Source organism: Fuscibacter oryzae, assembly GCF_016765795.1.
GTDB lineage: Bacteria > Pseudomonadota > Alphaproteobacteria > Rhodobacterales > Rhodobacteraceae > Fuscibacter > Fuscibacter oryzae.
Window position 1 is genome coordinate 1 of the sequence record NZ_JAESVP010000002.1, and the last position, 55,477, is coordinate 55,477.

At 63.5% G+C, this 55,477-nt stretch carries 55 protein-coding genes and 4 tRNA genes (1 of these 59 cut by a window edge); 40 read left to right on the forward strand and 19 right to left on the reverse strand.

Annotated elements, in window-relative coordinates; all coding sequences use genetic code 11:
- Window positions 1–188: 188 nt before the first annotated feature.
- The 4 genes from JI744_RS03155 to JI744_RS03170 form a co-directional block, all read right to left on the reverse strand.
- Window positions 189–1,775, reverse strand: a complete 1,587-nt coding sequence (locus tag JI744_RS03155; protein WP_202658254.1) for a DEAD/DEAH box helicase — start codon at window positions 1,773–1,775, stop codon at window positions 189–191.
- A 367-nt stretch (window positions 1,776–2,142) separates the two neighbouring features.
- Complete coding sequence (amaB, locus tag JI744_RS03160) at window positions 2,143–3,582, reverse strand: L-piperidine-6-carboxylate dehydrogenase (protein ID WP_407927505.1); 1,440 nt, start codon at window positions 3,580–3,582, stop codon at window positions 2,143–2,145.
- A gap of 269 nt (window positions 3,583–3,851) precedes the next feature.
- Window positions 3,852–4,481 carry an outer membrane protein gene (locus tag JI744_RS03165; protein WP_202658256.1) on the reverse strand — a complete coding sequence of 210 codons (630 nt, stop codon included), beginning with the start codon at window positions 4,479–4,481 and terminating at the stop codon, window positions 3,852–3,854.
- A gap of 151 nt (window positions 4,482–4,632) precedes the next feature.
- Window positions 4,633–5,178 carry a hypothetical protein gene (locus JI744_RS03170; protein ID WP_202658257.1) on the reverse strand — a complete coding sequence of 182 codons (546 nt, stop codon included), beginning with the start codon at window positions 5,176–5,178 and terminating at the stop codon, window positions 4,633–4,635.
- Window positions 5,179–5,302: 124 nt separating this feature from the next.
- Here JI744_RS03170 and JI744_RS03175 point away from each other — a divergent pair, with 124 nt between their 5' ends.
- Window positions 5,303–5,728 carry an OsmC family peroxiredoxin gene (locus JI744_RS03175; protein ID WP_202658258.1) on the forward strand — a complete coding sequence of 142 codons (426 nt, stop codon included), beginning with the start codon at window positions 5,303–5,305 and terminating at the stop codon, window positions 5,726–5,728.
- 39 nt (window positions 5,729–5,767) lie between these two features.
- Here JI744_RS03175 and JI744_RS03180 read toward each other — a convergent pair whose 3' ends face one another.
- Complete coding sequence (locus JI744_RS03180) at window positions 5,768–7,366, reverse strand: peptide chain release factor 3 (RefSeq protein WP_202658259.1); 1,599 nt, start codon at window positions 7,364–7,366, stop codon at window positions 5,768–5,770.
- Window positions 7,367–7,423: 57 nt separating this feature from the next.
- Window positions 7,424–8,437: a Hint domain-containing protein gene (locus JI744_RS03185; RefSeq protein ID WP_202658260.1), complete on the reverse strand. Its 1,014-nt coding sequence runs from the start codon at window positions 8,435–8,437 to the stop codon at window positions 7,424–7,426.
- Between the two features lie 115 nt (window positions 8,438–8,552).
- On the opposite strand from JI744_RS03185, the gene JI744_RS03190 reads away from it, so the two are divergent.
- Entirely contained in the window at window positions 8,553–9,332 is a 780-nt protein-coding gene (locus JI744_RS03190) for an SDR family oxidoreductase (protein ID WP_202658261.1), read from the forward strand.
- 133 nt (window positions 9,333–9,465) lie between these two features.
- On the forward strand, window positions 9,466–10,566 hold the full coding sequence (locus tag JI744_RS03195; protein WP_202658262.1) for an ABC transporter ATP-binding protein: 1,101 nt from the start codon (window positions 9,466–9,468) through the stop codon (window positions 10,564–10,566).
- Between the two features lie 75 nt (window positions 10,567–10,641).
- On the opposite strand, the gene JI744_RS03200 is transcribed toward JI744_RS03195, so the two are convergent.
- A complete protein-coding gene (locus tag JI744_RS03200; protein WP_202658263.1) occupies window positions 10,642–11,304 on the reverse strand; it encodes a helix-turn-helix transcriptional regulator in 663 nt (220 codons plus the stop codon).
- Window positions 11,305–11,423: 119 nt separating this feature from the next.
- Between JI744_RS03200 and tatA the strand changes: the two genes are divergently transcribed.
- From tatA to JI744_RS03260, 12 genes are all read left to right on the forward strand, one after another.
- Window positions 11,424–11,639: a twin-arginine translocase TatA/TatE family subunit gene (gene tatA, locus JI744_RS03205; protein WP_202658264.1), complete on the forward strand. Its 216-nt coding sequence runs from the start codon at window positions 11,424–11,426 to the stop codon at window positions 11,637–11,639.
- Window positions 11,640–11,666: 27 nt separating this feature from the next.
- Window positions 11,667–12,302 carry a Sec-independent protein translocase protein TatB gene (tatB, locus tag JI744_RS19380; protein WP_202658265.1) on the forward strand — a complete coding sequence of 212 codons (636 nt, stop codon included), beginning with the start codon at window positions 11,667–11,669 and terminating at the stop codon, window positions 12,300–12,302.
- Window positions 12,299–13,168, forward strand: coding sequence for a twin-arginine translocase subunit TatC (gene tatC / locus JI744_RS03215; protein WP_202658266.1), 870 nt, complete (start codon window positions 12,299–12,301; stop codon window positions 13,166–13,168). Before tatB ends, tatC begins: the two co-directional genes overlap by 4 nt.
- Window positions 13,165–14,001 carry an ATP-binding protein gene (locus tag JI744_RS03220; RefSeq protein ID WP_202658267.1) on the forward strand — a complete coding sequence of 279 codons (837 nt, stop codon included), beginning with the start codon at window positions 13,165–13,167 and terminating at the stop codon, window positions 13,999–14,001. Before tatC ends, JI744_RS03220 begins: the two co-directional genes overlap by 4 nt.
- Window positions 14,002–14,042: 41 nt before the next feature.
- Window positions 14,043–15,314 (forward strand): hemolysin family protein, encoded by a 1,272-nt coding sequence (locus JI744_RS03225; RefSeq protein ID WP_202658268.1) that lies wholly within the window; start codon window positions 14,043–14,045, stop codon window positions 15,312–15,314.
- Between the two features lie 51 nt (window positions 15,315–15,365).
- Window positions 15,366–15,441, forward strand: a tRNA-Val gene (locus JI744_RS03230).
- A 334-nt stretch (window positions 15,442–15,775) separates the two neighbouring features.
- Window positions 15,776–16,423 (forward strand): VPLPA-CTERM sorting domain-containing protein, encoded by a 648-nt coding sequence (locus JI744_RS03235; protein WP_202658269.1) that lies wholly within the window; start codon window positions 15,776–15,778, stop codon window positions 16,421–16,423.
- A gap of 155 nt (window positions 16,424–16,578) precedes the next feature.
- Window positions 16,579–17,517 (forward strand): pirin family protein, encoded by a 939-nt coding sequence (locus JI744_RS03240; protein WP_202658270.1) that lies wholly within the window; start codon window positions 16,579–16,581, stop codon window positions 17,515–17,517.
- Window positions 17,518–17,560: 43 nt separating this feature from the next.
- Window positions 17,561–18,394 (forward strand): DUF3883 domain-containing protein, encoded by an 834-nt coding sequence (locus tag JI744_RS03245; protein ID WP_202658271.1) that lies wholly within the window; start codon window positions 17,561–17,563, stop codon window positions 18,392–18,394.
- Between the two features lie 106 nt (window positions 18,395–18,500).
- A tRNA-Asp gene (locus JI744_RS03250) sits at window positions 18,501–18,577 on the forward strand.
- A 30-nt stretch (window positions 18,578–18,607) separates the two neighbouring features.
- Window positions 18,608–18,684 (forward strand) — tRNA-Asp (locus JI744_RS03255).
- Between the two features lie 353 nt (window positions 18,685–19,037).
- Complete coding sequence (locus JI744_RS03260; RefSeq protein ID WP_202658272.1) at window positions 19,038–19,298, forward strand: DUF1344 domain-containing protein; 261 nt, start codon at window positions 19,038–19,040, stop codon at window positions 19,296–19,298.
- An 87-nt stretch (window positions 19,299–19,385) separates the two neighbouring features.
- On the opposite strand, the gene JI744_RS03265 is transcribed toward JI744_RS03260, so the two are convergent.
- A complete protein-coding gene (locus JI744_RS03265; RefSeq protein ID WP_202658273.1) occupies window positions 19,386–19,826 on the reverse strand; it encodes a GNAT family N-acetyltransferase in 441 nt (146 codons plus the stop codon).
- Window positions 19,827–19,882: 56 nt separating this feature from the next.
- Window positions 19,883–21,256: a M20/M25/M40 family metallo-hydrolase gene (locus JI744_RS03270; RefSeq protein WP_202658274.1), complete on the reverse strand. Its 1,374-nt coding sequence runs from the start codon at window positions 21,254–21,256 to the stop codon at window positions 19,883–19,885.
- 104 nt (window positions 21,257–21,360) lie between these two features.
- On the opposite strand from JI744_RS03270, the gene JI744_RS03275 reads away from it, so the two are divergent.
- The 4 genes from JI744_RS03275 (at window position 21,361) to ispG (ending at window position 25,662) form a co-directional block, all read left to right on the forward strand.
- Window positions 21,361–21,771: a hypothetical protein gene (locus tag JI744_RS03275; protein ID WP_202658275.1), complete on the forward strand. Its 411-nt coding sequence runs from the start codon at window positions 21,361–21,363 to the stop codon at window positions 21,769–21,771.
- Window positions 21,772–21,885: 114 nt separating this feature from the next.
- A complete protein-coding gene (gene hemA / locus JI744_RS03280; RefSeq protein ID WP_202658276.1) occupies window positions 21,886–23,115 on the forward strand; it encodes a 5-aminolevulinate synthase in 1,230 nt (409 codons plus the stop codon).
- 115 nt (window positions 23,116–23,230) lie between these two features.
- Entirely contained in the window at window positions 23,231–24,448 is a 1,218-nt protein-coding gene (locus JI744_RS03285; protein ID WP_202658762.1) for a helix-turn-helix domain-containing protein, read from the forward strand.
- 89 nt (window positions 24,449–24,537) lie between these two features.
- On the forward strand, window positions 24,538–25,662 hold the full coding sequence (ispG, locus tag JI744_RS03290; protein ID WP_202658277.1) for a flavodoxin-dependent (E)-4-hydroxy-3-methylbut-2-enyl-diphosphate synthase: 1,125 nt from the start codon (window positions 24,538–24,540) through the stop codon (window positions 25,660–25,662).
- Window positions 25,663–25,768: 106 nt separating this feature from the next.
- On the opposite strand, the gene JI744_RS03295 is transcribed toward ispG, so the two are convergent.
- Complete coding sequence (locus JI744_RS03295) at window positions 25,769–26,476, reverse strand: DsbA family protein (protein ID WP_236019238.1); 708 nt, start codon at window positions 26,474–26,476, stop codon at window positions 25,769–25,771.
- A 127-nt stretch (window positions 26,477–26,603) separates the two neighbouring features.
- Here JI744_RS03295 and JI744_RS03300 point away from each other — a divergent pair, with 127 nt between their 5' ends.
- From JI744_RS03300 to prfB, 4 genes are all read left to right on the forward strand, one after another.
- Entirely contained in the window at window positions 26,604–27,749 is a 1,146-nt protein-coding gene (locus JI744_RS03300) for a pyridoxal phosphate-dependent aminotransferase (RefSeq protein WP_202658763.1), read from the forward strand.
- A gap of 35 nt (window positions 27,750–27,784) precedes the next feature.
- Window positions 27,785–28,984 carry an N-acetylmuramoyl-L-alanine amidase gene (locus tag JI744_RS03305; protein ID WP_202658279.1) on the forward strand — a complete coding sequence of 400 codons (1,200 nt, stop codon included), beginning with the start codon at window positions 27,785–27,787 and terminating at the stop codon, window positions 28,982–28,984.
- Window positions 28,985–29,093: 109 nt separating this feature from the next.
- A complete protein-coding gene (locus JI744_RS03310) occupies window positions 29,094–31,628 on the forward strand; it encodes a penicillin-binding protein 1A (RefSeq protein WP_202658280.1) in 2,535 nt (844 codons plus the stop codon).
- An 81-nt stretch (window positions 31,629–31,709) separates the two neighbouring features.
- Entirely contained in the window at window positions 31,710–32,834 is a 1,125-nt protein-coding gene (gene prfB, locus JI744_RS03315; protein ID WP_202658281.1) for a peptide chain release factor 2, read from the forward strand.
- Window positions 32,835–32,837: 3 nt separating this feature from the next.
- Here prfB and rarD read toward each other — a convergent pair whose 3' ends face one another.
- The 4 genes from rarD to JI744_RS03335 form a co-directional block, all read right to left on the reverse strand.
- Window positions 32,838–33,743 carry an EamA family transporter RarD gene (rarD, locus tag JI744_RS03320; RefSeq protein ID WP_202658282.1) on the reverse strand — a complete coding sequence of 302 codons (906 nt, stop codon included), beginning with the start codon at window positions 33,741–33,743 and terminating at the stop codon, window positions 32,838–32,840.
- 75 nt (window positions 33,744–33,818) lie between these two features.
- Window positions 33,819–34,700, reverse strand: a complete 882-nt coding sequence (locus JI744_RS03325) for a fatty acid desaturase (RefSeq protein ID WP_202658283.1) — start codon at window positions 34,698–34,700, stop codon at window positions 33,819–33,821.
- A 46-nt stretch (window positions 34,701–34,746) separates the two neighbouring features.
- On the reverse strand, window positions 34,747–35,292 hold the full coding sequence (locus JI744_RS03330; RefSeq protein ID WP_202658284.1) for an NUDIX domain-containing protein: 546 nt from the start codon (window positions 35,290–35,292) through the stop codon (window positions 34,747–34,749).
- A 136-nt stretch (window positions 35,293–35,428) separates the two neighbouring features.
- A tRNA-Ser gene (locus JI744_RS03335) sits at window positions 35,429–35,518 on the reverse strand.
- A 162-nt stretch (window positions 35,519–35,680) separates the two neighbouring features.
- Between JI744_RS03335 and JI744_RS03340 the strand changes: the two genes are divergently transcribed.
- Window positions 35,681–36,529, forward strand: coding sequence for a hypothetical protein (locus tag JI744_RS03340; protein ID WP_202658285.1), 849 nt, complete (start codon window positions 35,681–35,683; stop codon window positions 36,527–36,529).
- A 4-nt stretch (window positions 36,530–36,533) separates the two neighbouring features.
- Here the strand turns inward: JI744_RS03340 and JI744_RS03345 are convergent, their stop codons facing one another.
- Window positions 36,534–37,067, reverse strand: coding sequence for a YbhB/YbcL family Raf kinase inhibitor-like protein (locus tag JI744_RS03345; RefSeq protein WP_202658286.1), 534 nt, complete (start codon window positions 37,065–37,067; stop codon window positions 36,534–36,536).
- A gap of 33 nt (window positions 37,068–37,100) precedes the next feature.
- Entirely contained in the window at window positions 37,101–37,964 is an 864-nt protein-coding gene (locus tag JI744_RS03350; protein ID WP_202658287.1) for a helix-turn-helix transcriptional regulator, read from the reverse strand.
- 229 nt (window positions 37,965–38,193) lie between these two features.
- Here JI744_RS03350 and rplU point away from each other — a divergent pair, with 229 nt between their 5' ends.
- From rplU to JI744_RS03385, 7 genes are all read left to right on the forward strand, one after another.
- Entirely contained in the window at window positions 38,194–38,574 is a 381-nt protein-coding gene (rplU, locus tag JI744_RS03355) for a 50S ribosomal protein L21 (RefSeq protein ID WP_202658288.1), read from the forward strand.
- Between the two features lie 12 nt (window positions 38,575–38,586).
- Window positions 38,587–38,856, forward strand: coding sequence for a 50S ribosomal protein L27 (rpmA, locus tag JI744_RS03360; RefSeq protein ID WP_202658289.1), 270 nt, complete (start codon window positions 38,587–38,589; stop codon window positions 38,854–38,856).
- Window positions 38,857–39,086: 230 nt separating this feature from the next.
- Window positions 39,087–39,644: a GNAT family N-acetyltransferase gene (locus tag JI744_RS03365; protein ID WP_202658290.1), complete on the forward strand. Its 558-nt coding sequence runs from the start codon at window positions 39,087–39,089 to the stop codon at window positions 39,642–39,644.
- Between the two features lie 4 nt (window positions 39,645–39,648).
- The gene (locus JI744_RS03370; protein ID WP_202658291.1) at window positions 39,649–40,155 is read left to right on the forward strand and encodes a GNAT family N-acetyltransferase; all 507 of its coding nucleotides are present in this window, start codon (window positions 39,649–39,651) and stop codon (window positions 40,153–40,155) included.
- Window positions 40,156–40,229: 74 nt separating this feature from the next.
- The gene (gene obgE / locus JI744_RS03375; RefSeq protein WP_202658292.1) at window positions 40,230–41,255 is read left to right on the forward strand and encodes a GTPase ObgE; all 1,026 of its coding nucleotides are present in this window, start codon (window positions 40,230–40,232) and stop codon (window positions 41,253–41,255) included.
- Window positions 41,256–41,266: 11 nt separating this feature from the next.
- Window positions 41,267–42,361 carry a glutamate 5-kinase gene (proB, locus tag JI744_RS03380; RefSeq protein ID WP_328756930.1) on the forward strand — a complete coding sequence of 365 codons (1,095 nt, stop codon included), beginning with the start codon at window positions 41,267–41,269 and terminating at the stop codon, window positions 42,359–42,361.
- Between the two features lie 70 nt (window positions 42,362–42,431).
- Window positions 42,432–43,691: a glutamate-5-semialdehyde dehydrogenase gene (locus tag JI744_RS03385; protein ID WP_202658294.1), complete on the forward strand. Its 1,260-nt coding sequence runs from the start codon at window positions 42,432–42,434 to the stop codon at window positions 43,689–43,691.
- Here JI744_RS03385 and JI744_RS03390 read toward each other — a convergent pair.
- Window positions 43,688–44,284, reverse strand: coding sequence for a TetR/AcrR family transcriptional regulator (locus tag JI744_RS03390; protein ID WP_328756796.1), 597 nt, complete (start codon window positions 44,282–44,284; stop codon window positions 43,688–43,690). The genes JI744_RS03385 and JI744_RS03390 overlap by 4 nt on opposite strands.
- A gap of 73 nt (window positions 44,285–44,357) precedes the next feature.
- Between JI744_RS03390 and JI744_RS03395 the strand changes: the two genes are divergently transcribed.
- Window positions 44,358–44,585, forward strand: coding sequence for a hypothetical protein (locus tag JI744_RS03395; RefSeq protein ID WP_202658295.1), 228 nt, complete (start codon window positions 44,358–44,360; stop codon window positions 44,583–44,585).
- Here JI744_RS03395 and JI744_RS03400 read toward each other — a convergent pair whose 3' ends face one another.
- Window positions 44,586–45,182: a histidine phosphotransferase family protein gene (locus tag JI744_RS03400; protein WP_202658296.1), complete on the reverse strand. Its 597-nt coding sequence runs from the start codon at window positions 45,180–45,182 to the stop codon at window positions 44,586–44,588.
- Between the two features lie 28 nt (window positions 45,183–45,210).
- Between JI744_RS03400 and JI744_RS03405 the strand changes: the two genes are divergently transcribed.
- The 7 genes from JI744_RS03405 to JI744_RS03435 all read left to right on the forward strand — a co-directional run bounded on the left by JI744_RS03405 (window position 45,211) and on the right by JI744_RS03435 (window position 54,352).
- The gene (locus JI744_RS03405) at window positions 45,211–45,384 is read left to right on the forward strand and encodes a DUF3553 domain-containing protein (RefSeq protein ID WP_202658297.1); all 174 of its coding nucleotides are present in this window, start codon (window positions 45,211–45,213) and stop codon (window positions 45,382–45,384) included.
- A 152-nt stretch (window positions 45,385–45,536) separates the two neighbouring features.
- The gene (locus JI744_RS03410) at window positions 45,537–46,322 is read left to right on the forward strand and encodes a GNAT family N-acetyltransferase (protein WP_202658298.1); all 786 of its coding nucleotides are present in this window, start codon (window positions 45,537–45,539) and stop codon (window positions 46,320–46,322) included.
- Window positions 46,319–47,140: a lysophospholipid acyltransferase family protein gene (locus tag JI744_RS03415; RefSeq protein WP_202658299.1), complete on the forward strand. Its 822-nt coding sequence runs from the start codon at window positions 46,319–46,321 to the stop codon at window positions 47,138–47,140. Before JI744_RS03410 ends, JI744_RS03415 begins: the two co-directional genes overlap by 4 nt.
- A gap of 210 nt (window positions 47,141–47,350) precedes the next feature.
- On the forward strand, window positions 47,351–48,019 hold the full coding sequence (gene purQ / locus JI744_RS03420) for a phosphoribosylformylglycinamidine synthase subunit PurQ (RefSeq protein WP_202658300.1): 669 nt from the start codon (window positions 47,351–47,353) through the stop codon (window positions 48,017–48,019).
- A 46-nt stretch (window positions 48,020–48,065) separates the two neighbouring features.
- Window positions 48,066–49,844, forward strand: coding sequence for a sensor histidine kinase (locus JI744_RS03425; protein WP_202658301.1), 1,779 nt, complete (start codon window positions 48,066–48,068; stop codon window positions 49,842–49,844).
- An 11-nt stretch (window positions 49,845–49,855) separates the two neighbouring features.
- The gene (locus JI744_RS03430) at window positions 49,856–51,187 is read left to right on the forward strand and encodes a sigma-54-dependent transcriptional regulator (protein WP_202658302.1); all 1,332 of its coding nucleotides are present in this window, start codon (window positions 49,856–49,858) and stop codon (window positions 51,185–51,187) included.
- A gap of 441 nt (window positions 51,188–51,628) precedes the next feature.
- Window positions 51,629–54,352 carry an Rne/Rng family ribonuclease gene (locus JI744_RS03435; protein WP_202658303.1) on the forward strand — a complete coding sequence of 908 codons (2,724 nt, stop codon included), beginning with the start codon at window positions 51,629–51,631 and terminating at the stop codon, window positions 54,350–54,352.
- A 58-nt stretch (window positions 54,353–54,410) separates the two neighbouring features.
- On the opposite strand, the gene JI744_RS03440 is transcribed toward JI744_RS03435, so the two are convergent.
- On the reverse strand, window positions 54,411–54,641 hold the full coding sequence (locus tag JI744_RS03440; RefSeq protein ID WP_202658304.1) for a sulfurtransferase TusA family protein: 231 nt from the start codon (window positions 54,639–54,641) through the stop codon (window positions 54,411–54,413).
- A 112-nt stretch (window positions 54,642–54,753) separates the two neighbouring features.
- Between JI744_RS03440 and JI744_RS03445 the strand changes: the two genes are divergently transcribed.
- Window positions 54,754–55,477, forward strand: the 5' portion of a protein-coding gene (locus tag JI744_RS03445) for a cytochrome c biogenesis CcdA family protein (RefSeq protein ID WP_202658305.1). The gene runs 17 nt beyond the window's last position; the window shows 724 of its 741 coding nt (coding positions 1–724); it begins with the start codon at window positions 54,754–54,756; its stop codon lies beyond the right edge, outside the window.

Genomic DNA, 55,477 nt, shown 5'->3' on the forward strand with positions numbered 1-55,477 from the left:
CCTGTTCCCTGATCATCCCGATAATCTGCGCCTCGGTGAAACGGCTTTTCCTCATGTCGTCTGCTCCTTCTCAGGTTGGGCAGACTCTACATCACAGCGAGGGAACTTCCGGGGGGCAGGTCAGGCCGCACGAGGGGCGCGGCCTTGGGGTTGTCTTCTCCACCCCATGGTTGGGGAAGGAGCAGAGGTTAAGCCTCTGCTGCCACGGCCGCATCCTCGGCCTCATCCACCGGGCTGGGGGTGATGGCAAAGCTGCGCAGGATGAAATCGGGCACATGTTCGCCCATGCCGACCACGCGGGCATCGTCGCGGCCACCACGATCATTGCCGCGCTCGTTCCGGTCGCGCCGATCATCACGACGGTCATCGCGGCGCGGCTCTGGCCGCTCGCTGCGCTCTGGGCGTGGTGTGCGTTGCTCCTCGGCCCGATCTTCGCGCGGCGGTGCGGTGACGCGGGCTTCTTCGCGGGGCGCACGCTCCTCACGGGCGGGACGGTCCTCGCGCGGGGTGTCGCGACGATCACCGCCACGGCTGCGGCTGCTGTCGCGGCCACCTTCGCGCCCGCCGCTGCGGGGCCGCCGCTCTTCGCGCGGGCGGTCGGGGCGGTCGCCCGCATCTTCCACAGCACCCTCGGGCACTGCGCCGCGCGGGATGGCCATTTTCACCAGCGATTCAATCGCGCCCAGATACTTGCCATCTGCCGGGGTGCAAAGTGAGAACGCCTTGCCCTGACGGCCTGCACGCCCGGTGCGCCCGATGCGGTGAACATAGTCTTCGGGGTGAGAGGGCAGGTCAAAGTTGAACACATGGCTGACAGCCGGAATATCCAAGCCCCGTGCCGCCACATCAGAGGCCACCAGAATCGTCAGCGACCCGTCACGGAACGAATCCAGCGTTTTGGTCCGCACGCTCTGCTCCAGATCGCCATGGATCGGGGCCGCGTTGAAGCCATGCGACTTCAGCGATTTGGCCACCACGTCCACATCCATCTTGCGGTTGCAGAACACGATGGCGTTGGTGCAAGCCTCACCCTCTGACCGGATCAGCGACCGCAGAACGGCCCGCTTTTCGGTAAAGCTGCGATCCTTGCGGCTGGGCGTGAACTCGAACAGCTTTTGCTCAATCGTGGTCGAGGTGGTGGCCTGACGGGCCACTTCCACCCGAACCGGATTGGTCAGGAAGGTGTTGGTGATGCGCTCGATCTCTGGCGCCATGGTGGCGCTGTAGAACATGGTCTGGCGGGTGAACGGCGTCAGTTGGAAGATCCGCTCGATATCGGGGATGAACCCCATGTCCAGCATCCGGTCAGCCTCATCCACCACCATGATCTGCACGCCGGTCAACAGCAGTTTGCCGCGTTCGAAATGATCCAGCAACCGGCCGGGGGTGGCGATCAGCACATCGACGCCGCGGTCGATCAGCTTATCCTGTTCGCCAAACGCCACGCCGCCGATCAGCAGCGCCTTGGTCAGCTTGGTATGCTTGGCATAGGTGTCGAAGTTTTCTGCGACCTGGGCGGCCAGTTCACGCGTCGGGCACAAGACAAGGCTGCGTGGCATCCGGGCGCGGGCGCGGCCCTGACCCAGAAGCGTGATCATCGGCAGCGAGAAGCTGGCGGTCTTGCCGGTGCCGGTCTGGGCGATGCCCAGAACGTCACGGCCCATCAGGGCGGGCGGGATGGCCTGCTCTTGAATCGGGGTGGGGGTTTCGTATCCGGTTTCCGACACGGCCTGAAGCACGCGCGGGTCCAGCGCAAGGTCTGCAAATTTGGTCATTAGCGTCCTGAATGTGCGGGATCGGCCCGCAAGAAAGGGGTGGGACGCTATGTTTCCGGGCGCCCCGGCGTCATCTGGCGCAACTTGCGCCTCCGCGCGCGATACCGGAAACGGCGGGCCGGGTCAAGCAAGGCTGCAATTCATGCGCGAGGTCAGGTATTCCTGACGATGCGTCAGGATGAGAATCGGGCTAAGAGCTTTGCATTGTCATAGGTGGTAGCAAGGTAAGGTTTCGGATTTCTCCCCAGTCTTTTATAGTTTGTTTTTTTGCCGGGGCCTTTACCCGGTTGTTGAAAGGGGCAGGGGGCCGTCAATTCTGACGACCCCCTGTTTCATTCCTGCAGCCGATGTTGTCACCGCCATGCGGTTAGATGTCGAATACCACGCCCTGCGCCAAGGGCAGGGTAGTGCCATAGTTGATCGTGTTGGTCGCGCGCCGCATATAGGCTTTCCAGGCGTCCGACCCGCTTTCGCGCCCGCCGCCGGTTTCCTTTTCGCCGCCGAAAGCGCCGCCGATCTCGGCACCCGAAGGGCCGATGTTGACGTTGGCAATACCGCAATCCGACCCGCGGGCCGACAGGAAGGCCTCGGCCTCGCGCATGTCATTGGTAAAGACCGAGGACGACAGGCCCTGCGGCACGGCGTTGTGCAGATCGAGCGCTGCGTCAAAGTCGCTGTATTTCATCACATAAAGGATGGGCGCGAAGGTTTCATGCACCACCGGCCCGGTTTGCGACGGCATTTCCACCAGCGCGGGACGGGCATATGCGCCACCAAGGCCAGTCACAACCTCGCCGCCATGCACCGTGCCGCCCGCAGCGCGGGCTTGATCCAGCGCCGCCTGCATGCCGTTCAGCGCGCCATCGTCAATCAGCGGGCCGACCAGAACGCCCTGCTCCAGCGGGTTGCCGACCTTGACTGACGCATAGGCCGCCTTCAGGCGCGGCAACAACGTGTCATAGACCGATTCGTGCAGGAACAGGCGGCGCAGCGTTGTGCAGCGCTGGCCCGCAGTGCCCATGGCGGCAAAGGCCAGCCCGCGCAGCGTGAGGTCAAGGCTTGCGGTCGGGCCGACGATGGCGGCGTTGTTGCCGCCCAGTTCCAGCAGACAGCGGCCAAAGCGCGCGGCGACCTTGGGGCCAACCTCGCGCCCCATGCGAGTCGAGCCGGTCGCGGACACCAGCGCCACGGCCGGGCTGTCCACCAGCGCCGCACCCGCCTCGCGCGCGCCAAGAACAGTGGTGGCAAGACCGGCGGGCGCATTGCCGCCCTCGGCGTTGAAGCGGGCGATGGCACGGTCCAGCGTGGCGGTGGCGGCCAAAGCCGAAAGGTTGGCCTTTTCCGACGGCTTCCACACCACCGCATTGCCGCACACCAGCGCCAGAGCCGTGTTCCACGACCAGACGGCGACCGGGAAGTTGAAGGCCGAAATCACGCCGACAACGCCAATCGGATGCCAGCTTTCCATCATGCGGTGGCTGGGGCGCTCGCTCGCGATGGTCAGGCCGTAAAGCTGACGCGACAGGCCAACGGCGAAATCGCAGATGTCAATCATCTCCTGCACTTCGCCCAGACCTTCCGAGGTGACCTTACCGACCTCGATCGACACCAGCTTGCCCAGATCGGCCTTGTGCGCGCGCAGCTCTTCGGCCCACAGACGCACCAACTCGCCGCGCTTTGGCCCCGGCACATTGCGCCAGTCCTTGAACGCCTTTTGTGCAGCGGCAATCGCGGCCTCAGTCCCGGCGCGGCCCTGATCGGCCACATGGGTCAGCACTTCGCCGGTAATGGGAGAGCGCGCGGGCATCGTGCCGGTGGTGGGTGTCACGCCCAGACGCGACAGGATGGACAGGGCTTCGGTAGACAGGGCATTCTGGGAAGACATTGCGGCCTCGCGTGCGAATTTTACGCAGTAAGCGCGCGCGCGACGCCGCGTTCAAGGGGGCATCATCGGTCCATGAGTTATAATGTGGGGGCTATGGCCCGGCCGGGAAGGTAAGTCAGGATAATCAAGGTTCTATCATCGGCGCCAAGGGGGACGCCTTATGACGAAATCTCATGCCTTTGCGCGGGCCTTCAGAACCGAAGGCCAAGGCGCAACGTGGTGGTGGACACGTTGAAATCAAACTGGGTTTCGCCGCCTTCGCCGGTCAGCGACCGGGCGGTATAGTCAATTCCGGCAAACACCTTGTCGGTGGCATTGACCTCTATTCCCACCCCGGCGTTAGGACCGGCGATGGTCTGCTTGCCGAAGGGAGCGTCAAAGTTCACCCAGGAATAACCAAGCGCGCCGTAAACCATGGTCCGGGTTCCCAGCGTGGTGCCGACGCGCAGCCGCAGATCGGTGATGCCGTTGAACGGCTTCTGGCCCAGCAGGCCGGAAAAGTCTGTGCATTGCAGGTGCCGCAACTCGGCACCGTAAACCAGCCGCCCGCGCTGTTGGTTGCGGCCCAGCGTGCCGCCCGTGCAAGTGCCATCCTCCAACTCGACATCCAGCCAGCCGGGGCCGGGGTTTTCGGTGCCGCTGCCCGAGGCGCGGCCCATGTCCAGCGCGCCATACCAGCCACCAAAGGCCCCCGGAATCGCAGCCGTTACTGCGGGTTTGGGGGCGGGGGCTTCCGCAATCGGCTCTACCACGCCGCCGGCCAGAACCGGCAGGGCAAAGAGCGACAGCAAAACCGACATTGTGATGGCACGGGTGAACATGACGACCTCAGGCAAAACGGGCAGTCTTTTGCCCCTGATTGCAGGTTAGGCGACCGAAATCGCCGTTTCTCCAGTGCTTTTATAAAAATTTTGGCGTTTCGGGCCTTATTTCGTGATGAGTGTCGCGCGGCTGCCGCGCCTTGTTCCGCAGCTACACGCGCTGATTGCGCAGCGCCGTCGGATGTATCGCGGGCTGCCATCCTGCTGCCAGAACCGCGATCAGCGGTGCAGGCGTCAGGACGCAAACCTGACTGTCGATCCACGGACGCGCTGCCTCATAGCCCAGCGGTGACCACGGCAGTAGCGTCTTGTCCAGAACCAGATGCGGGCGGTTCTGCCAAAGCACCATTGAACCATCAGGCAGACCTTGCGCGGGCCGCACCTGCCTTGGTCCCAGCCGCGCCAGATGCAGCGCGGCGTCAATCTGATCTACACTGGCCACGGGCCCATGCGCGTCCTGCCACGCGGCGCGGAACGCCAGATGATCGGCACGGCGGCATTCGGCACAGGGGCGGTGGCCTGCGGCGGTCGCCACCGCCTCATCCATGAAGAACAGTTCGGTATAATGACCGGGGCGCATCAACTGACGCTGCCGCGCTTTGAATGCGGTCAGGCAGGTGATCCACCGCCGAACCTGCCAATCCCGGCGCACCGCGCCTTGGTTGTCATGCAGGCAACCGCGATTGCCCATAAACATGCCCCGCGCCGGATGCGCAGTGATCGTGCCATCAGGAAAGACGCGGTTCCGCCGATGCGTTTGCAAACGGTTGCCTTTTTGCCGGACTGAGCGCGAAATGGGTGCGCGCAAACAGGAGGATGCCATGATTGAAAAACACGCAAGTGCCATCTGGTCCGGCAGTCTGAAAGAGGGCGGCGGCACGCTGACCACGCAAAGTGCCGCGCTGTCGGCCATGCCCTACACCTTCGCCAATCGGTTTGAAGACGGACGCGGCACCAACCCCGAGGAGTTGATCGGCGCGGCCCATGCCGGATGCTATGCCATGTTCCTATCGGCGCTTTTGTCAGGGGCGGGTGTCGTTCCTGACACGATCGAAGCCACCTCGACCATCAGCCTTGATCCTACCACCGAAGGCGGCCCCACGGTCAAGAAAGCCGCGCTGAAAGTGTCGGTCAAAGCCCCCACCGACGCCGCCGCAATCCGCGATTTCGCCGAAAAGGCCAAGGCAGGGTGCCCGATCTCGAAACTGCTGAAGGCAGAGGTCACGCTGGATCTGACGGTGCTTTAGGCACCTTCGGGATGGGCATATCTGCCCATCCTGCACAGATTACACCATCATTTCCTTGGTCGCCGAAAGCTTCAGTTCGGGGTGATCGCGTTCTACCCGGTCGATGTCCCATTTCAGGCGCGTCAGGTAAACCGTGTCGCCGTCGTTATCGATGGCGATATGGCCTTTGTTGACGTTCACAAACGCCTCTACCGCCGCCTTTGCCCCCGAAACCCAGCGGGCGCTGGTAAAGTTGCTGGGCTCAAACCGCACGGGCAGGGAATATTCCTGCTCGATCCGGCTGGCCAGCACCTCGAACTGCAACTGGCCGACGACGCCGACGATGAAGCCGCTGCCGATCATCGGCTTGAACACCTTCGCGGCGCCTTCCTCGGCAAACTGCATAAGCGCCTTTTCCAGATGCTTGGCCTTCAGCGGATCCAGCGCGCGCACGCCTGACAAAAGTTCCGGCGCGAAGGACGGAATTCCGGTGAAATGCAGCGCCTCGCCTTCGGTCAGCGCATCACCGATGCGCAACTGGCCGTGGTTCGGAATGCCGATGATGTCGCCGGCCCAGGCCTCTTCCGCCAGTTCGCGGTCTGCTGCCAGAAACATCACCGGGTTGGCGATAGCCATGGGCTTTTTGCTGCGCACATGGGTCAGCTTCATCCCCCGTTCGAAATGACCCGAGGCAAGGCGCACAAAGGCCACGCGGTCGCGGTGCTTGGCATCCATATTCGCCTGCACCTTGAAGACAAAGCCGGTCACCGGCTTTTCCTCGGCGCCGATCTGGCGCTCGGCAGCCTTTTGCGGCTGGGGCTCGGGGCCAAACTCGCCCATGCCGTCCATCAGTTCCTTGACCCCGAAAGAGTTGATGGCTGACCCGAACCAGATGGGCGTCATATGCCCTTCCAGCACCGATTGGCGGTTGAAGGTGGGCAAAAGTTCGCGCGCCATTTCAATCTCTTCGCGGAATTTCTTCAACAGGTCGGCAGGCACATGCTCTGCCAGTTTCGGGTCATCCAGCCCGTCAATCTTGATCGATTCCGCGACCTTGTTCCGGTCGGCGCGGTCCATGATTTCCAGCCGGTCATGCAGCAGGTCATAGGCGCCGACAAAGTCGCGGCCCATGCCGATGGGCCAGCTTGCCGGGGTGACATCAATCGCCAGATTCTCTTGAATCTCGTCGATGATTTCAAACGTATCGCGGCTTTCGCGGTCCATCTTGTTGCAAAAGGTCAGGATCGGCAGGTCGCGCAACCGGCAGACCTCAAACAGCTTGCGGGTCTGGCTTTCCACGCCCTTGGCCCCGTCAATCACCATGATCGCGGCATCCACGGCGGTCAGCGTGCGATAGGTATCCTCGGAAAAATCGCTGTGGCCGGGGGTGTCGACAAGGTTGAAGCGGTAGTGGCGGAAGTCGAACGACATGGCGCTGGCGGAAACCGAAATCCCGCGATCCGCCTCGATCTTCATAAAATCTGACCTTGTGCGCCGCGCCTCGCCCTTGGCGCGCACCTGTCCGGCCATCTGGATCGCGCCGCCGAACAGCAAGAACTTTTCGGTCAGCGTGGTTTTGCCGGCGTCGGGGTGCGAAATGATCGCAAAAGTCCGGCGGCGGGCGATTTCGGGCGGAAGGGTGGGGCGATTGTCCAGCATGGCGGCGCCTTAGCCGAAATCGGCGCTGGCGTCCACGGGGCAGAGGGGCCGCAGGCCCTAGCGCGGCTTGCGGCTGCGTCCGGCGATCAGCGTGGCGGGGCCAACACTGTCCAGAAAGGCGCGGCCCGCCTCGGTGCCGAAATGCTGGTTCTGGCTCAGGCCAGGAAACCGCGCCCGCACCTCTTCTGACAGTTCGGGCGGCAGGCGGTGCAGGGTGGTTTCGCTGACCATCAGGCTTTCGGCCGGAACCCCTTCGGCATAGATAATCTCGTGCCGGTCAAACACCAGGCTGAAGTAATCGGCAAAGCCGCCCTCGCGCACGAAAATCCGCTCGCCGTCCACCAGATGCCTGGCCTGCACCAGCAATTCGGACGTGGCCAGCCCCTCGGGCTTGCGGCGCTGATACAGGAACATGCGGTGATGCTGGCTGACGATCAGGTCGCCCGCATTGCCCAAGGTGCCCGCAGTGATCACCACCGGCGCAAAGGGGCCGACCGCGCGCAACGTGGCCTTGCCCACCCACAGCAGCGGCTGGCCGCCATGGTCGCGCGTCAGCACCCGGTCGCCGGGGCGCAGCGCCTCAATCGCGCGCTGCTCGCCCGTCGCAAGGGCAATCATCGTGCCGCGCAGGAACGACACGCACAACAGATCGGCCAGCCCGCTCGCCTCGGGCGCCGCCTCGGTCCGCACCAGTGTGTAATCGGTCTCCATCGCCATGGGCGACAAGGGCAGCACAAAGCGCCCGGCGCCGGGCAGCGACAGCAGCAGCAGCGATACCCGGTCGCCGGGGTCGCCCATCAGGTCATACCGCGCCTCGATGGTCACAGGATCTCCGGGGTGGCCCACCATGCTGCCCGCCGCAATGCGCTGGCCCGCTATGGGGTGGCTTTCCACGACCAGCCGCAGCGGCTGATGGTCGGGGTCGATCTGATAGATGTCACCGGCACACACCTCGTCCGGGCCAGCCATACCCTCGCCCTGATTGACCCCAAGCGAGACGAAAATGTCATCAGCCACCAGAACCTGGCAGGCCTGGGTAGGCAGGGGCGAGTCTGGCGTGTCGCGGGTCATAGGGCGGCTTTAGGGCTAAGGGCGGTGTCGCTCAAGATGAATTGAGGAAACAGACCGGCTTGAGGCCGCCGCCAAGCCCCATTAGCCTGCCCGCAACTCAAGCAGGAGACGGCAGATGGATCTGGGCATCAAGGGCAAGACGGCGCTGGTCACGGCCAGTTCCAAGGGCTTGGGGCGGGGCTGCGCCGAGGCGCTGGCCGCGGCAGGGGTGAACCTTGTCCTCAACGCCCGCGGGGCCGAGGCGCTGGAGACGACGGCGGCCGTGATCCGCGCCGCCCATGGCGTGCAGGTCACAACCGTCGCGGGCGACATAACCACCGAAAAGGGCCGCGCAAGGGTGCTGGCCGCCGCCGCAGGCGCCGACATTCTGGTGACCAACGCCGGTGGCCCGCCCCCCGGCCTGTGGAGCGACTGGAGCCGCGATGATTTCATCCGTGCGCTGGATGCCAATATGCTGACCCCCATCGCGCTGATGCAGGCGCTGCTGCCGGGGATGATCGGGCGCAAGTGGGGGAGGGTGGTCAACATCACCAGCCAGTCGGTCAAAGGCCCCATCGCGCAACTTGGCCTGTCCAATGCCGCGCGCGCCGGGCTGACCGGCTTTGTCGCGGGCACCTCGCGGCAGGTGGCCGAACATGGCGTGACGATCAACAACATGCTGCCCGGCATCCATGACACCGACCGCGCCACCGCGCTGGACAGTGGGGTGATCAAGGCCAAGGGCATCACCATGGATCAGGCCCGCGCCGAGCGCGCCGCCACCATCCCCGCCCGCCGCTATGGCACTTCGGCGGAATTCGGCGCGATGTGCGCGTTTCTCTGCTCGGCCCATGCCGGGTTCATCGTGGGGCAGAACATCCTGCTGGACGGCGGCGCCACCAACGTCACGCTTTGAGGGCCGCGCCCTGCACCTTCCCCTTCTCTAAATATCCTCGGGGGGTGCGGGGGGGCGAAGCGCCCCCGCTTCTTCGGCCAAACCCGCGCGTCCCGGCTTGAACGGCGCGCGTGGGCCTGCTAACCCAATCCCGATGAATTCTGTCGGAAACCCTGCGCCAGCCCCGGCCCCGCGGCTTGAAATCCGCAACCTCACCCGGTCTTTCGCCGGGCGGGCGGTGGTGGATGATGTGTCTCTGACGGTGGCGGCGGGGCAGGTGACCTGCCTGTTGGGGCCATCGGGCTGCGGCAAATCCACCACCTTGCGGATGATCGCGGGGGTCGAAACCCCGGATTCGGGCCAGATCGTGATTGATGGCGCGCCGGTCTTTGCCAATGGGCTGGCCCTGCCGCCTGAACGGCGCGGCGTGGGCCTGATGTTTCAGGATTTCGCGCTGTTCCCCCATCTGACCGTTGCCGACAATATCGCCTTTGGCCTGACCGCTGCCCGAGAGGCCAAGGCCCGCCGGGTGGATGAGTTGCTGGAGCGGGTCAACCTGACCGGCTTTGGCCCCAAGCATCCCCATCAACTTTCGGGCGGCGAGCAGCAGCGCGTCGCGCTGGCGCGCGCCCTTGCCCCGCGCCCCCGCGTCATGCTGATGGATGAACCGTTTTCCGGCCTTGATAACCGCCTGCGCGACGGCATCCGCGATGCCACGCTGGAGGTGCTGAAAGACGAAGGCGCTGCGGTTCTTCTGGTTACGCATGAACCTGATGAGGCGATGCGCATGGCCGACGAGATCGCGCTGATGCGGGCCGGACGGGTGGTGCAGCAGGGCGCGCCCTATAACATCTACAACAATCCGGTGGACCGGGCGGCGGCGGCGTTTTTCAGCGATATCAACGTGATCCGCGCCGAATCGCGCGGGGCGCTGACCGTGACGCCTTTTGGTGAGTTCCTTACGCCGGGTCATGCCGATGGTGCGCCGGTTGAAATCGTGATCCGGCCGCAGCATCTGAAGATTGACTTTGACCGCGCCGGGCGCGGCCCCAATCCAACGCCGATGGATGGCACGCCCGCGCGCGGTATCGTGCAACGCGCCCGCTTTTTGGGCCGCGAAAGCCTGGTCGAGTTCCGTATGGAGTTCGGCGGCCTGGTGCTGACGGCCTCTGTTCCCGGCGTCTTCTTGCCCAAGCCCGGCACTGCGCTGTGGTTGATGATCCGGCGCGACAGGTGTTTTGTCTTTCCGGCCTAGGGCTTGGCGTCTGACCGTCGGAAGCGGGAGGGCACACCCCCGCACGCCGTGTGATATTTATGCCAGTATGAAAGCCTAGCGGTCTTTCCAGTCCGCCAGCCGTTTTCCGGCCTCGACCGGAAATGTCTCGCCGGTCGCGATCAACCCGACGATCCGGTCCAGCCGGTAGGTCTGAAAATCGCCCCGCGCCTCGCACCAGGCCAAGAGAACCCAGGTCTTGCCACGCCGTTCGGTTTTCAGCGGGCGGATGTCCTGATGGCTTTCGCGGCCAAGCGCGTCGATATGGCTGACTGACAGGCGTTCACGCGCCTTTATGGCGGCGCGGATCAGCGGCAGGTGCGGCGTGGCGCGGGTTTGCGGATGGGGGCGCGGTGCGAACAGGCCCTGCGGATCGGCTTGCGCCGGGGCAGGGGTGACGGCGGCGATCTTGGCCGCCAGATTGCGCGCGGCCTGTGCCAGATCGGCGTCCGTCGCCTCTGCCACCAGCGCCAGACCTGCGCGCAAGGCATCAAGCTCGCGGCCGTTCAGCATCAGGGGTGGCAAGGTGGTAGGCGCACGCAGGATGTAGCCCACGCCGCGCTCTCCTTCCAACGGCAGGCCCGAGGCCATCAGCGTGCCCATGTCGCGCCAGATGGTGCGGACCGACACGCCCAACCGCACTGCCAGTTCGGCGGCACGGTGCAGCCGCCCGTCGCGCAGGATCTCCATCGCGTCATAAAGGCGGTCGGTGCGGGGCATGGTGCATGACTTACTGACAGATAGCTGTCAGCTAGCACCGTTTCCGGCTCTGGGAAAGGCTGTTGTCCGCCGGGTTATGGGCCTAGTCTGGTGTAAACCCCTATTCAGGAAACACCGTCATGCACCTCAGCCCCATGCACCTGCTTATCGTTGCCATTGTCGTTCTGGTCCTGTTCGGACGCGGCAAGGTTTCGTCCCTGATGGGAGAGTTCGGCAAAGGCATCACCGCCTTCAAGAAGGGCGTCGCCGAGGGTAAGGAAGAGCTGGAGAAAGAAGCCAGCACCCAGCCGCGCGACGTGACCCCCCCGACCGAAGCGGGCAAGGACAAGGTCTGATCCGGCAGAAATCCGCGGGTAGGCGCGATGTTCGGGGATATCGGCTGGGCCGAGATGCTGTTGATCGGCATCGTCGCCCTTATCGTCATCGGGCCGCAGGATCTGCCCGACATGTTCCGCCAGATTGGCCGGTTCACCGCCAAGCTGCGGCAGATGTCGCGCGAGTTTTCCCGCGCGATGGAGCAGGCGGCCAATGAATCGGGCGTCAAGGACGTGGCGCGCGATGTGACAAACCTGACCAGCCCCAAAAGCATGGGGCTGGATGCGGTGAAAACCGCCGCCGACCGCTTTGAAAAGTGGGATCCGCTGAAGAACGCGGCCACGCCGACCAAACCGATCACGGCACAGACCATCAAGGGGCCGACACCGCCCGAAGGGTCGATTGCGGCACCTCCGGCGCCGGCAGCCCCTGTTGTGCCCTCGGTGCCGGTCGGCCCGGCAACCCAGGCCGAATATGACAAGAAGGCTGCCAAGGCCGCCATTCTGCGCGACACCACCGCGCGGCTGAAGGCGATTGATGCGGGCGAAGCCGCAGCCGCAGCCCCTGCACCCAAGACGCGTGCGCCCCGCAAGAAGGCCGAACCCGCCGTTGTCATCACCGCCGAAGCCGCGCCCGAGAAAAAGCCCCGCGCCCCGCGTAAAAAGAAGGCTGACACCGAATGACCAACGCAGCCGACCCGATCGAGGAAAGCGCGGCACCGCTGATCGAACACCTCAAAGAGCTGCGCACCCGGCTGCTGGTTTCCATAGGGGCCTTTGCGGTGGCCTGCTGTCTTGGCTATCTCTTGTGGAAGGATGTCTTTCACATCCTGTCGCTGCCGATGTGCCATGCTATGTCGGAATTCGGGCAAAAGTGCCAGTTCCTGCTGATCAAGCTGCAAGAAGGCTTTTCGGTTGCAATCAAGATCTCGGTCTGGGCGGGCTTTGCCATGTCTTTCCCGGTGATCGGGCTGCAATTGTGGCGGTTTGTGGCGCCGGGGCTGTATAAATCGGAAAAGCAGGCCTTCCTGCCCTTCATGATCGCTTCGCCGGTCATGTTCATCGCGGGGGCGGCCTTTGCCTATTATCTGATCCTGCCGGGTGCCTTCCATTTCTTCCTGTCCTATCAACAGGACTTTGCGTCGGCGATGAACAACGAACTGCCCGCCGCCGACACCAAGGGCGCGTTCGAAGCGCTGCCCAGCGGTGTGATCTATCAAGGGTCGGTCGAAAGTTTCCTGTCGCTGACGATGAACTTTGTGCTGGCCTTTGGACTGTGCTTCCAACTGCCGGTTCTGCTGACGCTTATGGGCAAGGCCGGGCTGATTTCGGCCAAGGGGATGCGGTCCACCCGCAAATATGCGGTGGTGGCCATCTTGTCGTTGGCCGCCGTGGTTACCCCACCCGATGTTCTTAGCCAGTTGATCATGTTCTTTGCCGTCTATCCCTTGTATGAAGCCTCGATCTGGCTGGTCGCCCGGTTCGAGCGTCAGCGTGAGGCGCAGATGCGCGCCGATGGCACCTGGGTTGATGACGAAGAGGACGAATGACTGACCCCTTGATACGCATTGCCGAGGCGCTGGAGCGGTTGGCCCCAGCGCCTTTGGCCGCACCCGATTTCACCGCCGCCGCCTTTGCCTGGCACACCGGGCCAGACCGTCTGGAACCTGTGGCTCGTGTGGCGCGCGTGGATATTGGCCTGTTGATCGGGGTGGACCGGTCGCGCGATACGCTGCTGGCCAACACCCGCCATTTCGCCGCCGGTCTGCCTGCGAACAACGCGCTCTTGTGGGGCGCGCGGGGCATGGGAAAATCGTCACTGGTCAAGGCGGTGCATGCCCAGATCCGGGCCGAGGGGCATGACCTGAAAATCGTGGAACTAAGCCGCGAAGACCTGCCTTCGGTGCAGCGCCTGCTTGCTGTCTTGCGTGGCAGCGACAAGCGGTTTTTGCTGTTTTGCGATGACCTGTCGTTCAGCCATGACGATCAGCATTACAAAAGCCTGAAGGCGGTGCTGGATGGCGGGATTGAGGGGCGGCCCGAGAATGTCCTTCTCTACGCCACCTCGAATCGCCGCCACCTGATGCCGCGCGACATGATTGAAAACGAACGCTCCACCGCGATCAGCCCCGGCGAAGCGGTGGAGGAAAAGGTCTCGCTTTCCGACCGTTTCGGGCTGTGGCTGGGCTTTCATCCGTGTAGTCAGGATGAATATCTTGACATGATCCGCGGCTATTGTGCGTCATATCATGTGCCGGTGGCCGAGGATGAGATGCGCGCCGAGGCCATTGAATGGCAGGCGACGCGCGGGTCCCGTTCGGGGCGCGTCGCGTGGCAATTCTTCTGCGACCTGGCGGCGCGGAAGGGTGTTCGCGTCGGCTGACCGCCTGATTTTTCTTGACGGGCCAAAGGCCCGAGGACCCCATGATTACTGAAGTTCTGATCGTCGTTGTGCTGATTGTCGTCAACGGTGTGCTGGCCTTGTCTGAACTGGCCATCGTTTCGGCCCGGCCCGCCCGGCTGAAACCGCTGGAGGGCAAAAGCCGTGGTGCCGCCGCTGCCCTGCGGTTGGGCGAAAATCCGGGGCGGTTCCTCTCTACGGTACAGATCGGTATCACGCTGGTCGGTGTTCTGTCGGGTGCCTTTTCCGGGGCCACGCTGGGCAACCGGCTGGCGCAGTTTCTGGCGTCAAAAGGGGTGGATGCCGACTGGGCCTCTACCCTTGGCGTCGGCAGCGTGGTGGTACTGATCACCTATGTCTCATTGATCGTGGGCGAACTGGTGCCCAAGCAGCTTGCCCTGCGCAACCCCGAAGGGCTGGCGATCCGCATGGCGCCTGCGATGGTCGTGCTGTCCAAGGTGGCGGCCCCTGTGGTGTGGTTTCTGGACCGTTCCGGCAGGCTGGTCTTGTGGCTGATGGGCCAGCGTGAGGACAATTCGAACCGCGTGACCGAGGAAGAGGTGCATACCATCCTGTCCGAGGCACATGAGGGCGGCGTGATCGAAACCGAGGAACGCGCGATGATATCGGGCGTGATGCGGTTTTCCGACCGCAGCGCCAAGGCCCTTATGACGCCGCGCCGCGATGTCGAGATGATCGACCTAGAGATGACCTCGGCCGAAGCCGTGGCCGCCCTGCGCCGCATTGGCCGCCCGCGCATTCCGGTACAGAACCGCGAGACGGGCGAGGTTGTGGGCATCATCCGGCTGGCCGATGCCTTTGTGGCCGTCTCCAAGCGCGAGGCGCTGGACGTGAAGGCGCTCCTGCAAGATGTGCCGGTGGTCTCTGACCGGACCGACGCGCTGGATGTGCTGGATATCCTGAAGAAATCCGATGACTCGGTGGCGCTGGTCTATGATGAATACGGCCATTTCGAAGGGCTGATCACATCCGGCGACGTGCTGGAGGCGATTACCGGCGCGATGGACACCGGCGACGATGAGGAACCGGCGATGATCACCCGTGATGACGGTTCCATGCTGGTGGCGGGCTGGATGGCGGCGGATGAGTTCTGCGACCGCCTTGGCCTGTCGCGCGATCTGGCGGGCGATTATGATACGGTGGCGGGCCTTGTCCTGCACCAAATGCGCCGCCTGCCTGGCCTTGGCGAAAGCTTCACTGTGGCGGGCCACCGGTTTGAGGTGATCGATCTTGACGGCTTGCGGATCGACAAGGTGCTTGTCTCGGCAGTTTAGGTCACACTGCCCCTTGCACCCCATGGGCCGGGCAGTGTAAGCCCGCGCCGGGGGCGGTTAGCTCAGTTGGTAGAGCGTCTCGTTTACACCGAGAATGTCGGGGGTTCGAGTCCCTCACCGCCCACCATTCCCCTTTTTGCGATGCACAGCACAAGCGGCGACAGTCAGCAGGGTGCCGCCTGCGCCCTTTGGCCAGCCCCGTTTGGTCGTTTTCAGATGCAAGTTTTGTCGTGGATGAGCGGCCTGCCGTGATTCGTTTCCATGCTGGAAACAGCGCGTCGCGCTGTATCCGCTGGGTTGATCTGGACAATCCAAGATTGTGGCTGGGCAAGATTGATTCTTCGTCAAGATGCAAAATTTGGGCAAAAATAAGGCCGCGCTTGATCGGTAATGCGGCGACCCGCATAGTCCTTCACAAGGGTGTGTAATGTATGCGCCATATAGGGAAGAGAGGTTTGACAATGAAATATTCCAAACTTGCTACTGCTTTGGCGCTGTCGGTTGCGATGGGTGCCGGGATCAATTCTGTAAGCGCCGCCACGATCGACACGACGATCAAATTTGACGCACCGGTGACGGCTCCGTTGAACCTGGTCGAAGATTCGCCGGGCATCGTCAATGACAGTAAATGCACCAGCCCGCTCGGCTCGTCGGCACCCTGCCTGAAGGTGAACACCGTTGGCGCCGCAGTCCTGTCGATTGCTGCCCCGCTGACCTTTTCTATCAGCTCTTTCTGGTTCGAGCTGAATGGCAAGGGGGATGACATGCTTGTGACGACAAGCAAGGGTGTTCTGTCTCTGCTTGAAAGCGTCTATGGTCACAACAATGACGGCGCTGTTTACGATACCAGCGCGTTGGCAGCCTTCCAGGACATCACCTACATTTCCTTCATCATGTCTTGCCCGCCGGGAGAGGACAAGAAGGACAAGAAAGTCAAAGATGATGGCCCTGCCTGTGCGGGAACCGGCCTCGTTGACAACATCAAGCTCTCCTATGACGACGGCAAGCCGGATGATCCGTCGCCGGTTCCGGTTCCTGCTGCGGGCCTGATGCTGGTCGGTGCGCTGGGTGGTCTGACCGCCTTGCGTCGTCGCAAGACCGCTGCCTGATCCAGATAGTTACATGATATTTGCAGGCGGTCCCACGGGGCCGCCTGTTTTCATTCTCGCATGTCGCTTGCCCCTACCGCACGGGTCTTGTGCATCCATGCCGGTTGCTTCCTGCGCCAAAGACCCCATCCTAGGGGAAACCAAAGGAGGCCGCGATGAGCTGGAACCCCGCGCTAGACCCAACCATTCCGATCGGCGATCAGGTCGATACCATTGAGGCGGTCATCATCCCCCGTGCCCGTGATCTTGGCGGGTTCGAGGTGCGCCGCGCCTTGCCCTCGGCGCAGCGGCAGATGGTTGGCCCGTTCATCTTTTTCGACCAGATGGGTCCGGCCGAATTCCTGACGGGGCAGGGCATCGACGTGCGCCCGCACCCCCATATCGGCCTGTCCACCGTGACCTATCTGCTGAAAGGCCAGATGCACCACCGCGACAGTCTGGGCACCGATGCCTGGATCACGCCCGGAGAGGTGAACCTGATGGTCGCGGGCAATGGCATCACCCACTCCGAACGCACCGACGGCGCGGTGCGGCAGGCCCCCCATACGATGTTCGGCCTGCAAACTTGGCTGGCGCTGCCCAAGGCCAACGAAGATGACCCCGCCGCCTTCCACAACGCCCATGCCAGCGCCCTGCCCGAGTTGGAGGGCGAGGGCAAGCATGTCCGCCTGATTCTCGGCTCTGGCTGGGGCGAAACCGCCCCCGTGCCGCTGCATTCCGAAACCATCTATGCCGATGCCACCCTTGCGCCCGGCGCGTCGCTGCCCTTGCCCGACAATCACGAAGACCGCGGCATCTATGTGCTAAAGGGCGAGGTGACCGTGGGCGGCCAAACCTTCCCTGCCGGGCAAATGCTGGTCTTCCGCCCCGGTGACCGCGTGTCGGTCAAGGCTGGGGGCGAAGGCGCCCGCCTGATGGTGCTGGGCGGCGCGACGATGGACGGCCCCCGACATATCTGGTGGAACTTCGTCGCCTCGTCCAAAGACCGCATCGACGCCGCGAAAGAGGCCTGGCGGGCAGGAGATTGGGCGCATGGTCGATTCCATCTGCCGCCAAATGACAATGCAGAGTTCATCCCGGCACCGGAGCGGTAAATGCCGGGATGACAGCCGCGCCGGTGCCCACTAGCCTGGGCCGATGTCATCCGGTGCCTGGACCTATGTCGAGAACGACCTGATCGTCGCGGACTATTTCGCGATGCTGGCAGAGGATTTGGCCGGGCGATCCTACAACAAGGCGGAACATAACAGGCAGTTGCGGCAACATATGCCACGCGCCCGGGCGGCCATCGAGTTCAAACACCAGAATATCAGTGCGATCCTCAAGGGTCTGGGTGAGCCGTGGATTGCCGGTTACAAACCGGCCGTGAACTATCAGGAGGCATTGGAGAGTGCCGTTTTGCGCTGGCTGAGCACCCATCCTGAAGGGTGGCTAGGCAACCCCGCAAAACTTATGGGGACCGCACTACGCGAAGCGCCTCGCCTTTATGTCGGCCCTGCACCGACGCTGTCAAATCAGCCGCCCCCGCCAGAGCTTGATCAGATGCTGCGGCTGGCCCGCAAATATGATGTCGCAGCCCGCGATGAGCGCAACCGAGCGCTGGGTCGCGCGGGAGAAGAACTTGCCCTTGCCCATGAACGGGAAACACTGCGCGCGGCCGGTCGTGACGACCTTGCACGTCGCCTGCGTTGGGTGTCACAGGAGGATGGCGATGGGGCCGGTTATGACATCGCCAGCTTTACGCCGCAGGGCAGGCCGCGGCTGATCGAGGTCAAGACGACGAACGGCTGGAATCGGACGCCCTTCCACATTTCCCGCAATGAACTTGCCGTCGCCGAAGAGCGGCGCGGGGAGTGGTGCCTGCTGCGACTGTGGAATTTCGCGCGCGCGCCCGAAGCCTTCGAGCTGCATCCTCCGCTTGATGCTCATGTCACTCTGACAGCCACAACTTTTCAGGCCAGCTTTCACTAGGTTCGGGAAGGGTGCGTCTTCTACGGAATTCTTCTTTCCCGCGCTTGACGCCGCCTGCGAAGCCCCGTAATACCCGCCCACGCCGGGGCAACCCGGAAACGAGATGGCGGTTGTAGCTCAGTTGGTTAGAGTACCGGCCTGTCACGCCGGGGGTCGCGGGTTCGAGCCCCGTCAACCGCGCCACTCGTTTCCTGAATGCCCCTCGCGTAATGCGCGGTTGTAGCTCAGTTGGTTAGAGTACCGGCCTGTCACGCCGGGGGTCGCGGGTTCGAGCCCCGTCAACCGCGCCACTTTCCCTTCCCTTCATCTTGCACAGATCGGCCCTTGGCCGCCTATCTCATGTGCGTTCTGCCCCCCGGTGCGGCCCAGTCATCGGGCCAGTCACTTTGGCGCGATACGCGTAACATGATGAAACATCATCGAAAGTCCTGATCTTTCCCGCGCCGCTGTGGCGGGTCTTCAACCCGGCTTCACGCCCGATCAGAACCGCGCAAGGGGGGCTATCGCCATGTTCCCGACGGTGCGATGTTCCCCACCGAGGCTGCGGTCCGCCGGGCGACACATCGCCGACGCGACAGACCGGGACGGCCTTGGCCAAACGGCCCGGAGCGTGGGTGCGACCCCGACCGGGATGGAGCATATGATGCGCAAGACCATTTTCTCGACGATCACCCTTGTTGCCGCCCTTGCCACCGCAGGCGTTGCGATGGCGGCCCCCACCGTCACCTTGGGCACTATCAAGGCGCTGGATGCCAAGACCCACACGGTCACGCTGGCCGATGGCTCGGTTTACCAACTGCCCAAGGGGTTCAAGGCCGAAGCCTTCAAGGCGGGCGAAAAGGTCAAGATCACATGGGAGATGAAGGGCAAGGCCCATGAGGCCAGCGCGATGACCGCCGGCTGACCCCCCCCAGGACGATGCGGCGGTCGGGAACGGGGGCCTTCGGGCTCCCGTTTTTTTAGGGTGTCAGACTTTCAGGGCGCCAGACTTTCAGGGTGCCAGACGGGTGCGGTAACGGATATGCCCGTCATAGTCCGACAGGCTGTCATACAGCCGCCGCGCCTGTGCATTCCCCTCTTCCGTCATCCACCAGACCCGCGAAAACCCCCGCGCCTTGGCAATGTTGAACAGATCGGCAATCAGCGCCCGGCCCAGCCCCTTGCCCCGCGCTTGTGGGTCAACGAACAGATCCTCCAGATACAGATCATCCGCCATCGCCCAGCTGGACGGGTGGTGGTTCCACAGCGCAAAGCCGATCACCCGGCCCCCTTCTTTGGCCAGCCGCAGGTTCATTGGCCCGTCGCCCATGATCCGCGCCCAGGTCAGCGCGGTCTGCGTCTCGGGCAACTCCACCCCGTAAAAGGCCAAATACCCGGCCCACAGCGCACGCCATGCTGCCTCGTCCTCTTGCCCTGCATCCCTGATGTTCATTTCATACTGGCCCAAATATCCCACGGAGGGTGCGGGGGGTGTGAAACCCCCCGCTCTTACGCCTGCAACCGGGCCAGAACCCGCGCCCAACTGCGGATGCCCTTGTGGAAACACTCCACATCATATTTTTCGTTGGGCGAATGGATCTGGTCATCATCCCGGCCAAAGCCGATCAGCATCGCATCCATGCCCAGCACGGTCTTGAAATAGCCCGCAATCGGGATCGACCCGCCGCAGCCGATATAGGCCGCAGGCACGCCCCATTCGTCGCTCAGCGCCTGACGGGCCGATTCGAAGGCGGGGTCGCCGATCGCCATGACGCCGGCGGGCGAATTGCCGTGGCCGTGGAATTCCACGGTGCAATCGGGCGGCAGTTGCGCCTGCACCCAGGCGCGGAAGTTTTCGCGGATGGCAAAGGGGTCTTGGTCCCCTACCAAGCGGAACGACACCTTGGCATGGGCCTCGGCGGGCAACACGGTCTTGAAGCCTTCGCCAGTATACCCACCCCAGATGCCGTTGATCTCTGCCGTCGGCCGCGACCACAGCATTTCCAGGGGCGTGCGGTCCACCTCGCCCGCAGGCACCGACAGGCCAACATCGCCTAGGAATTTTGCGGCATCAAAGGTCAGGTTCTGCCATTGCGCCCGGATCTCGTCGGGCAGTTCGGTTACTCCATCATAGAAATGGGGCACCGTCACGCGGCCATTGGCATCATGCAGCCCGGCCAGCACCTTGGACAGCACGCGGATCGGGTTGATCGCCGCCCCGCCATAGCCGCCCGAATGCAGGTCTTTGTTCGGGCCATGGATCGTCAGTTCCTCGCCCAACAGCCCGCGCAACATGGTGGTGATGGCGGGGGTCTGGTCGTCGAACAGCCCGGTATCGCAGATCAGCGCGATCTCGGCTTTCAGCTCTGCGGCGTTGTCTTTCATGAAGGGGATAAGCGAAGGCGAGCCCGATTCTTCCTCGCCCTCCAGAAAGATCGTCAGCTTGCCCGGCAGGCTGCCATGCACGGCTTTCCAAGCCCGGCAGGCCTCCACGAACGTCATCAACTGGCCTTTGTCATCCGATGCCCCCCGGCCGCGGATCAACGGGCCCTTGGGGCCATCCTGAATTTCGGGGTCAAACGGGTCACGGTCCCAAAGATTCAGAGGATCAACGGGTTGCACGTCATAGTGCCCGTAGAACAGCAGGTGTCGCCCGCCCGTTCCGCCATGCCCCACGACCATGGGGTGGCCGGGTGTCGGGCGGCTGGAGGCGTCAAACCCCAGGCCCTTCAGATCCTCAACCAGCCAGTCGGCGGCCTTGGCGCATTCGGCCTTGTAGGCCGGATCGGTGGAAATCGAGGGAATGCGCAGCAGCACCATCAGGCGGTCCAGCGCCTGCGGCAGATCCTGGTCGATGCGGGCCAGCACGGCATCAAGGCTCATCACACTCTCCATCTCGTGAACGGCGGGGCGCAGCCTAGCAGGCGGGCAGGGACTGTCCAGAGCCGCCGCCTTGCGCTAGAAGGCCGGAAAACCAGAGGTGCCCGATGTCCTTGCGCGCAATCACGATCCTGTCCCTGACCCTGCTGGCCGCCCCGGCGCTGGCCCAGACCGCAACGGTAGAAACCGCCAAACTCGGCAAATCGCAGGTCACGCTGACCGCCCATTCGTTCCTTACGCCCGAGGAATTGCAGACCCTGCGTCTGGTGATGACCAACAAACAGGCGCTGTCGGTGTTCCTGCCGGGCAAGCCCGCGAATTTCTCGGCGCTGGCCGTCTCGCCCAGCGAAGGCTTCATCCGCGGCGGCAAGCCGGTGGCCTCTGCCGCCGCAGTCGCCGATCTGCCCGATGTCGATACCGCCCGTCTGAACGCGCTTCAGTCCTGCGACAAGGCCCGCGCCAAGGCCAGCGAACCTTGCGTCGTGGTGCTGGAAGTCGGCCCGGCCAAGAAAAAATAGCCGAAAGTCGGGGCGGCAAATTGCCATCTTTCGGATAAAAGAGATTTGACGCACATCAATGTTGCCAAGGTCGTCTCGGTGCTATTGCCGGGGCGTTGCCCAGGAGACGCCAAGATGGACTATACCGCAGCACTTGATGCCGCTTTGAACCGCCTGCACGACGAAGGCCGCTATCGCACCTTCATCGACATCAAGCGCACCAAGGATCAGTTCCCCAAGGCGATCTGGACCAAGCCAGACGGAACCGAGCGCGAGATCACCGTCTGGTGCGGCAATGACTATCTGGGCATGGGCCAGCACCCCGTGGTTCTGGCCGCCATGCATGAGGCGCTGGACGCGACCGGCGCCGGTTCGGGCGGCACGCGCAACATCTCTGGCACCACGGTTTACCACAACCAGTTAGAGGCCGAGATAGCTGATCTGCATGGCAAAGAGGCCGCACTGGTGTTTTCCAGTGCCTACATTGCCAACGATGCCACGCTGTCCACGCTGCGGGTGCTGTTTCCCGGCCTGATCATCTATTCCGACGCGCTGAACCATGCCTCGATGATCGAAGGGGTGCGGCGGGGTGGCGGGTTGAAGCGGGTTTTCCGCCACAACGATGTGGCCCATCTGCGCGAATTGATCGCGGCGGATGACCCGGCTGCGCCCAAGCTGATTGCGTTTGAATCGATCTATTCGATGGATGGTGATTTTGGCCCGATCAAGGAAATCTGCGATCTGGCAGAGGAGGTCGGTGCCCTGACCTACCTTGATGAAGTGCATGCCGTGGGCATGTATGGACCGCGCGGGGCAGGGGTGGCCGAGCGTGATGGCCAGATGCACCGCGTGGACATTATAAACGCCACTTTGGGCAAGGCTTTCGGGGTGTTTGGCGGCTATATTGCTGCAAGTGCGAAGATGGTCGATGCCATCCGCAGCTATGCGCCTGGCTTCATTTTCACCACCTCGCTGCCGCCTGCGGTGGCGGCCGGTGCGGCGGCGTCGATTGCTTTTCTGAAGACGGCAGAGGGGCAAAAGCTACGGGATTCCCAACAGTTGCATGCCCGCATCCTGAAAATGCGCTTGCGCGGTTTGGGCCTGCCGATCATCGACAACGGGTCACATATTGTACCCGTGCATGTCGGCAACCCCACCCATTGCAAGATGCTGTCCGACATGCTGCTGGATCAGTTCGGCGTCTATGTCCAGCCGATCAACTTTCCCACCGTGCCGCGCGGAACCGAGCGGCTGCGCTTTACCCCATCGCCGGTTCACGATGCGCCGCAGATTGACGCAGTTGTGAAGGCGATGGATGCGCTATGGCGGCACTGTGCGCTGAATCGCGCCGAGGCTTCTGCCTAACCCTGCTTCCGCATGTGCAGAATCGCTTGTCCTGTGTTACGGAAACCGACAAAAGAAGTGCGTGAGTCGCCGTGAACGGCGGCTTCTGGGGACAAGCGGGAAGGCAGGGCGGCGTATGATCGGGCGGAGGTCAAAGACTCCGGCGCCAGAGGCGGACAAGCCGAAGGGGTTCGATGATTTCGAACTGCGTCTGGGCGACCTGATGCGGGGCGAGCGGGCCACGCTGGGCAAATCCCTGCTGGACGTCCAACGTGAATTGAAGATCAAGGCGACCTACATCGCGGCGATTGAAAACGCCGATGTCGGTGCCTTTGAAACCCCCGGTTTCATTGCGGGCTATGTACGGTCCTATTCGCGCTATCTGGGTATGGACCCGGATATGGCCTTTGCCAAGTTCTGCCGCGAGGCGAATTTTGAGGTGGCGCATGGCATGTCTGCCGCAGCGTCGCCGGTGTCCATCGCCGCCAAGCGTGCCAAGCGCGCCGATGGCGAGGGGCATGACCCCATCGCCAAACCGGCGATTTCGTTCACGCCGGTCGGCCAAAGCCTGTTTTCGCATGTCGAGCCGGGGGCCATCGGCTCTATCGCGCTGCTGGTCGCGCTGATCGGTGCCATCGGTTATGGCGGCTGGTCGGTTCTGCAAGAGGTGCAGCGCGTCCAGTTGGCACCGATTGATCAAGCCCCGTCTGTCGTGGCCGAGATCGACCCCCTTGGCAATGTTGCGGGCGATGCGCCCTTGGTGCGGTCTGCCCCGGAACAGGGCCAGCAACTGGCCGCTGCCGATGGGGCAACCGCCGATCCGCTGGATCGTCTTTATCGCCCAGAGGCGCTGGATGTGCCGCTGCTCGAGGCGCGCGACGGCCCGATCGGCACGATCAACCCGCGTCAGGGCATGCCTGATGACAACAGTCTTGCCAGCGCGGTTGACGCGGCTGTGGAGCAGGTTGTCACCGGCGACGGTGTGCAGGTTGTGGCGCAGGCCAATCCGGGTGTCGAACTGTTGGCCGTGCGCCCGTCTTGGGTGCAGGTCACGGCCAAGGACGGCACCGTTTTGTTCGAGAAAATCCTTGATGCAGGCGAACGCTATTCCGTGCCGCCGCTGCAAGAGGCAGCTGTGCTGCGTGCGGGCAACTCCGGCTCGGTCTATTTTCAGGTCAACGGTCAGACCTATGGCCCGGCGGCCAAGGGCGCCAATGTTGTCAAGAACGTCAATCTGGGGGCCGATGCGCTGCTGGCCGCCTATAAACCTGCCGATCCGACGGCAGATTCGGCGCTTGCGCAGTTCGTGGCCGATGCCGGGGCCGTTGCAGCCCCCGTTCCGGCAACCGAATAACCCTATTCGTGATGCCCAAAAGGCCCCGGTCGCATTGCGCCGGGGCCTTTTGGCTTTTATCTAGGGCGCGTGATCGCAGGAGACCGCCGATGACCCACAATCCCGTCCGCCCCTGGCGCAACATCGAGCGCCGTGTCAGCCGCCAGATTCGCGTGGGCAAGGTGCTGGTGGGGGGGCATGCACCGATCTCGGTCCAGACCATGACCAACACCATCACCTCGGACGTGGCGGCCACGCTGGACCAGATCCAGCGCGCGGCGATTGCCGGGGCCGATATTGTGCGGGTGTCCACGCCGGATGTGGATTCGACCCGCGCCTTAAAGGCGATTTGCGCCGAAAGCCCGGTGCCGATCGTGGCCGACATCCATTTCCACTACAAACGCGCGATCGAGGCGGCAGAGGCGGGGGCGGCCTGCCTGCGGATCAACCCCGGCAACATCGGCGATGCCAAGCGTGTGGCCGAGGTGGTCAGGGCGGCCAAGGACCACGGCTGCTCCATCCGCATCGGCGTCAACGCCGGTTCGCTGGAAAAGCACCTGCTGGACAAATATGGCGAGCCTTGCCCGGATGCCATGGTGGAAAGCGGCCTCGACCATATCAAGCTGTTGCAGGACAACGATTTTCACGAATACAAGATCAGCGTGAAAGCCAGCGACGTGTTCATGGCCGCCGCCGCCTATCAGCAGCTTGCCCATGTCACCGACGCGCCGATCCATCTGGGCATCACCGAGGCCGGGGGGCTGGTTTCCGGCACCGTAAAATCGGCCATCGGCCTTGGCAGCCTGTTGTGGTTCGGCATTGGCGACACGATCCGCGTCTCGCTGTCCGCCGATCCGGTGGAAGAGGTGAAGGTGGGGTTTGAAATCCTCAAATCCCTTGGCCTGCGTCACCGGGGTGTGACGATCATTTCCTGCCCAAGCTGCGCCCGTCAGGGGTTTGACGTGATCAAGACGGTGTCAGAGCTGGAAAACCGGCTGGCCCATGTGACGACCAGCCTGAGCCTGTCGATCATCGGTTGCGTGGTGAACGGGCCGGGCGAGGCCTTGATGACCGACATCGGATTCACCGGCGGCGGGGCAGGGACGGGCATGGTCTATCTGGCGGGCAAGCAGCACCACAAGCTGGGCAATGACAAGATGATCGACCACATCGTCGAATTGGTCGAGGCCAAGGCCGCCGAGATCGAGGCCGAGGCGGCGAAGGCGGCGGAATAGCCCCTCACCCTGACCCTCTCCCCCAAGGGGAGAGGGAATGCGCCCTTTGGGCCGTGTCGCAAAGGCGGCAAATGTAGCCCGCCTCTGAGGGTAGGGTGAGGGGGCGTTACCCCGCCCGTTCGTCCGCAACCAGTTGCTGCATCGCGTCCAGCGGCATATAGCCCCGGATCACTTGGTCCCCCACCACAAAGGTCGGCGTGCCAGAGATTTGCAGCTTGTCGGCCATCGCATGGTTGGCCTTGATGATGTCCGTCACCGCATCCGACTTCATCGCCTCAAAGATCGCCGCCGGGTCCAGCCCCAGATCGCCCGCCAGCTTTTCCAGATTGGCCTGATCGGGCTGTCCGCGCAGCGTGATCAGCGCGTCATGTGCCTTTTTATAGGCCTCATCCCCATGCAACTGGCGCACGGCAATGGCAAAGCGCGACGAGACCACCGACTCTTCGCCCAATATCGGGAATTCCTTGACAACAAATCTGATGTTGCCATCGGCCTTCACCAGTTCCTCAACTTCATTGAACGCCTTGCGGCAGTAACCGCAGCGGTAATCCATGAACTCGACCACGGTGATGTCGCCGTTCGGGTTGCCGCCGACCCAGCTGTTGGCGTCTTGCAGCAGTGCGGCCTGATTGTCGGCCACGATCTGCTTGTCGGCATCGGCCTGCTGCGCCTGCTGCTGGGCTTGCAGGGCATCCATCGCCTCGACCAGCACCTCGGGATGGGCCACCAGATAGGCGCGCACCTCTTTCTGAAATGCGGCGCGCTCAGCTTCGGTCATGTTCTCAATCCCGCCGGCCAGCGCGGTGGTCGCCATCAGGGCCCCGGTCAGTGTAAATGAAAGGGCGGCAAGGGTGCGGCGCATGAGGAAACCTTCTGTCTGGCGCGGGGTTGACGTTCCGTCCGCGCAGGGGAACATGGGCGCGAACTTTAAGGGCGGCAGGATGCGAAGATCAAGGCGGGGCGATGTTGATGCCTTCATCGTGATGGATATGGTCGAGGAGGCCCGGCAGTTGGAAGCCGCAGGCCGCCACATCATCCATATGGAGGTGGGCCAGCCCGGTACCGGCGCGCCCCTTGGTGCGCGCAAGGCATTGGCCGCAGCGCTGGATCAGCCACTGGGCTATACCGTGTCACTGGGCCTGCCAGAGCTGCGGGCTGGCATCTCCCAGCTTTACCGCCGCTGGTATGGGGTGGAGCTGAACCCCGACCGTGTGGTGGTGACGGCGGGGTCTTCTGCCGCCTTCATCCTTGCGTTTTCGGCACTGTTCGACGCGGGCGACAGGGTGGCCTTGGGGGAACCGGGCTATCCCAGCTATCGTCAGATCCTGCGCGCAATGAGCCTTGAGCCTGTGGGGATTGCTGCTGCGCTGGAAAACCGCCTGCAACCCGTGCCCGCCGATCTTGAAGGCGTCGAGATGCAGGGACTGATCGTCGCCTCTCCGGGAAACCCGTCGGGCACGATGCTGGACCATGGGCATCTGAAAGCGCTGATTGACCATTGCGCCGCGCGTGGCATCTCTTTCGTGTCGGACGAAATTTATCACGGGCTGCATTACGGCGACCGCGCGGTTTCGGCGCTGGAGATCACCGATGATGCCTATGTGATCAATTCCTTCTCCAAATACTTCAGCATGACTGGCTGGCGTATCGGCTGGATGGTTGTGCCGGAAACGCATATCCGCACTGTCGAGCGCTTGGCGCAGAACCTGTTCATCTGTCCGCCCCATGCGTCGCAAGTTGCGGCCCTTGCAGCACTTGACTGCATTGATGAACTGGAGGCGAACCGCGCCACCTATGCCGAAAACCGCCGCCTGATGTTGGAGGGGCTGCCTAAGGCGGGGTTCACCAAGATCGCGCCGCCGGATGGGGCCTTTTACATCTACGCCGATGTGTCGGACCTGACCGGGGACAGTCTGGCGCTGTCGCGCGAAATCCTGCACGGGGCAGGGGTGGCGGTGACGCCGGGGCTGGATTTCGATCCGGTGCGCGGTGCGCGGACCTTGCGCTTTTCCTATGCCCGCGCCACGGCGGATATTGCCGAGGGGCTGGCACGGTTGCAGACCTTCATGGCACAGCGCGGGCGGTAAGGGCGCATGCCTCCGGCGGGGATATTTGGGAACAGATGATGGTGCGGGCGTTCTTTGGCGGTTTGGTGGCGCTGTGGCTGATGCTGCTGCCCTGCGGGGCGCAGGATCTGTCGGCGCTGGCGCGGTTCGAGGCGAAAACCTCGACTATCCAAGGGGGCGGGGACGGGCTGGTGCTGGATCTGAGCCTGTCACAGCCGGTGCCGTGGCGGGTGCGGGTGAAGGACAACCCGTCGCGTCTGGTGCTGGACATGCGCGAAGTGGATTGGTCGGGGATCGACACCCTGCCTTTGCCCAAGGGGGCCAGCTTGCGTGCCGGGGTGTTTCGTCCGGGCTGGTCGCGGCTGGTGCTGGAACTGCCGGGGCCGATGCTGGTAACCTCTGCCGGGATGGAGACGGTCAGCGGCACGCATCTGCGGTTGCGCCTGTCGCCCGCGTCTGCCGCCGACTTTGCCGCGACGGCGGCACAACCGGAACCGCCGGAATGGGCGCTGCCCCGCGCCGCAGACCTGCCGCCACCGGCCAAGGGCGGCTCTGGCCCGCTGGTCGTGGTGCTGGACCCCGGTCACGGCGGCATCGACCCCGGTGCCGAGCGCGATGGCGCGCTGGAAAAGGATCTGGTGCTGACCTTTGCGCGCGAGTTGAAGGAGCTGTTGCTGCGCGATGGCCGCTTTAGCGTGGTGATGACGCGCGAGGATGACAGCTTTGTTCCCTTGGAGACGCGAATTTCTGTCGCGCGCCGGGCGGGAGCGGGGGTGTTCATCGCCCTTCACGCCGATGCCATTGCCGAGGGCGAGGCGGTGGGCGCCACCGTCTATACCCTGTCAGATGACGCGACGGATGAAGCTTCGGCCACTCTGGCAGAGCGGCACGACCGTGATGACCTGTTGGCCGGGGTGGACCTGTCGGATCAGGATGACGTGGTGGCGCAGGTGCTGATGGACATGGCGCGCACCGAAACCACGCCGCGCACCGGGCGGCTTGCGGGCCAACTGGTCACCGCCATGCAAAAGGCTGACATCAAAATGCACCGCCATCCGCGGCAGGAGGCGGGGTTTTCCGTGCTGAAATCGCCCGATATCCCTTCGGTCTTGCTGGAACTGGGGTTCCTGTCTTCGGCCCGCGACCTCAAGCGTCTGACCGACCCGGAATGGCGCGCCCGCATGGCCGGGGCGGTGCGCGACGGGCTGGTGGCCTGGGCCGCGGAAGATGCCGCCATTCAGGCCAAGGCGCCCTGACCGCCACAAATCTGACCCGCCAAAAACCCGCCGCATCGCAAGCCCGTGCTTTGACCTTGCGCTGCGTGGCGTATAAGAGGGCGACGCGCGCAGCCAAAGGGGCGACAGGGTGGTTCGGTTCGTAGGGTCTTTCTTCGGGGCCATCTTCACAATGATCACGCTGGGCCTGTTGTTCGGGGCGCTGGCGGTGGGCGGCATTTTCTATATGTATTCCGCCGACCTGCCCAGCCACGAAAGTCTGGCCCGCTACACTCCGCCGACGATCAGCCGCATCTACAACGCCGATGGCCGCATCATCGACGAATTCGCGCAGGAACGCCGCCTGTTCACCCCGATCGAGGATATTCCCGATCTGGTGAAGGATGCCTTTGTTTCAGCCGAGGACAAGCATTTCTACACCCACAAGGGCTATGACGTTGGCGGCATGGCGGCCGCGTTCCGCGATGCGCTGCTTAGCCGGGGCAAGAATGTGCGCGGCGCCTCGACCATCACGCAGCAGGTGATGAAGAACTTCCTGCTGGATGGCAGCCGCAGCGTCGAACGCAAGATCAAGGAAATCATCCTTGCCAGCCGGCTGGAGGAAACCTTGTCCAAGGACAAGATCCTTGAGCTTTACCTGAACGAGATTTTCCTTGGCCAGAACAGCTATGGCGTCGCCGCCGCCGCCCAGACCTATTTCAACAAGACGCTGGATCAACTGACCCCGGCAGAGGCGGCAACGCTGGCATCACTGCCCAAGGCACCGTCGGAATTTCACCCCGTGCGCAACAAGGACCGTTTGATCGAGCGGCGGAATTACGTTCTCGATCAGATGGCGCAGAACGGCTATCTGCCCGCCGACGTTGCCAAAGCGGCAGAGGGCGAAGACCTGAAAACCGTGCAGGGCGGCGACATTCCCGCCTATCGCACCGCCTTGCCGCCGCGCGATTATTTCACCGATGAAATCCGCCGCCAGTTGTCGGGCAGCTTTGGCGAGCAGGAATTCTTTGGTGGCGGCCTGTCGATCCGGGCCACCATGGACCCGAAGCTGCAAGAGATTGCGGCCCGCGCCATGCGCCGGGGGTTGGAAAAGTTTGACCGGGGGCAGGGCGTCTGGCGCGGCACGGGCAAGGTGCTGCCTGCCGACAAGCTGGCCGACTGGCGCCCTGCCTTGGCCGAAGTGGTGGACCTGCCGCGCGACGTCGAGGGCTGGAAAGCCGCCGTCGTGCTGAATCTGGGCGAAGATACCGCGACTGTGGGAATTGAGGGCGAGGCGGAAACCGCAACCATCCCCGCCAATGACGTGACATGGGCGCGCAAGAAGCTGGCCGATGGCAGCCTGGGCAAAAAGGCCAAAGTTCCCGCCGATCTGGTCGATGTCGGCGATGTCGTCATGGTCCGCCCCGTGACCGATGACAAGACGGGCGAATTTGTCCGCTGGTCGCTGCGTCAGGTGCCAGAGGTGCAAGGCGGCTTCATGGCGATGGACGTGAACACGGGCCGCGTTCTGGCGATTCAGGGCGGGTTCTCTTATCAGGCGTCGGTCTTTAACCGCGCCACGCAGGCGCAGCGCCAGCCGGGGTCTTCGTTCAAGCCCTTCGTCTATGCGGCGGCACTGGATTCGGGCTTCACCCCTGCCACGATCATCGTCGACGCCCCGATCGAGATTGAAACCCCCCAAGGGCTGTGGACGCCCAAGAACGCGTCGAACAAGTTCTATGGCCCGACGCCGATGCGCACCGGTATCGAGCAAAGCCGCAACCTGATGACGATCCGTATCGCGCAGGAAATCGGCATGGATACCGTGGCGGGCTATGCCGAGCGGTTCGGGGTTTATGACCGGCTGCAGCCCCTGCTGGCCAACAGCCTTGGCGCGCAGGAAACCACGCTGTTCAAGATGGTTGCCGCCTATGCCATGTTCGCCAATGGCGGCGAGCGGGTGGAACCCACGCTGGTCGACCGCGTGCAGGACCGCTATGGCCACACCGTCTATCGCCATGACAAGCGCACCTGCGAGGATTGTGGCGCCGATACCCTGCCTGCGGGCAAGGAAGTGACCATCGACACCAACCGCGAACGGGTGATGGATGCGATCACCGCCTATCAGCTGACCTCGATGATGCAGGGCGTCATCCTGCGCGGCTCGGGCTCTGGCGTGCATCTGCCGGTGCCGGTGGCGGGCAAGACCGGCACCACGAACGACGCCAAGGACGTGTGGTTCATCGGCTATACCTCGAACGTGGTGGCGGGCTGCTACATGGGCTATGACCAGCCGCGCAGCCTTGGGCCGGGGGCCTTTGGCGGCACGCTGTGCGTTCCGATCTTTCAGGAATTCATGAAAGAGGCGATCAAGACCTATGGTGGCACCGATTTCAAGGTTCCGCCCGGTGGCTATTTCCAGAAGATCGACCGGTTCAGCGGCGCCAAGCTGCCCGCCGATGCCAGCGGCCCGAACGTGATTGCCGAATACTTCCGCGAGGGCGAAGAGGTGCTGTATGGCCTTGATGCGCTGGTCGATGGCGGCTTTACCATGGGCGCGAACCTGCCGCTGTTCTCTACGGGCGAGTCGGATCAGGGCGATACGCTGACCACCTCGGACGGAACGGTCAAATCGGTGCCGAAAAAGGCCGACTTCGGCACGCTCAGTTCCGGCGGGCTGTATTAGCGGGGCTGTTACCTGCCGCGCGCCGCTTGCCGTCAGGGCTGGCGCGCGCTATCACCCCGCCGATCAGACGAGGATGCCCCGATGCGCGCCGAAACCCAGAACAATGTCGCCGAGATCGAGAAGACCCTGCGTCTTCTTGCCCAGCGGATGGATTGGGAAACCGCCCCCCACCGGCTGGAAGAGTTTGACGCCCTGATCGAGGCGCCCGACCTGTGGAATGACCCCGCTAAGGCGCAAAAGCTGATGAAGGAACGTCAGGGCCTGATCGACGCCGTGGGCACCTACAAGCGCCTGTCGCAGGTGCTAAAGGACAATGTGGAACTGATCGAACTGGGCGAGATGGAGGGCGACGAGGAAATCGTCACCGAAGCCGAAAACGCCCTGCGCGCCCTGGTCGAGGAATCCGCCCAGAAACGGCTGGAAGCCCTGCTGGACGGTGAGGCCGATGCCAACGACACCTTCCTTGAAATCAACGCAGGCGCAGGTGGCACCGAAAGCCAGGACTGGGCCGAAATGCTGGCCCGCATGTTCACCCGCTGGGCCGAACGCAAGGGCTATACGGTGGAAATGCTGTCCGAAACGCCGGGCGAAGAGGCGGGCATCAAATCGGTAGCCTACAAGATCACCGGCCACAATGCTTATGGCTGGCTGAAATCGGAATCAGGCGTTCACCGTCTGGTGCGCATTTCGCCCTTCGGCTCGGGCGACAAGCGGCAGACCTCTTTCGCCAGCGTGTGGGTTTACCCGGTGGTCGATGACAACATCGAGATCGAGGTTCTGGACAAGGACATCCGCATCGACACCTTCCGGTCGTCGGGCGCGGGTGGCCAGCACGTCAACAAGACCGACTCGGCAGTGCGGATCACCCACTTCCCGACCAATATCGTGGTGACCTCTTCGCTGAAATCGCAGCACCAGAACCGCGAGATTGCGATGAACGCCCTGAAGGCGCGGCTTTATCAGATGGAACTGGACAAGCGGAACGCCGCCGTGAACGAGGCGCATGAAAGCAAGGGCGATGCGGGCTGGGGCAACCAGATCCGCAGCTATGTCTTGCAGCCCTATCAGATGGTCAAAGACCTGCGCACCAACCACGAAACCAGCGACACCCAAGGCGTGCTGGACGGCGATCTGGATGCCTTCATGGCGGCCACGCTGGCGATGGACGTGGCGGGCAAATCGCGCGCCGACGCCAACGCCGAGTAGCCCTTAGCGCCGCGCCCCGCGCAGCATCGCCAGCGAATAGATCGCCAGCGCCGCCCAGATCATCGGGAAGGCGATGGCGCGGGCGCGGCCGAACTCTTCGCCAAAGACGAAAACGGCCGTCAGGAAAATCAGCGTCGGCGACAGGTATTGCATCATCGCAATCGTCGAAAGCCGCAGCAGCTTGGCCCCGTTGGCATAAAGCATCAACGGCACGGCCGTGACCACGCCACAGCCCAGCAACAGCAGCGTGGTATGGCTGTCCCCCATCAGGAAATGCGCCTCTCCGCGCGATGCCAGCCAGCCCGCATAGGCCAGCGCAAAGGGCGACAGGATCATCACCTCCAGCGTGAAACCCTGATTTGGCCCCAGCGGAAGCTGCTTTTTCAGAAACGCATAGGCGGCCCATGTTGCTGTCAGCCCCAGCGCCACGACGGGCAGCTTGCCCCCTTCATAGGTCAGCACCGCCACCGCCAGGGCGGCCAGCGCAATTGCCGCCCATTGCGCGGGCGACAGCCGTTCCCGCAGCACGACCGCGCCGATCAGCACGCTGACCAAGGGGTTGATGTAATAGCCCAGTGCCGCCTCGAGCGCATGGCCCGACTGGATCGACCACACATAGATTGACCAGTTGACCGAGATCAGCGCCGCCGTCAGCGCCGCCATCCCCAACAGGCGGGGATTGCGCAAGGCGCCCCAAACCTCGCCCGCGCGGCCCCGAAAGGCCAGCACCGCCAGCGCGACCGGCACCGACCAGATGACGCGATGGGCCAACACTTCCAGCGTCGGCACCGCCGCCAGCGCCTTCATGTAAAGGGGCAGAAACCCCCACAGCAGATAGGCACCAAAGGCATAAAGAAAGCCGGGCAGGGTGTCGCGGTTCTGGTCGGTCGGGGATGTCGGGCTGCTCATACCGGCGGTCTAGCCGCTTTTTTGGGCAGGTGCCAATTCATTCGCGACACATGCGGCATTGCAAGGGCTGATGGATCAGCGGCGGCGCGCCAGATAGGCGTGGGTAAAGGCCGCATATCCTTGGGCCGTAGTCGCCAGATGATCGCGCATCACGCCATGCAGCGCAGGCAGTTGGTGAAATGGCACCTGCGGATAGCTGTGGTGTTCGGCATGATAGGGCATGTTCCACGCCAGAAACCTCATGATCCGGGTGGTGAATGTGGTGCGGCTGTTTTCCAGCATGTTGGCCACCTTTGGCGCATCGCCATGTTCGGCCAGCAGATACAGCCGCAAAAATGGCTGGCCGATCAGCACCGGCAGCAGCCACAGCCACAGCGCCGCATCCGACAGCGCCAGACTGCCCGCGACCAACGCATAGAACACCAGCATCGCCTGCGCCTCGCGCTGCATCCGGGGCAGGGCGCCCTCTGGCAGATAGCGTGCCCGTTCGCGCCCCAGTGCCAGCCGGACAACCAACCTTATCGCCGCGATCCAATAGGGCAGACCCGACACATGCCACACCCACGCACCAAAGGTTGCGGGCTTGTCGCCGTCCAGCTCCGGGTCTTGCCCCGGCAGGTTGGTCCAGCGGTGATGCGCAAGATGGAAATAGCGGAACCACTCGAATGGCAAGATCAACACCAGCCCGCAGGCTCGCCCCATCCAGTCCGACAGCCGGTCGCTAGCAAAGGGGGTGCGGTGCGTGCATTCATGTTCCAGCGTGAACAGAAAAACCAGCAGAACCCCATGAAGAGGCAAAGCCAGCCACCACAGGGGCGTAGCAAGGATCAGCGCAGAGGTTGCGGCCATCGCCGCCAGATATCCGGCAAGGTGTTGCAGCCCCGCCCGGTCCGACCGTTTGGTCAACGCGGCGCGGGTTTCGGGCGGGATCGATGCGATCAGTGTCTTGTGGTCCATGCCAATCAGCCTAGCGCCGTTGTCGGGGACTGACCGCCAAAATCCGTCATCCCGGTGGCAAAAGCCCGCGCACCAGCAACAGCCCCAGCGCCGCAATCGTTGCGGCATCTGTAATCTCTCCGGCAGCGATCATCCGCTGCACCTCGGGCCAGGGAAAAGCGTCGGCGATCAGGTCGCTTTCGGTCACCTCCAGCTCGGTCTGGCCCTGCGTCAGATCGGTGGCAAGGAACACGTCAAAGCCCTGCGCCGAAAAGCCCGGCGCCTGAAACAGATGGCCGATGTGGCGCAAGGTGCCCGCGATCAGCCCGGTTTCCTCGCGCAATTCGGCGCGGGCCTGCTGTTCCGGTGTGCCGTGGCTGACACCCATCGGCAGTTCCCACATCCGTTGGCCCACCGGATAGCGGAACTGGCTGACCAGATGGATACGCCCCCGATCATCCAGTGGAACGATGGCAACGAAATCAGGCTTTTCCACCACACCGTAAATGCCAGAGGTACCGCCCGGAAAGCGCACCTGATCTTCGTAAACCGACATCCAGTCGTTATGATAAACCGGTCGACGGGACAGGCGGGTGATGCGGTCGTCGGTCATCGGGATGTTCCAAAGGTGGGCACAGGGGTGAATCTGCATTCTTATTCGCCCAACTTGGTCTTTTGTGGGCAGCCTTGGCTCTGGCATGGCCAGCGCATGGTCGCCAAGCAGTCAAGATGTACTGTGTTGATTTTTGTGGCGGAGAGGGTGGGATTCGAACCCACGGTAGGCGCAAACCTACTCCGGTTTTCGAGACCGGCGCGATCGACCACTCCGCCACCTCTCCGCGCTTTGGGGGTCGTCTGGGGCGGGGATGTAGCGGGGCCGTGCGGGGCTTGCAACCCCGGAAATGCAGCAATCGCAACTTTACGAGAGGGGGACCGCCGGTGGCTTGGCAAGGGCGGGCCAAGGGCCTAGCTGTCGGGGAAGGTGTCAAAGAGGACCAGATATGGCATTTCGTCCGGTGTGTGTGGTTATCGCGCTTGCGGCAGGGGGTGTCTTTGGCACTGCGCCGGTGCTGGCCCAGCAGCAGGCCCAGCCTGCGGCGGCGCTGTATGATGTGTTGCAGATCGATGACATGATTGCCGTCCTGCGCGACGAAGGCATCGCCGATGCCGCCGAACTCGCGGCGGATTTTGGCCCGGCGGGTGGTAGCCCCGGCTGGGACGCTTCGGTCGCGCGGATTTATGATCCGGCGCAGATGCAGGCGCTGGTAAAGGCGGGCCTGGACAGGGCGATGGCGGGCAAGCCGGATGTGACCGCGCGGGCGATCGACTTCTTTGGCTCTGCTCCGGGCAAGCGCGCCCTGCAACTGGAGACAGATGCCCGCCGGGCACTGATGGACAAGGACACCGAGGCGGCGGCGACCCTGCGCTGGCAGGATATGGTGGCCAGGGGCGACCCGAGGGTTGCGCTGATCCGCCGCTTTGCCGAGGTCAACGACCTGATCGAGTCCAACGTCGCGGGGGCGATGAATTCCAGTCTGGCGTTCTATCAGGGGTTGGCCGGAACCGGCGGGCCGTTTGCCGACATGACCGAGGCAGACATTCTTGACCTTGCGCGCGGCAAGGAAGGGGAAACCCGCGCCAGCACCGAAGAATGGCTGTTTCCGTTCCTGGCGCTGGCCTATCAGCCGCTTACTGATGCAGAATTGCGCGCCTATACCGATTACTCTGCCACGCCTGCCGGGCAGCAGTTGAACGCGGCGATGTTTGCCGCGTTCAACGGGTTGTTCAACAGCGTCAGCCACGATCTGGGCCGCGCCGTCGGGCTGGAGATGGCGGGACAGGATATCTGAGGCCTTAGCGCCCCAGTGTGGCGGTGATCGTGGCACTGTCCAGCGCCGAGGCGCGCGCCATGAACCCGACCATCGCACCGCTGGCATTGGCATCAAGTGGCAGAGGTGCGGGCAGGGCATAGACCGTGATCTGATAGGGATGCGGCGCTGCACCTTCGGGCGGGCAGGCACCGCCAAAGCCGGGGGTGCCAAAATCGGTGCGGCTTTCAATGGTGCCCGCCGGCATGACCGTGCCACTGGCGCCTTCGGGCAGCAGGGTCGTGTCGCCCGGCAGGTTGAAGGCAACCCAGTGCCACCATCCCGATCCGGTCGGCGCATCGGGATCATACATCATCACGGCAAAGGCCCCGGTGCCAGCGGGCGCATTGGACCATGCCAGATCGGGCGACTGGTTGCCCCCCGTGCAGCCAAATCCGTTCAGAATCTGTGCCTCGGTCAACGTCCCGCCATCGGGCATCGCCTTTGATGTCAGGGTCATATCGGCCTGTGCGGTGCTGGCGCACAGGGCAAGGGCAAGCGGGAAGGCAAAGCGGATCATCCTGGGGTCTCCTGTTGGTCGGATGACCGGACCCTAGGCCGATCCGCCCTCACCTGCGGCCCCGGTCCGCGCGATTTTCGCCCCGATCCGATCAATCGCTACCTCCGGGGTGCGGATCTCATGCGGAGAAAGGCCAAAGCGGGCGCGGAACCGGGTGGCGAATTGTTGGGGCGAAGCATAGCCCGCCTCTGCCGCAACCCGTGCAATCGGGAAAGGCGTGGTCTGCAACAGCCCCAATGCATGGGTCAGCCGCACGTCCCGCAGAATGGCGCCGAAACTTTCCCCCTCTGCGGCAAGTTTGCGGCGCAGGGTGGCTTCGCTGGCACCCAACAGGCGGGCCACATTGGCTGCCACCCAATCAGCCGCCGGATCGGCTGCGATCAGCCCGCGCAGCCGGTCTGCCAGTCGGGGCAGCCCTTCGGCTGCAAGGACGCCACCGGACAATGCCAGCCACAGGGCCATCTCTTCCAGCTTTAGTACCAGCACATCCGCGGGCAGGGCGGCGAAAGGCGAGGGGGCGAAGAAGGCCGCAAACAGCGCCTCGCCCTCTGCTGGCAGCACCACAGGTTGCGGCGCCCGTGCGGTGGGGCGTTGAACGGCGGGCAACCGGGCAAGCGCGCGCTCGGCCGCGGCGCGAGGCAGGGGCAGGACCATGGCTTCATACTGTCCGCCTGCATCGGGAATGTTGCAGATCGTCATCGGCAGCGCATCGGGCAGCAGCACAAATTGTCCTTCGGTTATCGTCAGGGCGAGCTGTGTCGCGATAACCTCCTTGCTTCCCCGCCGCACCTGGATCAGAGAGGGCATCGTCGGCACGATCCCGTGCATGCGGGCGCGCCGGGCCTGACGCAAAACCACGCCGGGCAAAGGGTTGGTCAGGGCACTGTCGTCACGCATGGGCACCTCGGTGTCGCGCCCAGACTAACGGCCCGGCGCGCTGGCGCAAAGGCTTGACACCCCGCACGCAATCCTTCAAAAGCGCGCAACCCGGCCAGACCTCTGAGTCTGTCCGGGTATTCTTATTTACATCGTCCCGAACGGGGCGCGCTGTTCGAAGGCGGGGCCGATGGTCCCCGAAACGCCGGAAACGGGGCCAAAGGACGCGGTTCACAAGGAAGGAAGACCCATGTTTGCGGTCCTGAAGACCGGCGGAAAGCAATACAAGGTGCAGGCGGGTGACGTGCTGCGCGTTGAAAAGCTGGACGCTGTTGCTGGTGACAAGATCCAGTTCAACGAAATTCTGATGGTCGGCACGACCATTGGCCTGCCCACCGTGGCGGGCGCTGCCGTGCAGGCAGAGGTGATCGACCAGATCAAGGGCGAAAAGACGATTCACTTCGTCAAGCGTCGCCGCAAGCACTCGTCGCAGCGCACCAAGGGCCACCGTCAGCACCTGACGCTGATTCGTGTGACCGAAGTTCTGGCTTCGGGCGCCGACAAGACCGATGTCAAGGCTGCCACCGGCACCGCCGATGCGCGCCGCGCGGCCCACGAAACCGCGAAGTAAGGAGACCTTACCATGGCACATAAAAAAGCAGGCGGCTCCTCGCGCAACGGTCGTGATTCGGCTGGCCGTCGTCTTGGCGTGAAACTGTATGGCGGTCAGGCTGCGGCCCCCGGCAACATCATCTGCCGCCAGCGCGGCACCACCTGGTTCCCGGGTGAAGGCGTTGGCATGGGCACTGACCATACCATCTTCGCCACCGTCGAGGGCAAGGTTACCTTCAAGAAGGGGCTGAAAGGCCGCACCTTCATTTCGGTCCTCCCCGTTGCAGAGGCAGCCGAGTAAGCCGGAAACCCGTTTCTGAAGAAACATCGGGGGATCGGCCGAAAGGCCGGTCCCCCTTCTCGTTTTCGCCCCGATTCCCGTCACGTTTCCGCCAAGGGTTCTTGGCAGGATGCCGGGCAGGACCATCTTGAGGAGAGGAGCCTCGGGACCGGAACAGACCGGGGTTGGGACGAGATTGGGAGAGAGGACGCCGGGTTCGCCCGGCCATGCGCTTCGACAGGAGGGAAGCCGTGACACTTGATATGATTGCCGCCGCAAGGCCCGCTGAAATCGCCGCTGGCAGATTTCTGCTGCGCCCTGTGCGCAAATCTGATGCCGGGCTGTGCGCGATGTATGCCGGTGATCGCCGGGTGGCAGAGGCGACGCGCTCTATCCCGCATCCGCTGCCGCCGGGCGCGATGGAGGCGTTCATCACCCGCGCCATGGCAGGCACGGGCGAGAAGATCTGGGTAATGGACGGCACTGCGACCGGCTTGGGCGAGGTGCTGGGCATCATCAGCCTGAAGCCGATGGAGCAGGGCCAGAAAACCCGTGGCCAATCGGAAATCGGCTATTGGGTGGCGCCTGCGCTGTGGAACACCGGCATCGCGTCTGAGGCGGTGCGGGCACTGGTTGGGGCGAACCCCTTGGGCGACCGCACAATCTTTGCTGAGGTGTTTCAGGACAATCCCGGTTCGGCGCGCGTGCTGACCAATGCGGGGTTTGAATATCTGGGCGATGCCGAAACCTTTTCGGTTGCACGGAATTCCCGTGTTGCAACGTGGACTTATGTGCGAAAGCTGAAGTGACCTGATGATCCGTGCCGCCACCCCCGATGACGCCGAAGGTATCGCCGCGATCTATAATGATGCGGTGGCGAACACGACCGCGATCTGGAACGAGATCACGGTCGATGCCGCCAACCGGGTTGACTGGATGGCGGCGCGGATGGCGGGCGGCTTTCCGGTGCTGGTGGCCGAGGCCGATGGGCAGGTGGCGGGCTATGCCAGCTATGGCCCGTGGCGGGCGTTCGACGGCTATCGCCTGACGGTGGAACATTCGGTCTATGTCGCCGCCGGGTTCCGGGGCAGGGGCCTTGCCCGCGCGCTGATGCAGGCGCTGATCGCCCGCGCCCGCGCGGCGGACCTGCATGTGATGGTGGCGGCGATCGAGGCGGAAAACCGCCCTTCGATCACGCTGCATGAAAGCCTGGGCTTTGCCAATACCCATACCATGCGGCATGTCGGCCAGAAATTCGGCCGCTGGCTGGACCTGACCTTTATGGAATTGCATCTGGACGACCGACCTACACCCATGTGACCCGCCGCCTCGCTTGAGGTGGGCGGGCTTTGTGTGTATCGCAGTCCCTTATCCTTAAGCCGAAAGCCGCAGCCATGAAGTTCCTTGACCTTGCCAAAGTCTATATCCGCTCGGGTGGCGGTGGTGCGGGTTGCGTTTCGTTCCGGCGCGAGAAGTTCATCGAATTCGGTGGCCCCGATGGCGGCGACGGGGGCCATGGCGGTTCTGTCTGGGCCGAGGCGGTCGAGGGGCTGAACACCCTGATCGACTATCGTTACCAGCAGCATTTCTTTGCCAAATCCGGCCAACCGGGCATGGGCAACCAGAAAACCGGCAAATCGGGCGATGACATCGTGCTGAAGGTGCCCTTGGGCACCGAGATTCTGGATGAGGATGAGGAAACCGTTCTGGCCGACCTGACCGTGCCCGGACAGCGCGTGCGCCTTGCCTTGGGTGGCAATGGCGGCTGGGGCAACCTGCAATTCAAATCCTCGACCAACCGCGCGCCTAACCGCGCCAATCCGGGACAAGAGGGGGTAGAGCGCACGATCTGGCTGCGGCTGAAGCTGATTGCGGACGCCGGTTTGCTGGGCCTGCCCAATGCGGGGAAATCCACCTTCCTTGCCGCCGTGTCGAACGCCCGGCCCAAGATTGCCGATTACCCGTTCACGACGCTGGTGCCTAACCTTGGTGTCGTGGGGATTGATGGCAAGGAATTCGTGATGGCCGATATTCCCGGCCTGATCGAAGGCGCAAGCGAGGGGCGGGGCCTTGGCATCCAGTTCCTGGCCCATGTGGAACGCTGCAAGGTGCTGCTGCATCTGGTCGATGGCACATCTTCCACCATCACCAAGGATTACCGAACCATCGTGAGCGAGCTGGAGGCTTATTCCGAGGTTCTGGGCGACAAGCCCCGCATCCTTGCGCTGAACAAGGTCGATGCGATGGACACCAAGCAGATCAGCGACCGCCGCCGCGCTTTGGAAAAGGCTTCGGGCGGGCCGGTGCATGTCATTTCCGGCGTGGCTGGCAAGGGGTTGCAGGACGTTCTTCGCGCGCTGATCGCCGAGATCGAAAAGGGCAATGCCAAGCCCGAGGAGATTGCACCGTGGCGGCCCTGATCGCACCCGAGGTGCGGGCGGCCAAGCGGTTGGTGGTCAAGATCGGCTCGGCACTGCTGGTGGACCGGGCCACCGGGTTGCGGCAGGGCTGGCTGTCGGCCCTGGCGATGGACGTCGCCGAAGCGAAGGTGCGCGGCACCGATGTGGTGCTGGTGTCGTCAGGCTCGATTGCCTTGGGCCGCAAGGTTCTGGGCCTGCCGGACGGCGCGCTGACGCTGGAACAATCGCAAGCTGCCGCCGCTGTCGGGCAAATTCGCCTTGCACGCGCGTACGAAGAGGTGCTGGCTCCCCATGGCATCACCACGGCTCAAGTTCTGGTGACGCTGGAAGATACCGAGGACCGCCGCCGCTATCTGAACAGCCGCGCGACGATGGAAACGCTGCTGGGTCTGGGCGTTGTGCCCATCGTGAATGAGAATGACACGGTGGCGACGGATGAGATCCGCTTTGGCGACAACGACCGGCTGGCGGCGCAGATTGCGGTGACGGTGGGGGCGGATCAGTTGATCCTGCTGTCGGATGTCGATGGGTTCTATTCGGCCAACCCGAAAGAAGACCCGACCGCGCAACGCTTTGATCTGGTAGAAAAGATCACGCCAGAGATCGAGGCGATGGCGGGCGATCCGATTTCCGGCCTGTCCAAAGGTGGAATGAAGACCAAACTGCTGGCGGCGAAAACCGCCGTGGCGGGCGGTTGCGCGATGGCGATCATGGAGGGGTCAACCCTGCGGCCGCTGAAGGCGCTGGCCGAAGGCGCGCAGCGGACGTGGTTCGTGGCTCACGGCGACCCGCAGGCTGCGCGCAAACGCTGGATCAATGCGATGAAGCCACGCGGCCAGTTGCGGCTGGATGCAGGCGCAGTCAAGGCACTGACCGCCGGAAAAAGCCTGTTACCTGCTGGGGTTACCGAGGTGACGGGCAGCTTTGGCCGGGGCGATCCGGTGGCCATTCTGGACCCGGTGGGCGTGGTCTTGGGCAAGGGGTTGGTCCGCTATACCGCCGCCGAGGCCAAGGCGATTGCCGGGCATCGGTCGGGCGATATCGAGGGGATACTGGGTTATCAGGGCCGTGCGGCGCTGGTGCATCGGGACGACATGGTGGTCTGAGCGCCCAAAAATCTTGGAAGATTTTTGCAAATTCCTTCCAAGGAATTTGTGCGAAACGGGAAGGTTGATCATGGACGGACAAGTCAGCGACCTGATGGCCGAGATTGGCGCCAAGGCGAAGGCAGCCGCGACGGAACTGGCCTGCGCCTCGTCAGAGCGCAAGGCGGCGGCGCTGCTTTCGGCGGCGGCGGCGGTCTGGGCGCGGCGCGAAGAGATACTCGACGCCAATTGCCTTGACCTCGACTATGGCACCGACAAGGGCCTGTCGCCCGCGATGATGGACCGGCTGAAGCTGGACGAAAACCGCATTCGCGGCATCGTGGACAGCTTGCGCTCGGTCGCCGAACAGAAAGACCCGGTAGGCCGGGTTCTGGCCGAATGGGACCGCCCGAATGGCCTGCATATCCAACGGGTTGCGACGCCCATTGGCGTGATTGGCGTGATCTATGAAAGCCGCCCGAATGTAACGGCAGATGCCGGGGCGCTGGCGCTGAAATCCGGGAATGCGGTGATCCTGCGCGGGGGGAGTGAGAGCTTTCATAGCTCGGAAGTGATCCACGATTGCATGGTGCAGGGTCTGCGCGAGGCGCATCTGCCCGAGGCTGCGATTCAGCTGATTCCGACCCGTGACCGTGCCATGGTCGAGGCGATGCTGCGCGCGGTGGATCATATCGACGTGATCGTGCCGCGCGGTGGCAAGGGGTTGGTGGGCCTTGTGCAACGCGAGGCGCGGGTGCCGGTGTTCGCCCATCTGGAGGGCATCTGCCACGTCTATGCCGACAAGGACGCCGATCTGGAAAAGGCGCGCCGCGTTGTCTTGAACGCCAAGACCCGCCGGACCGGCGTTTGCGGGTCGGCAGAATGCCTGCTGATCGACTGGCAGTTCTATACCAAACACGGCGCGGTGCTGATCGAGGATCTGATCGCTGCGGGCGTCGAGGTACGGACCGAGGGCGAGTTGTTGAAGGTGCCGGGCACGGTGCGCGCCACGCCCGAGGATTTCGGGCATGAGTTTCTGGATATGATCATCGCGGCCAAGCTGGTGGATGGGGTGGATCAGGCGATTGCCCATATCCGCAAATATGGCTCGAACCATACCGAAAGCATCCTGACCGAGAATGACGAGGTGGCGGCGCTGTTCTTTCAGCGGCTGGATTCGGCGATTCTGATGCGCAACGCCTCGACCCAGTTTGCCGACGGCGGAGAGTTCGGCATGGGAGCCGAGATCGGCATTGCCACCGGCAAGCTTCATGCACGCGGGCCGGTGGGCGCCGAACAATTGTGCAGCTTCAAGTATCTGGTCACGGGGGACGGGACGATCCGGCCCTAGGCGAAAGAGGGCAGGATATCGTCTACCAAAGCTGCGGTTTCGCCGGGCGCGGGCAGTCTGCCGATCATCAACAGATAGATCGGCAGCGCCATGGCAAGCTGTTTGGCCCGTTCAGCGCCCAGTCGGGGCGAAACCTCGCCCCGCGCGCGGGCCGCAGTCAGGATCTGGTCCAGCAACTGCCAACGGTCGCGCCGTTCCTCCAGCAGGGCAGCCCCCAGTTCGGCATTGTCCGCCGCCTCGACGTACAACACTCGCACCAGCGGCCCCATCGGCATAGACCCGTCATCACCGCGCCAGCGCGCTAGCAGATCGTCAAGATAGGCCGTCAGATCGCCGCGCAGGGTGCCGGTATCTGGCAACTCCATCTCTTGTTTGGAGCGTGACACCAGCGCCAGCAGCAGATGCGCCTTGGAGGGCCACCAGCGATACAGCGTTGCCTTGCCGGCGCGCGCGCGTTTGCACACCGCCTCCATCGTCAGGGCGGCATAGCCCTGTTCGCGGATCAGCTCTGCCGCCGCTTGCAAGACCGCTGCTTCGGTTTCCGGATTGCGCCGCGCCCCGATCGAGGCGCGCGCGTTTTCTGCGTCAGACACGATTTCCCCCTTGCGGAACGGAACGTATCGTTTCATATATACGAGACGTTCCGTTTCGATAAGGACTTCTTCCATGAATACCGTTGCCAGTAAAGCCCGCGCGCCATCAAGATTGCGTTTTGCCGGGTTTGTCTTTCTGTTCGTCTATCCGCTGGTGACCTTGGGTCTGTTGGTCTTGCTGCCGCTGACCCCCGGCTGGCCGATTCCGGCGCGCACGGCAGTTCTGGTGCCGATTGTGGTTACCGCGATGGTCTGGGGGATCATCCCGTTCATCCAGACCCGCCTGCGCCGTTGGCTGTGATCAGAAGGTCAGCCGTACCGATTTCTCGGCCACCTCGACCGTCAGGCGACGGTGCTGGCGAGTGGTTTCTTCCTGAACCAGCAGGAAATGAACCTGCGCGGGCCCAATCTCTGTCAGGGCAGAGGGGTTTGACAGCACCTCCCACAGATCGGGGTCAACCTTCAGGCGCGTCGCCTCGCCCAGCAAAAGCCAGCGGCTGTCGTTACGGGTGACGGTGATGCGCCCGCCTTGCGGCATTGCGGTTTCAAGGCACAACACCAGCAGGAAGGCCAGCTTTACCTCGCGCCGCGCCATGTCGGGCGGGCCTTGCCAATCCACCTCGACCCGGCCGCCCCGGGTGACACCCGCCAGAATATCGGCCACCTCGCGCCGCCCGATCCGCTGATCGCCCGTGGCAGCCCCAAAGGCCACGCGGAAAAACCGCACGCGGGCATTGGCATGGGCCACGCTTTCAGAGATCAGCGCAACCTCTGGCCCCTGGGCCGTGCCTTCCAGCAACAGCAGTTCCACCCCATTGCCGATGGCGCCGATCGGGCTGATAAGGTCATGGCAGATACGAGAGCCGATAAGTGCGGCAAGGTCGGGCTTATCGTGCAAGGCGTTACCTCTGAATGGGAGATGTCGGATGCTGTCGTTTCTGGAACCGGGCATGTTCGTGCGCCATCCCGGCCAGCCCGATTGGGGGCTGGGGCAGGTGCAGTCGAACATCGGAGGGCGGGTGACGGTGAACTTTGAACATGCCGGCAAGGTCGTGATTGATGTCCGGCAGGTGACGCTTGTTCCGGATTTCTCTGCCTAATCCAGTATGGGTTAACGAAGCCCTAACGCAACCGGTTTGCGCGACCCCGACGCAGCGGCGCGGCCCGTCTGGCCGGTTGCAATGGCAGGGGGCAGCCCTTAGAACTCGGCTCAGATACTGGTGGGCAGGCCCGAGGACGGAACCGGCGCAAGATGATCGACGACGATGCCGCCTTTACCTTGCGCCTTGCACGGGATGACCGCGATCTGCGGGCAGCCCAGCGCCTGCGGTATGAGGTGTTTGTGGCCGAACTTGGCGGCAGCGGCCCGCTGGTAGACCATGACCAACGGCTGGAGCGCGATGATTTCGACCCCTGGTTCGACCACCTGTTGCTGATAGACGAGCGGCGCGACCCTGCGACCTTGCAGGATGTGGTGGGCGTTTACCGGCTGCTGACGTCAGAGCGGATGGCACAGGCCGGGCGGTTCTATTCCGAAAGCGAATATGACCTGACTGCGTTAAAGACCTGTGGCCGCAAGCTGGTAGAGCTGGGCCGGTCCTGCGTTCATCCCGACTATCGCGGCGGGACGGCGATGTTCCATTTGTGGAACGGGCTGGCCGATTATGTGCTGGAGCGGGGGATCGAGATCCTGTTTGGCGTTGCCAGCTTTCACGGCACAGATGTGGCGGCGCTGGCGGAACCCTTGTCCTATCTGCACCACCACCATCTGGCACCGCCCGCCCTGCGGGTGCGGGCGCTGGAACCGCATCGGCAAGAGATGGATCTGGTGGCAGAGGCCGGGCTGGACCGCCGTCGCGCCATGGCGGGCACCCCGGCGCTGATCAAGGCCTATCTGCGGCTGGGCGGGTTTGTCGGCGACGGGGCGTGGATTGATCACGCCTTCAACACCACCGATGTCTGTCTGGTCATGGACACAGAGAAGATGAGCGCCAAGCACCGCGATTTCTACACCAGAAAGAAAGCCCGCGACGCATGAGCGAGTGGCGCAATGCGCCGATCGAGCTGCCGCCGATCGGTCCTGTGGGTTTTGTGCTGGCCTTGGCCCGCGGGGTTGCTCTGGGCGTGGTGACCTATGGCTGCCTTGTGCTGCTGTTGCTGTTGCGCCTGATTGAGCGTCCGCTGTTCGGCGCCGAGCGCCCCATCACGCCGTGGTTGACGCAATTCGTGTGCCGCAGCGCCTTTTTCATCATGGGGCTGCGGCTGTCCGTGCAGGGCACGCCGATGCGGCAGAAGGGGGCGGTGGTGGCCAACCATTCGTCCTGGCTGGATATTTTCGCGCTGAATGCGGTGCAGCGGGTCTATTTCGTCTCGAAATCCGAGGTGGCGGGCTGGCCGGGGATCGGCTGGCTGGCGCGGGCAACGGGCACCGTCTTTATTGCGCGCAAGGGCACCGAGGCAAAGCGCCAGCAAGAGCAGTTCGAGGCACGGCTGCGCCTTGGACACAAGCTGCTGTTTTTCCCCGAAGGCACCTCGACCGATGCCATCCGCGTCCTGCCGTTCAAATCCACGCTGTTCGCGGCCTTTTTCACCCATGGGCTGGACAGGGTGCTGCATATCCAGCCGGTCACGGTGATCTATCATGCGCCCTTGGGGCAGGACCCGCGGTTTTATGGCTGGTGGGGTTTGATGGATTTTGCGCCCAGCCTGTGGCGGGTCTTGGCAACCTGGCCGCAGGGCAGGGTGGAGGTGATCTTTCACCCCGAGGTTCCGGTGGATGCCTTTGCCGACCGCAAGGCGCTGGCTGCCCATTGCGAACGGGTGATCCGGGCGGCCCATCGGTTGGCGGAAGGCTGACGGGGGAAAAGCCACGACTGGCCACAAGAAACCGATATTCGGGGGCGCCGACCCACTGGCATTGCCAGAGCGATTGCGCTAGAGGGCGACTAACGACCGGCCCGCCCTTTGTGCTCTGGCGGACCGGGGGTTTCACACCCCCGGACCCCCGTGGAGTATTTGAAAAGGTGCAAGCGCCGGGTCCGCCTTGGTCCTTGAAGGAGCGCGCCCATGAAAGCTGCTGTCGTCACCTTTCCCGGTTCGAATTGCGACCGTGATCTTGCCGTCGCCTTTGAGCGGGCGGGGTTTCAGGTGGCGCGGGTCTGGCACAAGGACAGTGCCTTGCCCGAGGGGACCGATGTGGTTGGCGTGCCCGGCGGGTTTTCATTCGGCGACTATCTGCGCTGTGGTGCGATTGCCGCGCAATCGCCGATCGCAGCGGCGGTGCGGGCCCATGCGGCGCGCGGCGGCTATGTGCTGGGCATCTGCAACGGCTTTCAGGTTCTGACCGAAATGCAACTGCTGCCCGGTGCGCTGATGCGCAATGCGGCGCTGAAATTCGTCTGCCGCCCAGTTCGCATGACCGTGGCCACCACGGACAGCGCCTTTACCAGCGCCTATGCCAAGGGCAGCACGATCACCGTGCCCGTCGCCCACCATGACGGCAATTATACCATTGATGCCGAGGGGCTGGCGCGGCTGAAGGCCGAGGATCGCATCGCCTTTCGCTATGACGGCAACCCCAATGGCGCGATGGATGACATTGCGGGGGTCCTGTCGGAGAACCGCCGCGTGCTGGGCATGATGCCCCACCCCGAGCGGGTGGTGGACGCCAGCCACGGCGGCACCGATGGGGCTGCCCTGTTCAAGGGGCTGATGGGCGGGTTGGCGCTGGCCTGAACCCCATCGCCTTGAGGCGGCGCGGGTGAGACCCTAGAATCGCCCCATGCAGGATACGCCCCCCAACCAGCCTAATGGCCCGATTGCCTCGGGTGATGGTGCTGCAACCCCTTCGTGGCGGATGCGGCTGGCGGTGGTTGTGTTGCTGCTGATTGCGGCGGGGACGGTGTTGATCACCAATCGCTGGCTGTCGGAACGCTTTACCGAAACCACGCGCAACCGGGCCGAACTGCGGGTCGCCCTTTATTCCGGCAATGTCGTCAGCGAGTTGCAGCGCACCTCGGTTGTGCCCCTGCTGCTGGCGGCGGATCCGGCGATCCGCAACGCGCTGATGAAGGGCACGTTTCCCGACACCACGCTGCGCCTGATGCAGGTGCAGGAAGAGATTGGCGTGGCGGCGATCATGCTTTTGGACAAAGACGGTCGCGTGACGGGGGCGACCGACCGCAACCTTCTGGGCAGCCAGCACCGCGACCGCAGTTATTTCTTTGAGGCATTGCGCAGCAAGGACACCGTTTTTGCAGCAGCGCCCCGCGATGGCGGCGGCTTTGATTTCACCTATTCCCGCGCGATCAACGTCGAGGGCGATACGCTGGGCGTGATCGTCGTGGGCGTCGATCTGATGAAATACGAACGCTCTTGGGCGGGATTGCAGGATGAGGTGGTGGTGACCGACAGCACCGGCACCGTGATCTTGTCCACCCATACCTCTTGGCGGGGCAAGCCGCTGGATCAGGCGATGACCGCGGCCGACACGCCTTCGGCCTTTGGGCTGGCGCTGAAAGGGGCGGCGGACTGGGCGCAGAACCCGCCCGATGCCTATGTCTCGGGCGAGGCGGTGTTGCGGGCCGAGGGGCGGGTGCCGTTCCGCGGCTGGAAGATGATCATCTTCACCACCTTTGATTCGGTACGCGAACGGGTGAACGGTGTCATCGCGCTGGAGATCATGGGCTTTGCCATTCTGGCGGCGCTGACCTTTTACCTCATGTCGCGCAAGGCGTGGTCGCAAAGCCAGTCGTTCCGGCGGGAGTCTGCGGAGTTGCGGTTGCTGAACGCCCGCCTCAGTCGCGAGATTGCCGAGCGCGAGAAGGTTCAGAAGAACCTAGAGGTGGCAGAGTTGACGCTTGCACAATCGTCCAAGCTGGCCGCGTTGGGCGAAATGTCGGCGGCGGTCAGCCACGAGTTGAACCAGCCCTTGGCCGCGATGAAAACCTACCTCGCGGGCGCGCGGTTGTTGTTGCAAAGGAAGCGGCCCGAGGAGGCGCTGTCCTCTTTCCAGCGGATTGACGACCTGATCGAGCGGATGGGCGCGATCACCCGGCAACTCAAATCCTATGCCCGCAAGGGCGGCGAGGCGTTCGAGCCGGTCGATCTGCGCAACTGCCTGTCGTCGGCCCTGTCGATGATGGAACCGCAGTTGAAGGCGCGGGTGGTGCGGATCACCCGCACCCTGCCGCGCCAGCCCGTGATGGTGATGGCCGACCGTATCCGGCTGGAACAAGTGATCATCAACCTTTTGCGCAACGCGCTGGATGCGACCAAGGATGTTGCCGCGCCGCAGATCGACCTGATCCTGACCATGGGCGAGACGGCGGTTCTGGCCGTGCGTGACAATGGCCACGGCATCAGCGAAATGGAAAATATCTTCGAGCCCTTCTACACGACGAAAAAACCCGGAGAGGGTGTCGGTCTGGGTTTGGCGATTTCGTCGGGCATCATGACCGACCTTGGCGGGCGCCTGACGGCGCGCAACGCCGATGGCACGGGTGCGGTGTTCGAAATGCAGCTGCCGATCCTTGGCAGCGAAGCAAAAGCAGCAGAATAGGGGGTTCGTGAATGGCACGAGCGATGAAAGTGGCAATCGTCGATGACGAGGCCGATATGCGCGCCTCGATCAGCCAGTGGCTGGCCCTGTCGGGGTTTGACACCGAAACCTATGCCAGCGCCGAAGACGCGCTGAAGGTGATCGGGCCGGAGTGGCCGGGTGTCGTGGTCAGCGACATCCGGATGCCGGGCATGGATGGGATGGCGTTTCTGAAACGCCTGATGGGCATGGATTCGGGCCTGCCGGTCATCATGATCACCGGGCATGGCGACGTGCCGATGGCGGTCGAGGCGATGCGGGTCGGCGCGTGGGATTTTCTGGAAAAGCCCTTCAACCCCGACCGGATGACCGAACTGGCCAAGCGCGCCACGCAGGCCCGGCGGATGACACTGGACAACCGCGCCTTGCGCAAGGAACTGGCCGACGGCTCGGTTCTGATGAAGAAACTGATCGGCGCCAGCCCGACGATGGAGCGGCTGCGCGAGGACATCCTTGATCTGGGGCAGGCGGACAGCCACGTTCTGATCGACGGCGAAACCGGCACTGGGAAGACTTTGGTGGCCCATGCGCTGCACGCGGTGGGGCCGCGGGCGTCGAAGAAATTCGTGACCATTTCCTGCGCCGCCTGGGGCGAGGATCAGCTTGCCGCCAAGCTGTTCGGCCCCTCGGATGACGGCAACCTGCCGCTGGTTGAGGAGGCGCGCGGCGGCACCCTGTGCCTGGAAGACATCGAAAGCCTGAGCCACCCGCTGCAATCGCGCCTGCTGACCTTTATCAACGAACAGGGCCTGCCACCGGAAACCCGGATCATCGCGATTTGCAACGAACATGCGCCGGACAAGACGCTGCAGGATGCGCTGCGGTCCGACCTGTTCTACCGGCTGGGCGCCATGACGATCATCTGCCCGCCGCTGCGGTCGCGGGGCGAGGACATTCTGACCCTGTTCAACCGCGCGGCCGAGGCGTTTTCGGAAGAATACGGCTGCGCCGCGCCGCAGGTGACCGCGCAAGAGGCCGCACAGCTGTTGCAGGCGCCGTGGCCGGGCAATGTGCGCCAGCTGGTGAACATTGCCGAACGGGCGGTGTTGCAGAACCGCCGGGGCACCGGGTCCATCGCCTCCTTGCTGATGGCCGATAACGAAAGTACTGACCCGACCGCGCTGACCACCGAAGGCAAACCGCTGAAGGAATATGTCGAAGCGTTCGAACGCATGCTGATCGACAACACCATGCGCCGCCACAAGGGCAGCATTACCAGCGTGATGGACGAGCTGTGCCTGCCGCGCCGGACGCTGAACGAAAAGATGGCCAAGTACGGGTTGCAGCGTCAGGATTACGTCTGACTGTATCGGCGCGTGCGAACCACGCGCCGATCCTGACCCGCGCCGCGAAGGGCGGGCGCGAAAAATCCCATTGTAATCGACAGGAATTTCCCCATAGGGTCATCCCAAGCGTGCATCTGCACGCCAAGGAATTCTCCCTTGCCGTTCTGGCGCGCCTGCCGCGCCGCCCGGAAAGGGCCGGATCGGTCCGGTAACGGACTGTCGTATTGCCCGCAAGTCACTGACGAAACGGGCTTTTTCAGGCGGGTGGCGCAAGCCGCCCTTATGTGAGACCGCGATGCTGCGAGCGAGTGATTTCGGAACAGGCGAGGGGTGCCCACGGGGCATGGCCCGCCTGTCCGCACCGCGCAGCCTTGCCCAGACAAGCCGCCCCGAAACCGCAAGGACGACCGCCGGACCTGGGTCCGGCCCGGAAATGCTTTCCGGGCGCGAAAGATCAAAATGTCGAAGAAAATGCTTATCGATGCCACCCACGCGGAAGAGACCCGCGTTGTCGTGGTGGACGGAAACAAGGTCGAAGAGTTCGATTTTGAAACCGTAAACAAGCGCCAGCTTGCCGGAAACATCTATCTGGCCAAGGTGACGCGGGTGGAACCCTCGCTTCAGGCGGCTTTTGTGGATTATGGCGGAAACCGCCATGGCTTCTTGGCCTTTGCCGAAATCCACCCCGATTATTACCAGATCCCGGTTGCCGACCGCAAAGCGCTGCTTGAAGAAGAGCGCGCCTATGCCCGTGCGCAGGACGAAGAGGAAAACCGCCGCGCCCGTCGCCCGCGCCCGCAGCCCAAGGCCCAGTCGGTCGAGGGTGGCGATGAGGTGCGGACCGCCGAAATCGGCGGCATGGATGTGGTGGATCTGGGCGATGAAACCGGGGCCGACGCCCTGGTGACCGAGGTGCCAGAGGCCGTGACCGCGGTTGAAGCCGTGGCCGATGATCAGCCCCATCTGGGCCATGACCACAGCCACGACCATGCCCATTCGCATGATGACAGCAACGGCGAGAAAGCCTATCGCGCCATCGACCACGCCTCCGATACCGATGACGAGATCGAGTCGATCGCCGAAGAGGATGTGGCCGAGGAAATCAGCGCCCCGCGCAAACCGCGCCCGCGCCGCTACAAGATCCAAGAGGTCGTCAAGGTTCGCCAGATCATGCTGGTGCAGGTGGTCAAGGAAGAGCGGGGCAACAAGGGCGCCGCACTGACTACCTATCTGTCGCTGGCCGGTCGTTACTGCGTTCTGATGCCCAACACCGCGCGCGGCGGTGGCATTTCGCGCAAGATCACCAATGCGGCCGACCGTAAAAAGCTTAAGGAAATCGCGGGCGAGATGGACGTGCCGGAAGGTGCGGGCCTGATCGTGCGGACGGCAGGGGCCAAGCGCACCAAGCCGGAAATCAAGCGCGATTACGAATACCTGATGCGGCTCTGGGAAGAAATTCGCCAGCTGACGCTGAAATCCATAGCACCTGCCCAGATTTATGAGGAGGGCAACCTGATCAAGCGCACGATCCGCGACCTGCACAGCCGCGAGATCGAGGAAATTCTGGTCGAAGGCGAGGCGGGTTACCGCACCGCCAAAGACTTCATGCGCATGATCATGCCCGCACAGGCGCGCGACGTGAAACGCTATGAAGACCCGACGCCGCTGTTCGCGCGCTATCAGGTCGAAGGCTATCTGGGCGGCATGTTCAACCCGGTGGTGCAGCTGAAATCCGGCGGCTACATCGTGATCGGCGTGACCGAGGCGCTGGTGGCGATCGACGTGAACTCTGGTCGGGCGACCAAGGAAGGCTCGATCGAGGAAACCGCACTCAAGACCAATCTTGAGGCGGCGGAAGAGATTGCGCGGCAGCTGCGCCTGCGCGACCTTGCCGGTCTGATCGTCATCGACTTCATCGACATGGAAGAGCGTCGTCACAACACCGCCGTCGAGAAGAAGCTGAAGGACAAGCTGAAAACCGACCGCGCCCGCATTCAGGTGGGTCGCATCTCGGGCTTTGGCCTGATGGAGATGAGCCGTCAGCGCCTGCGCCCCGGCATGCTGGAATCGACGACTCAGCCGTGCAGCCATTGCCACGGCACCGGCCTGATCCGGTCGGATGACAGCCTTGGCTTGCAAGTGCTGCGCGCGCTGGAAGAAGAAGGCACGCGCAAGCGGTCGAAAGAGGTGCTGCTGAAGGCGCCCATCGGCATCGTGAACTTCCTGATCAACCAAAAGCGCGAACACATCGCCCTGATCGAAGCGCGCTATGGCATGTCGGTGCGGATCGAGGCCGATCCGGCGCTGGTCAGCCCGGATTACTCGATTGAAAAGTTCAAGACGGCCACCCGCGTGGTGCCGGAACAGGCCACCGTCATTTCTGGCAATGCCAGCCTGATGGGCGCGCCGGTCGAGGAGGAAGACGAGGATATCGTCGAAGCCGAGATCATCGAGGATGAGGACGAGGCAGAAGCACCCGTTGCTGTTGCAGCCGCGCCGGTCGAGGACAAGGGCGAAGGCCCGTCGAAGAAAAAGCGTCGCCGTCGGCGTCGCCGCAAGCCCGGTTCGGCTGGGCAGGCCGGTGCCAATGGCGTGGGCGCTGATGACGAAGCTGACGGCGATGTCGATGGTGAGGATGACGGCGAAGAAGCTGACGGGGAGGACGGCGTAACTGAAGCCCCGGTCGAGGCGGTGGCCGTTGTTGCCGAAGCCGTGGCAGAGGTGGCGGTCGAGGTGGCTCCGGTGACGAAGAAACCATCGTCGCGTGCCAAATCGGCGGCGGCCAAGGTGGCTGACGCCGAGGCCGTGGCCGCAAAGCCCAAGGCAACCCGCAGCCGTAGCACCAAGGCCAAGGCAGAGCCGGTGGCGGAAGACGCTGTCGCGCCGGTTGCCGAAGTGACTGCTGACGTTGCTGCCGAAGACGCCGCTCCGGCGAAGAAAACCGTGACCCGCACCCGCAAGGCACCTGCCAAGGCTCCGGCCAAAGCGGTGAAAGACGTGCCGGTGGTGGCCGAGGCTACCCCCGCTGTGGCAGAGACGCCCGCACCGGTGTTGCAGCCCGATCCCGGTCTTGAACCCGCCCCGGTGACGGTGGCGCTGCGGCCCGATCCGCAGGATGCTCCGGCAGCGACGGATAAACCTGACGCCCCCAAGCGCAAGGGCTGGTGGTCGCTGGGCCGTTAAGGCCCGGCCAATCGGTGTAGAGAAGCCGGGGCGGTGGGGAAACCTGCCGCCCTTGGTCTTACGGGCCGCGCCGGATCAGATACAGCGCCACGGCCCCGTCGCTGGCCGCGCCCAGAAAGGCGTGGCCCGCTTCGGCGCAGAAATGCGGCAGGTCGATTGCGGCCATCGCGTCGGTTGCCCTTACCCGCAGCACCTGACCGGGCTGCATCTCCATCAGCCGCTTGCGCGCGCGCAAGACGGGCAGGGGGCACAACAGCCCCTCGCAGTCGATTTCCGTGTCCCATTCCATGCCGCCTGATACCGCCACGCCACAAATCGCGCCAGTCCTGACGCATGTGTGACCCTTTGACCGGATGACGCAGGCCGCAGGGCGCGCTATCAGCAGGGGGCAGGAGGGCCCCATGTTCGGCATCGACATTCTTGACGCAAGCCTTTTGCCAGCTTTGCTGGTCGCCCTGATCGCGGGCACCCTGTCGTTCCTGTCGCCCTGCGTGCTGCCGATTGTGCCGCCCTATCTGGCCTATATGTCGGGCATTTCGGTGGGCGAGATGAAGCAGGGCCGCGCGCCGGTGCTGGCAGCGCTGTTCTTTGTGCTGGGTCTTTCGACGGTGTTCCTGCTGCTGGGCGCGGCAGCTTCGGCGTTCGGCGCGCTGCTGTTGGGCTATACCGATATGCTGTCCACCGTGGCCGGGGTGGTGGTGATGATCTTTGGCGCGCATTTCCTGCGCATCTTCCGCATTCCACTGTTTGACCGCGAGGCGCGGCTGGATGCGCCCGCGCAGGGCGGCAGCGCCCTTGGGGCCTATGCGCTGGGGCTGGCCTTTGCCTTTGGCTGGACACCCTGCATCGGCCCGCAACTGGCCGCCATTCTGACACTGGCCGCACAAGAGGGGTCGGTTGAGCGGGGGGCGGTGCTGCTGGCGGCCTATGCGCTGGGGCTGGGCATTCCCTTTATGGCCGTCGCGCTGTTCATGGGGCGGATGACGCCGGTCATGGCCTTTTTCAAACGCCATATGGAGCGGATCGAGCGGATTTCCGGCCTGATGCTGTGGACCATCGGCCTGTTGATGCTGACCGGAGGATTTTCAGCCTTTTCCTACTGGCTCCTGGAGCATTTGCCCTTTC

Excerpts from the sequence above, each read along its gene's own strand:
- JI744_RS03155 (WP_202658254.1), bottom strand. The coding sequence starts at position 1,775 with ATGACCAAATTTGCAGACCTTGCGCTGGACCCGCGCGTGCTTCAGGCC.
- amaB (WP_407927505.1), bottom strand. The coding sequence starts at position 3,582 with ATGCCCGCGCGCTCTCCCATTACCGGCGAAGTGCTGACCCATGTGGCC.
- JI744_RS03165 (WP_202658256.1), bottom strand. The coding sequence starts at position 4,481 with ATGTTCACCCGTGCCATCACAATGTCGGTTTTGCTGTCGCTCTTTGCC.
- JI744_RS03170 (WP_202658257.1), bottom strand. The coding sequence starts at position 5,178 with ATGTTTATGGGCAATCGCGGTTGCCTGCATGACAACCAAGGCGCGGTG.
- JI744_RS03175 (WP_202658258.1), top strand. The coding sequence starts at position 5,303 with ATGATTGAAAAACACGCAAGTGCCATCTGGTCCGGCAGTCTGAAAGAG.
- JI744_RS03180 (WP_202658259.1), bottom strand. The coding sequence starts at position 7,366 with ATGCTGGACAATCGCCCCACCCTTCCGCCCGAAATCGCCCGCCGCCGG.
- JI744_RS03185 (WP_202658260.1), bottom strand. The coding sequence starts at position 8,437 with ATGACCCGCGACACGCCAGACTCGCCCCTGCCTACCCAGGCCTGCCAG.
- JI744_RS03190 (WP_202658261.1), top strand. The coding sequence starts at position 8,553 with ATGGATCTGGGCATCAAGGGCAAGACGGCGCTGGTCACGGCCAGTTCC.
- JI744_RS03195 (WP_202658262.1), top strand. The coding sequence starts at position 9,466 with ATGAATTCTGTCGGAAACCCTGCGCCAGCCCCGGCCCCGCGGCTTGAA.
- JI744_RS03200 (WP_202658263.1), bottom strand. The coding sequence starts at position 11,304 with ATGCCCCGCACCGACCGCCTTTATGACGCGATGGAGATCCTGCGCGAC.
- tatA (WP_202658264.1), top strand. The coding sequence starts at position 11,424 with ATGCACCTCAGCCCCATGCACCTGCTTATCGTTGCCATTGTCGTTCTG.
- tatB (WP_202658265.1), top strand. The coding sequence starts at position 11,667 with ATGTTCGGGGATATCGGCTGGGCCGAGATGCTGTTGATCGGCATCGTC.
- tatC (WP_202658266.1), top strand. The coding sequence starts at position 12,299 with ATGACCAACGCAGCCGACCCGATCGAGGAAAGCGCGGCACCGCTGATC.
- JI744_RS03220 (WP_202658267.1), top strand. The coding sequence starts at position 13,165 with ATGACTGACCCCTTGATACGCATTGCCGAGGCGCTGGAGCGGTTGGCC.
- JI744_RS03225 (WP_202658268.1), top strand. The coding sequence starts at position 14,043 with ATGATTACTGAAGTTCTGATCGTCGTTGTGCTGATTGTCGTCAACGGT.
- JI744_RS03235 (WP_202658269.1), top strand. The coding sequence starts at position 15,776 with ATGAAATATTCCAAACTTGCTACTGCTTTGGCGCTGTCGGTTGCGATG.
- JI744_RS03240 (WP_202658270.1), top strand. The coding sequence starts at position 16,579 with ATGAGCTGGAACCCCGCGCTAGACCCAACCATTCCGATCGGCGATCAG.
- JI744_RS03245 (WP_202658271.1), top strand. The coding sequence starts at position 17,561 with ATGTCATCCGGTGCCTGGACCTATGTCGAGAACGACCTGATCGTCGCG.
- JI744_RS03260 (WP_202658272.1), top strand. The coding sequence starts at position 19,038 with ATGCGCAAGACCATTTTCTCGACGATCACCCTTGTTGCCGCCCTTGCC.
- JI744_RS03265 (WP_202658273.1), bottom strand. The coding sequence starts at position 19,826 with ATGAACATCAGGGATGCAGGGCAAGAGGACGAGGCAGCATGGCGTGCG.
- JI744_RS03270 (WP_202658274.1), bottom strand. The coding sequence starts at position 21,256 with ATGAGCCTTGATGCCGTGCTGGCCCGCATCGACCAGGATCTGCCGCAG.
- JI744_RS03275 (WP_202658275.1), top strand. The coding sequence starts at position 21,361 with ATGTCCTTGCGCGCAATCACGATCCTGTCCCTGACCCTGCTGGCCGCC.
- hemA (WP_202658276.1), top strand. The coding sequence starts at position 21,886 with ATGGACTATACCGCAGCACTTGATGCCGCTTTGAACCGCCTGCACGAC.
- JI744_RS03285 (WP_202658762.1), top strand. The coding sequence starts at position 23,231 with ATGATCGGGCGGAGGTCAAAGACTCCGGCGCCAGAGGCGGACAAGCCG.
- ispG (WP_202658277.1), top strand. The coding sequence starts at position 24,538 with ATGACCCACAATCCCGTCCGCCCCTGGCGCAACATCGAGCGCCGTGTC.
- JI744_RS03295 (WP_236019238.1), bottom strand. The coding sequence starts at position 26,476 with ATGGCGACCACCGCGCTGGCCGGCGGGATTGAGAACATGACCGAAGCT.
- JI744_RS03300 (WP_202658763.1), top strand. The coding sequence starts at position 26,604 with ATGCGAAGATCAAGGCGGGGCGATGTTGATGCCTTCATCGTGATGGAT.
- JI744_RS03305 (WP_202658279.1), top strand. The coding sequence starts at position 27,785 with ATGATGGTGCGGGCGTTCTTTGGCGGTTTGGTGGCGCTGTGGCTGATG.
- prfB (WP_202658281.1), top strand. The coding sequence starts at position 31,710 with ATGCGCGCCGAAACCCAGAACAATGTCGCCGAGATCGAGAAGACCCTG.
- rarD (WP_202658282.1), bottom strand. The coding sequence starts at position 33,743 with ATGAGCAGCCCGACATCCCCGACCGACCAGAACCGCGACACCCTGCCC.
- JI744_RS03325 (WP_202658283.1), bottom strand. The coding sequence starts at position 34,700 with ATGGACCACAAGACACTGATCGCATCGATCCCGCCCGAAACCCGCGCC.
- JI744_RS03330 (WP_202658284.1), bottom strand. The coding sequence starts at position 35,292 with ATGACCGACGACCGCATCACCCGCCTGTCCCGTCGACCGGTTTATCAT.
- JI744_RS03340 (WP_202658285.1), top strand. The coding sequence starts at position 35,681 with ATGGCATTTCGTCCGGTGTGTGTGGTTATCGCGCTTGCGGCAGGGGGT.
- JI744_RS03345 (WP_202658286.1), bottom strand. The coding sequence starts at position 37,067 with ATGATCCGCTTTGCCTTCCCGCTTGCCCTTGCCCTGTGCGCCAGCACC.
- JI744_RS03350 (WP_202658287.1), bottom strand. The coding sequence starts at position 37,964 with ATGCGTGACGACAGTGCCCTGACCAACCCTTTGCCCGGCGTGGTTTTG.
- rplU (WP_202658288.1), top strand. The coding sequence starts at position 38,194 with ATGTTTGCGGTCCTGAAGACCGGCGGAAAGCAATACAAGGTGCAGGCG.
- rpmA (WP_202658289.1), top strand. The coding sequence starts at position 38,587 with ATGGCACATAAAAAAGCAGGCGGCTCCTCGCGCAACGGTCGTGATTCG.
- JI744_RS03370 (WP_202658291.1), top strand. The coding sequence starts at position 39,649 with ATGATCCGTGCCGCCACCCCCGATGACGCCGAAGGTATCGCCGCGATC.
- obgE (WP_202658292.1), top strand. The coding sequence starts at position 40,230 with ATGAAGTTCCTTGACCTTGCCAAAGTCTATATCCGCTCGGGTGGCGGT.
- JI744_RS03385 (WP_202658294.1), top strand. The coding sequence starts at position 42,432 with ATGGACGGACAAGTCAGCGACCTGATGGCCGAGATTGGCGCCAAGGCG.
- JI744_RS03395 (WP_202658295.1), top strand. The coding sequence starts at position 44,358 with ATGAATACCGTTGCCAGTAAAGCCCGCGCGCCATCAAGATTGCGTTTT.
- JI744_RS03405 (WP_202658297.1), top strand. The coding sequence starts at position 45,211 with ATGCTGTCGTTTCTGGAACCGGGCATGTTCGTGCGCCATCCCGGCCAG.
- JI744_RS03410 (WP_202658298.1), top strand. The coding sequence starts at position 45,537 with ATGATCGACGACGATGCCGCCTTTACCTTGCGCCTTGCACGGGATGAC.
- JI744_RS03415 (WP_202658299.1), top strand. The coding sequence starts at position 46,319 with ATGAGCGAGTGGCGCAATGCGCCGATCGAGCTGCCGCCGATCGGTCCT.
- purQ (WP_202658300.1), top strand. The coding sequence starts at position 47,351 with ATGAAAGCTGCTGTCGTCACCTTTCCCGGTTCGAATTGCGACCGTGAT.
- JI744_RS03425 (WP_202658301.1), top strand. The coding sequence starts at position 48,066 with ATGCAGGATACGCCCCCCAACCAGCCTAATGGCCCGATTGCCTCGGGT.
- JI744_RS03430 (WP_202658302.1), top strand. The coding sequence starts at position 49,856 with ATGGCACGAGCGATGAAAGTGGCAATCGTCGATGACGAGGCCGATATG.
- JI744_RS03435 (WP_202658303.1), top strand. The coding sequence starts at position 51,629 with ATGTCGAAGAAAATGCTTATCGATGCCACCCACGCGGAAGAGACCCGC.
- JI744_RS03440 (WP_202658304.1), bottom strand. The coding sequence starts at position 54,641 with ATGGAATGGGACACGGAAATCGACTGCGAGGGGCTGTTGTGCCCCCTG.